Annotated in this window: 45 protein-coding genes and 1 riboswitch (1 of these 46 cut by a window edge); of the genes, 24 read left to right on the top strand and 21 right to left on the bottom strand. The window is 69.1% G+C overall.

Annotated features, from left to right (window positions below):
• Window positions 1-170: 170 nt before the first annotated feature.
• The gene (locus BC102111_RS09870; RefSeq protein ID WP_180960610.1) at window positions 171-536 is read left to right on the top strand and encodes a hypothetical protein; all 366 of its coding nucleotides are present in this window, start codon (window positions 171-173) and stop codon (window positions 534-536) included.
• A 68-nt stretch (window positions 537-604) separates the two neighbouring features.
• Here the strand turns inward: BC102111_RS09870 and BC102111_RS09865 are convergent, their stop codons facing one another.
• Window positions 605-1,762 carry a DUF6882 domain-containing protein gene (locus BC102111_RS09865; RefSeq protein ID WP_101624205.1) on the bottom strand — a complete coding sequence of 386 codons (1,158 nt, stop codon included), beginning with the start codon at window positions 1,760-1,762 and terminating at the stop codon, window positions 605-607.
• 201 nt (window positions 1,763-1,963) lie between these two features.
• Here BC102111_RS09865 and BC102111_RS09860 point away from each other — a divergent pair, with 201 nt between their 5' ends.
• From BC102111_RS09860 to BC102111_RS17785, 3 genes are all read left to right on the top strand, one after another.
• Entirely contained in the window at window positions 1,964-3,697 is a 1,734-nt protein-coding gene (locus BC102111_RS09860; RefSeq protein WP_101624204.1) for an ABC transporter ATP-binding protein, read from the top strand.
• Between the two features lies 1 nt (window position 3,698).
• Window positions 3,699-5,879, top strand: coding sequence for an ABC transporter ATP-binding protein (locus tag BC102111_RS09855; RefSeq protein ID WP_063250298.1), 2,181 nt, complete (start codon window positions 3,699-3,701; stop codon window positions 5,877-5,879).
• 480 nt (window positions 5,880-6,359) lie between these two features.
• Window positions 6,360-7,838, top strand: coding sequence for a hypothetical protein (locus BC102111_RS17785; protein WP_156491173.1), 1,479 nt, complete (start codon window positions 6,360-6,362; stop codon window positions 7,836-7,838).
• A gap of 155 nt (window positions 7,839-7,993) precedes the next feature.
• On the opposite strand, the gene purQ is transcribed toward BC102111_RS17785, so the two are convergent.
• From purQ to purD, 10 genes are all read right to left on the bottom strand, one after another.
• Window positions 7,994-8,725 carry a phosphoribosylformylglycinamidine synthase subunit PurQ gene (gene purQ, locus BC102111_RS09845; RefSeq protein WP_009377585.1) on the bottom strand — a complete coding sequence of 244 codons (732 nt, stop codon included), beginning with the start codon at window positions 8,723-8,725 and terminating at the stop codon, window positions 7,994-7,996.
• On the bottom strand, window positions 8,725-8,979 hold the full coding sequence (gene purS, locus BC102111_RS09840; RefSeq protein WP_009377587.1) for a phosphoribosylformylglycinamidine synthase subunit PurS: 255 nt from the start codon (window positions 8,977-8,979) through the stop codon (window positions 8,725-8,727). Before purS ends, purQ begins: the two co-directional genes overlap by 1 nt.
• 138 nt (window positions 8,980-9,117) lie before the next feature.
• Entirely contained in the window at window positions 9,118-10,533 is a 1,416-nt protein-coding gene (locus BC102111_RS09835; RefSeq protein WP_095376180.1) for an NAD(P)/FAD-dependent oxidoreductase, read from the bottom strand.
• 62 nt (window positions 10,534-10,595) lie between these two features.
• Window positions 10,596-11,459, bottom strand: coding sequence for an ABC transporter permease (locus BC102111_RS09830; RefSeq protein ID WP_009377599.1), 864 nt, complete (start codon window positions 11,457-11,459; stop codon window positions 10,596-10,598).
• Between the two features lies 1 nt (window position 11,460).
• Window positions 11,461-12,456, bottom strand: a complete 996-nt coding sequence (locus tag BC102111_RS09825) for an ABC transporter permease (protein ID WP_063250302.1) — start codon at window positions 12,454-12,456, stop codon at window positions 11,461-11,463.
• The gene (locus tag BC102111_RS09820; protein WP_009377602.1) at window positions 12,453-13,613 is read right to left on the bottom strand and encodes a polyamine ABC transporter substrate-binding protein; all 1,161 of its coding nucleotides are present in this window, start codon (window positions 13,611-13,613) and stop codon (window positions 12,453-12,455) included. The genes BC102111_RS09825 and BC102111_RS09820 overlap by 4 nt, the downstream gene beginning before the upstream one ends.
• Complete coding sequence (locus tag BC102111_RS09815) at window positions 13,606-14,772, bottom strand: ABC transporter ATP-binding protein (RefSeq protein WP_009377603.1); 1,167 nt, start codon at window positions 14,770-14,772, stop codon at window positions 13,606-13,608. Before BC102111_RS09815 ends, BC102111_RS09820 begins: the two co-directional genes overlap by 8 nt.
• A complete protein-coding gene (locus BC102111_RS09810) occupies window positions 14,769-16,457 on the bottom strand; it encodes an amidohydrolase (protein ID WP_101624203.1) in 1,689 nt (562 codons plus the stop codon). Before BC102111_RS09810 ends, BC102111_RS09815 begins: the two co-directional genes overlap by 4 nt.
• 148 nt (window positions 16,458-16,605) lie before the next feature.
• Entirely contained in the window at window positions 16,606-18,102 is a 1,497-nt protein-coding gene (locus tag BC102111_RS09805) for an aminobutyraldehyde dehydrogenase (RefSeq protein WP_101624202.1), read from the bottom strand.
• A 293-nt stretch (window positions 18,103-18,395) separates the two neighbouring features.
• On the bottom strand, window positions 18,396-20,645 hold the full coding sequence (gene purD / locus BC102111_RS09800) for a phosphoribosylamine--glycine ligase (protein ID WP_101624201.1): 2,250 nt from the start codon (window positions 20,643-20,645) through the stop codon (window positions 18,396-18,398).
• Between the two features lie 33 nt (window positions 20,646-20,678).
• Between purD and BC102111_RS09795 the strand changes: the two genes are divergently transcribed.
• From BC102111_RS09795 to BC102111_RS09780, 4 genes are read left to right on the top strand one after another with little or no spacing between them, the layout of a single operon-like run.
• On the top strand, window positions 20,679-21,755 hold the full coding sequence (locus tag BC102111_RS09795; protein WP_101624200.1) for an asparaginase: 1,077 nt from the start codon (window positions 20,679-20,681) through the stop codon (window positions 21,753-21,755).
• A gap of 1 nt (window position 21,756) precedes the next feature.
• Window positions 21,757-22,158 (top strand): sterol carrier family protein, encoded by a 402-nt coding sequence (locus tag BC102111_RS09790; RefSeq protein ID WP_009377610.1) that lies wholly within the window; start codon window positions 21,757-21,759, stop codon window positions 22,156-22,158.
• Window positions 22,155-23,597 (top strand): aldehyde dehydrogenase family protein, encoded by a 1,443-nt coding sequence (locus tag BC102111_RS09785; RefSeq protein WP_101624199.1) that lies wholly within the window; start codon window positions 22,155-22,157, stop codon window positions 23,595-23,597. Before BC102111_RS09790 ends, BC102111_RS09785 begins: the two co-directional genes overlap by 4 nt.
• Entirely contained in the window at window positions 23,594-24,508 is a 915-nt protein-coding gene (locus BC102111_RS09780; RefSeq protein ID WP_095376172.1) for an EamA family transporter, read from the top strand. The genes BC102111_RS09785 and BC102111_RS09780 overlap by 4 nt, the downstream gene beginning before the upstream one ends.
• Before the next feature lie 45 nt (window positions 24,509-24,553).
• Here BC102111_RS09780 and BC102111_RS09775 read toward each other — a convergent pair whose 3' ends face one another.
• Entirely contained in the window at window positions 24,554-25,540 is a 987-nt protein-coding gene (locus BC102111_RS09775; protein WP_101624198.1) for a universal stress protein, read from the bottom strand.
• Window positions 25,541-25,676: 136 nt separating this feature from the next.
• Here BC102111_RS09775 and BC102111_RS09770 point away from each other — a divergent pair, with 136 nt between their 5' ends.
• From BC102111_RS09770 to purM, 3 genes are read left to right on the top strand one after another with little or no spacing between them, the layout of a single operon-like run.
• Window positions 25,677-26,159 (top strand): hypothetical protein, encoded by a 483-nt coding sequence (locus tag BC102111_RS09770; RefSeq protein WP_101624197.1) that lies wholly within the window; start codon window positions 25,677-25,679, stop codon window positions 26,157-26,159.
• 44 nt (window positions 26,160-26,203) lie between these two features.
• Window positions 26,204-27,685: an amidophosphoribosyltransferase gene (purF, locus tag BC102111_RS09765; RefSeq protein ID WP_040341654.1), complete on the top strand. Its 1,482-nt coding sequence runs from the start codon at window positions 26,204-26,206 to the stop codon at window positions 27,683-27,685.
• 1 nt (window position 27,686) lies between these two features.
• Complete coding sequence (gene purM, locus BC102111_RS09760; RefSeq protein WP_101624196.1) at window positions 27,687-28,799, top strand: phosphoribosylformylglycinamidine cyclo-ligase; 1,113 nt, start codon at window positions 27,687-27,689, stop codon at window positions 28,797-28,799.
• 139 nt (window positions 28,800-28,938) lie between these two features.
• Here the strand turns inward: purM and BC102111_RS09755 are convergent, their stop codons facing one another.
• On the bottom strand, window positions 28,939-29,163 hold the full coding sequence (locus BC102111_RS09755) for a DUF3073 domain-containing protein (protein WP_009377627.1): 225 nt from the start codon (window positions 29,161-29,163) through the stop codon (window positions 28,939-28,941).
• A gap of 128 nt (window positions 29,164-29,291) precedes the next feature.
• On the opposite strand from BC102111_RS09755, the gene BC102111_RS09750 reads away from it, so the two are divergent.
• From BC102111_RS09750 to BC102111_RS09740, 3 genes are all read left to right on the top strand, one after another.
• Window positions 29,292-30,107, top strand: a complete 816-nt coding sequence (locus tag BC102111_RS09750; RefSeq protein WP_009377628.1) for a DUF8083 family protein — start codon at window positions 29,292-29,294, stop codon at window positions 30,105-30,107.
• A gap of 255 nt (window positions 30,108-30,362) precedes the next feature.
• Window positions 30,363-30,968 carry a hypothetical protein gene (locus tag BC102111_RS09745; RefSeq protein ID WP_101624195.1) on the top strand — a complete coding sequence of 202 codons (606 nt, stop codon included), beginning with the start codon at window positions 30,363-30,365 and terminating at the stop codon, window positions 30,966-30,968.
• Entirely contained in the window at window positions 30,965-31,852 is an 888-nt protein-coding gene (locus tag BC102111_RS09740; RefSeq protein WP_232252559.1) for an HTTM domain-containing protein, read from the top strand. The genes BC102111_RS09745 and BC102111_RS09740 overlap by 4 nt, the downstream gene beginning before the upstream one ends.
• Here the strand turns inward: BC102111_RS09740 and BC102111_RS09735 are convergent.
• Window positions 31,773-32,723: a LysR family transcriptional regulator gene (locus BC102111_RS09735; RefSeq protein ID WP_095376170.1), complete on the bottom strand. Its 951-nt coding sequence runs from the start codon at window positions 32,721-32,723 to the stop codon at window positions 31,773-31,775. The two genes, BC102111_RS09740 and BC102111_RS09735, sit on opposite strands and share 80 nt — an antisense overlap.
• A 71-nt stretch (window positions 32,724-32,794) precedes the next feature.
• Here BC102111_RS09735 and BC102111_RS09730 point away from each other — a divergent pair, with 71 nt between their 5' ends.
• Both BC102111_RS09730 and BC102111_RS09725 read left to right on the top strand, forming a co-directional pair.
• On the top strand, window positions 32,795-33,850 hold the full coding sequence (locus BC102111_RS09730; RefSeq protein ID WP_101624193.1) for an EamA family transporter: 1,056 nt from the start codon (window positions 32,795-32,797) through the stop codon (window positions 33,848-33,850).
• A 20-nt stretch (window positions 33,851-33,870) separates the two neighbouring features.
• Window positions 33,871-35,250, top strand: a complete 1,380-nt coding sequence (locus tag BC102111_RS09725; protein WP_063250318.1) for a hypothetical protein — start codon at window positions 33,871-33,873, stop codon at window positions 35,248-35,250.
• Here BC102111_RS09725 and BC102111_RS09720 read toward each other — a convergent pair.
• The 3 genes from BC102111_RS09720 to BC102111_RS09710 all read right to left on the bottom strand — a co-directional run bounded on the left by BC102111_RS09720 (window position 35,226) and on the right by BC102111_RS09710 (window position 39,356).
• Window positions 35,226-36,536: a DUF418 domain-containing protein gene (locus BC102111_RS09720; RefSeq protein WP_101624192.1), complete on the bottom strand. Its 1,311-nt coding sequence runs from the start codon at window positions 36,534-36,536 to the stop codon at window positions 35,226-35,228. The two genes, BC102111_RS09725 and BC102111_RS09720, sit on opposite strands and share 25 nt — an antisense overlap.
• A 74-nt stretch (window positions 36,537-36,610) precedes the next feature.
• Window positions 36,611-38,092 (bottom strand): phytoene desaturase family protein, encoded by a 1,482-nt coding sequence (locus BC102111_RS09715; protein WP_101624191.1) that lies wholly within the window; start codon window positions 38,090-38,092, stop codon window positions 36,611-36,613.
• A gap of 70 nt (window positions 38,093-38,162) precedes the next feature.
• Complete coding sequence (locus BC102111_RS09710; protein WP_095376167.1) at window positions 38,163-39,356, bottom strand: hypothetical protein; 1,194 nt, start codon at window positions 39,354-39,356, stop codon at window positions 38,163-38,165.
• 164 nt (window positions 39,357-39,520) lie between these two features.
• On the opposite strand from BC102111_RS09710, the gene BC102111_RS09705 reads away from it, so the two are divergent.
• Window positions 39,521-41,209, top strand: a complete 1,689-nt coding sequence (locus BC102111_RS09705; protein ID WP_101624190.1) for a dihydroxyacetone kinase subunit DhaK — start codon at window positions 39,521-39,523, stop codon at window positions 41,207-41,209.
• Here the strand turns inward: BC102111_RS09705 and BC102111_RS09700 are convergent.
• Both BC102111_RS09700 and BC102111_RS09695 read right to left on the bottom strand, forming a co-directional pair.
• The gene (locus BC102111_RS09700) at window positions 41,197-41,880 is read right to left on the bottom strand and encodes a TenA family protein (RefSeq protein ID WP_101624189.1); all 684 of its coding nucleotides are present in this window, start codon (window positions 41,878-41,880) and stop codon (window positions 41,197-41,199) included. The genes BC102111_RS09705 and BC102111_RS09700 overlap by 13 nt on opposite strands.
• Window positions 41,878-41,980: riboswitch (TPP riboswitch) on the bottom strand. Its footprint overlaps the gene before it by 3 nt.
• Window positions 41,981-41,997: 17 nt before the next feature.
• Entirely contained in the window at window positions 41,998-43,014 is a 1,017-nt protein-coding gene (locus tag BC102111_RS09695) for an ATP-grasp domain-containing protein (protein ID WP_101624188.1), read from the bottom strand.
• 117 nt (window positions 43,015-43,131) lie between these two features.
• Here BC102111_RS09695 and BC102111_RS09690 point away from each other — a divergent pair, with 117 nt between their 5' ends.
• From BC102111_RS09690 to BC102111_RS09670, 5 genes are all read left to right on the top strand, one after another.
• The gene (locus tag BC102111_RS09690; RefSeq protein ID WP_040341659.1) at window positions 43,132-43,494 is read left to right on the top strand and encodes a VOC family protein; all 363 of its coding nucleotides are present in this window, start codon (window positions 43,132-43,134) and stop codon (window positions 43,492-43,494) included.
• Window positions 43,495-43,560: 66 nt separating this feature from the next.
• Complete coding sequence (locus BC102111_RS09685) at window positions 43,561-44,061, top strand: HutD family protein (protein WP_063250326.1); 501 nt, start codon at window positions 43,561-43,563, stop codon at window positions 44,059-44,061.
• 217 nt (window positions 44,062-44,278) lie between these two features.
• Window positions 44,279-45,787: a hypothetical protein gene (locus tag BC102111_RS17780; protein ID WP_180960609.1), complete on the top strand. Its 1,509-nt coding sequence runs from the start codon at window positions 44,279-44,281 to the stop codon at window positions 45,785-45,787.
• A 255-nt stretch (window positions 45,788-46,042) separates the two neighbouring features.
• Window positions 46,043-47,242, top strand: coding sequence for a Cmx/CmrA family chloramphenicol efflux MFS transporter (locus BC102111_RS09675; protein WP_063250328.1), 1,200 nt, complete (start codon window positions 46,043-46,045; stop codon window positions 47,240-47,242).
• 20 nt (window positions 47,243-47,262) lie between these two features.
• Complete coding sequence (locus BC102111_RS09670) at window positions 47,263-48,108, top strand: DNA-formamidopyrimidine glycosylase family protein (RefSeq protein ID WP_063250329.1); 846 nt, start codon at window positions 47,263-47,265, stop codon at window positions 48,106-48,108.
• Here BC102111_RS09670 and BC102111_RS09665 read toward each other — a convergent pair.
• Window positions 48,101-49,315, bottom strand: a complete 1,215-nt coding sequence (locus BC102111_RS09665) for an MFS transporter (RefSeq protein ID WP_095376160.1) — start codon at window positions 49,313-49,315, stop codon at window positions 48,101-48,103. The genes BC102111_RS09670 and BC102111_RS09665 overlap by 8 nt on opposite strands.
• A 103-nt stretch (window positions 49,316-49,418) precedes the next feature.
• On the bottom strand, window positions 49,419-51,371 hold the full coding sequence (locus BC102111_RS09660; RefSeq protein ID WP_063250331.1) for a primary-amine oxidase: 1,953 nt from the start codon (window positions 51,369-51,371) through the stop codon (window positions 49,419-49,421).
• Between the two features lie 88 nt (window positions 51,372-51,459).
• Between BC102111_RS09660 and BC102111_RS09655 the strand changes: the two genes are divergently transcribed.
• Window positions 51,460-52,080 (top strand): TetR/AcrR family transcriptional regulator, encoded by a 621-nt coding sequence (locus BC102111_RS09655; protein ID WP_063250332.1) that lies wholly within the window; start codon window positions 51,460-51,462, stop codon window positions 52,078-52,080.
• A 13-nt stretch (window positions 52,081-52,093) separates the two neighbouring features.
• Window positions 52,094-52,136 carry the 5' portion of an AraC-like ligand-binding domain-containing protein gene (locus BC102111_RS09650; protein ID WP_063250333.1) on the top strand. It continues 905 nt past the right edge of the window, so 43 of the gene's 948 nt are visible here — the first part of the coding sequence; its start codon is at window positions 52,094-52,096; the stop codon falls past the right edge of the window.

Below are 52,136 nucleotides of genomic sequence, written 5' to 3'. Positions count from 1 at the left end.
TACAACACCGTGCGACGCCACTCGGCGCTGGGCTACCTCACCCCGGCCGACTATGCTCGCCACTGCACCCACGAAATGGAACCCGACGACTCACACAGAGACCGGACCTAACAACGGGGGCGGCCCAGGGCCAACCCGACGCGCCGTCGGCGATCGCAGGGGTCTACCGCGTGACCGACGTCGGGCAGCGGACCTTCGCGGGGTCTGAGATCAGTCAGGTCGCGTTCGGGCAGATCGCCGTGGCAGGGCGGGCGAGGGCGGCCATCCGGTACACGGACGGGACCTACCAGGACGGCATGTACTCGCTCGAGGACGGCAGTACGGTGACGCTGTCCCTCTACCCGAAGCGCAACGGCGATCAGGGCCTCATCCGAGACGTGGAGACGACGATCAGCCTCGCATTTGTGAAAGCCGGCTCGGGAGACCTGAGGCTCTCGGGCGAGGGCCTCGACCTCACGCTCGTCAGCGATTCGGAGAGGCGCTACCTCTTCGACCGCGACTTCAGCTGGTCGCCCCGGGAACCGATCAACCGCTGATCGTGCCCATAGACGGCAGGGTTCGCCTTGCCGCCCCGACCCCGACAGCGCCGTACGGTTCGCGACACTCAGCGGCCGAACAGGCGGGAGAACAGCCCCTTCTTCTTCTCCTTGGGCTCCTCGCTGCGCGCGGCCTCGTCGGCCGGTGCGGCCTCGCCTTCGGCAGAGGCGGTGTCCCGCTCGCGAGCGGCGGGTTCGGACTCAGCCTCCGCGCCACGGTCGGTTCCGGCCGTGGCAGCGGCCGCCTCGGCGGGGGAGGGTCGGACATCGGAGCGCTCAGGGGTCTCTGCAGCCGGCACTTCGGCACGGTCGGACCGAGGCTCCTCCGGACGTGCAGGAGTCGAAGTCCCTGCGGACGATTCCTCACCCGTGGTGCCCGCCGCAGCGGCTGCCTCGTCGGCCTCGGGGGAGGAGTCGGCAGCGACCGGAGCCTCGGCGCGGTCGGGAGTCGGCGTCTCCGCAGGCGAGGCGGCGGCCGGGGTCGGCTCCTCGGTCGCCACCGTGATTCCGGTGATCTCCGAGTACTGCGTCGCGGCTTCTCCCTCGAGGGGGGCGTGGACCTCGCAGTTGGAGATCCGTCGCATCTCGTCGAAGCTGATGTCGGCGCTGCCGTCGGCGAAGAGCAGTCGCAGGCCGCCACCTGCCAGCGGTGCGGTGGGGATGCCGCGCTTGGCGACGTACGCTGCGAGGGCGGCGCGATGGTCGTTGACCGTCGTCTGGGTCAGCCCCTGCATGAGGGCGCGCACGGATGCCTTGACCGTGGGCTCGGGAAGCACGAGCTCGGGCACGTCGACGAGCAGCCAGACCGTCGTCCCCGCACCGGCCGCAGCCGGATAGTGCGCCCACTTGCCGGTCGCCTCCTTCGCCGCGAGCGTGAGACGCAGAGCGAGCTCGTCGTCGAGGTCGAGTTCCGGGGTGACGAATTCGCTGAGATCCTCTGCGGCTCCGAACTTCCGCACCTCGTGGGAGAGGCCGACGACGGCCTCGGGGAACTCGTTGATGTTCTCCCACCCCCACAGCCATGTCCCCTGGGACGTCGACTCCGATCCGAGGAGATGCGGTCGGGTGCGCAGCGCTGCGCCGTCCTCGTCGGTGAACGTGAGATGCGGATCCGCGGTGAAGTCGACCTCCCAGGCGGCATCGGCGATGAGGACGCCGAAATGCGTCTGCGTCTCCGTCGAGAGGAAGACGGCGCGGTTGACGAGGTCCTGCAGTGTTGTGCTCATGCCCTCAAGCGTACGGGGGTGCACCGACAATGCGAGGAGGCACGCGGATTCCCGGCTCGTGTCAGTGCCGTCTGGTGTCCTGAGGGCACGGCGCTCGGCGGATCCGGATCATGCGAAGGAGGAGGATCGATGTAAGATGATGTGTTGCGCTCTCAGCACTCGACTGTTCAGTCTCGAATCACGAACCCCAGGATGTCCACTGTGGCCCTCTTGCGCCTGACCCTGAAATTTGCGAAGTCCTACTGGCTCTTCATCGTCTTCGTCGTCGTCCTCCAGCTGGCGTCGACGATCGCCGCCCTCTACCTGCCGAGCCTCAACGCCCGGATCATCGACGAAGGTGTGGCCGAGGGCGACACCGACTTCATCTGGTCGACGGGCATGACGATGCTCATCGTCTGCCTCGTCCAGGTCATCACCGCGGTCACCGCGATCTACTTCGGGGCCCGGTCGGCGATGGGAGTCGGCCGCGACATCCGCCGTGCGATCTACAGCCGCGTCGACGAACTCTCGACGCTCGAGGTCGGGAGGTTCGGCAGCGCCACCCTCATCACCCGCAACACCAACGACGTCCAGCAGGTGCAGATGCTGGTCCTCATGACGCTCAACTTCATGGTCTCGACCCCGATCATGTGCATCGGCGGCATCATCATGGCCTTCCGTGAGGACCCGGGGCTCTCGTGGCTCGTCTGGGTCTCGGTGCCCGTCCTCTTCGTCGTCGTCGGCATCCTCGTCGTCCTCCTCATGCCGCTGTTCCGGCGCATGCAGGACCAGGTCGACGACATCAACGGAGTCCTCCGGGAGCAGATCAGCGGCATCCGGGTCATCCGCGCATTCGTCCGCGAGCCGTTCGAAGCCGACCGGTACGCCGACGCCAACCGCGCCCTGACCGAGACCTCGGTCAAGGTCGGCAACCTCTTCGTCCTCATGTTCCCTGCGATCATGATGATCCTCCACCTCGCCACCGCAGCCGTCCTCTGGTTCGGCGGGCACCGCGTCGACGCGGGTGTCATGGAGGTCGGGTCGCTCACCGCGTTCCTCCAGTACCTCCTCCAGATCCTCGTCGCCGTGATGATGGGCGTGTTCATGGTGATGATGATCCCGCGTGCCGTCGTGTGCGCCGAACGCATCTGCGAAGTCCTCGACACGAAATCGTCGATGGTCATCCCCGACGGGGTCGCGGAGCTGCCCCGCCGAGGCGAACTCGAGTTCCGCAACGTCACCTTCGGTTATCCCGGCGCCGAGGTTCCGGTCCTCGAGGACCTCACCTTCACCGCCCAGCCGGGCACGACGACGGCGATCATCGGGGCGACCGGATCCGGCAAGTCGACGATCGTCGGGCTCATCCCGCGGCTCATCGACCCGCAGGCCGGCGAGGTGCTCATCGACGGTGTGCCCGTGAGTGCATTCAACCGCCGGCAGCTCGCTCAGCTCGTCGGCCTCGTCCCGCAGAAGCCGTACCTGTTCTCCGGCACGATCGCCTCGAACCTGCGCTTCGGCAGCGAGTTCGCCGACGACGCGCAGCTGTGGGAGGCGCTCGAGACCGCACAGGCCGCCGACTTCGTCGCCGAGAAGCCCGACCGGCTCGAGGAGAGCGTCTCCCAGGGCGGGACGAACTTCTCCGGCGGTCAGCGTCAGCGGTTGTGCATCGCCCGAGCGCTCGCTGCCAAGCCGCTCGTCTACGTCTTCGACGATTCGTTCTCCGCCCTCGACGTCGCCACCGATGCCCGTTTGCGGGAAGCCCTCGGACGCACCACGGGAGAGTCGACGGTCGTCGTCGTCGCCCAGCGGGTCTCGACGATCCGCGACGCCGACCAGATCCTCGTCCTCGACGATGGGAAGATCGTCGGCCGCGGCACCCACGACGAACTCCTCGAGACCAATGCGACCTACCAGGAGATCGTCGAATCCCAGCTCACCGCGGAAGGGGTGAACTGACATGGCGAAGAAGGACCCGCACGACGCCGAACCCACCGCGACGAGCGGTGCGGCCGTGGCCGCCGAAGCCGAGGACGACTACGTTCCCCACGGCGACGACGGAGACATGTTCGGGGGCACCCCGGCCCGCAAGCCCAAGCACTTCTGGCCCTCGGTCAAACGGCTCTTCGGGCTCATGGCCAGTGAGAAGGCCGGCCTGGTCAGGGTCGTCCTCCTTGTCATCGGCTCGGTCGTCCTCACCGTCGTCGCCCCCAAGGTGCTCGGCAAGGCGATGGACGTCATCTACTCCGGCGTCATCGGCGCTCAGCTGCCCGCCGGAGCGAACATCGAGGACATCATCGCCGGCGCACGTGCGCAGGGCCGCGACGACTACGCGGACATGCTCGCCACCGCCGGAGTGGTGCCGGGACAGGGCATCGACTTCACCGCGCTCGGCCAGATCATCATCATCGTCCTCCTCATGTACCTCGTCGCCTCGATGCTCATGTGGGCGCAGGGCTACATCCTCAACGCCCTCGTCATGCGCGTGATCTACCGACTGCGTGAGGACATCGAACGCAAGATCAACCGTCTGCCGCTGCGGTATTTCGACACGCGGCAGCGCGGTGACGTGATGTCGCGGGTGACGAACGACGTCGACAACATCCAACAGGCCCTGCAGCAGGCGTTCTCCCAGCTCATCCAGTCGGCGCTGACGATCATCGGCATCGGCGTGATGATGTTCGTCGTGTCCTGGCAGCTCGCGCTGCTCGCCCTCATCGCGCTTCCGCTCTCGGCGATCATCGCCGGGGTCATCGGCACCCAGGCGCAGAAGAGGTTCAAAGCGCAGTGGAAGTACACCGGCGAGGTCAACGGCCACGTCGAGGAGTCCTTCTCAGGACTCGACGTCGTCCGGGCCTTCGGTCGTGACCAGGTCATGCTCGACGAGTTCGACCGCCGCAACGAGGAGCTCTACCGTGCCTCGTCGGGTGCTCAGTTCGTCTCCGGGATGATCATGCCCTCGATGCAGTTCGTCTCCTACCTCAGCTACGTCCTCATCGCCGTCGCCGGCGGTCTGCGCGTGGCCTCGGGGCAGATGACGCTCGGCGACGCAACGGCGTTCATCCAGTACTCCCGGGAGTTCTCGCAGCCCATCTCCGAGATGGCCGGGGTGGCGAACATGCTCCAGTCCGGCGTCGCCTCGGCGGAGCGGACGTTCGAGCTCCTCGACGCCGACGAGGAGGAACCCGACGACGCGAGGGCGCAGCTGCCGCCGCGGACTCCCGGTCAGGTCGACTTCTCACACGTGAGCTTCCGCTATGCCGAGGACAGCCCGCTCATCGAGGACGTCTCCTTCACCGCCGATCCCGGGCACACCATCGCGATCGTCGGACCCACCGGTGCCGGCAAGACGACCCTGGTCAACCTCGTCATGCGGTTCTACGAACTCACCGGAGGGACGATCTTCCTCGACGGCGTCGACATCCGCGACCTCACCCGCGCCGATCTGCGCTCGCATGTCGGCATGGTCCTCCAGGATGCGTGGCTGTTCGAGGGAACGATCCGTGACAACATCCGCTACGGGCGGCTCGATGCCACGGACGAGGAGGTCGTCGAGGCGGCGAAGGCGACGATGGTCGACCGCTTCGTCCGCCAGCTTCCCGACGGCTATGACACGGTCATCGACTCCGACGGGGGAAGCGTGTCAGCAGGTGAGCGTCAGCTCATCACGATCGCACGGGCCTTCCTCGCCGATCCCTCGCTGCTCATCCTCGATGAGGCCACCTCGTCGGTCGACACGCGCACCGAACTCCTCGTCCAGCAGGCGATGGCCGCGCTGCGCACGGACAGGACCTCGTTCGTCATCGCTCACCGCCTCTCGACGATTCGCGATGCTGACACGATCCTCGTCATGGAGAACGGCGCGATCGTCGAACAGGGCACTCACGAGGAGCTGCTCGCCGCCGAAGGCGCCTACCACCGGCTCTACATGACCCAGTTCCGCGGTGAGGACGCGGAGGAGCACTTCACCTCCGAGGTCCTCGACGAAGCGGAATCCGAGCCCGGCATCCGCGGCGATGCGGCGGCCCTCGCCGAGGACGAGGCCGACGCGACGGTGGCTCGGGCCGAAGCGACAGAAGGCGACGAGGTCGAGAGCCCCGGAGTCGCCGACGCCGCGGTCGAGCGATCGAAGCCGGAGTAGCATCGAGCGTCGGTCCCGTCGATGACGGGGCCGACGCGTCGCCGCAGCCGCAGCGCAAGGAGTGCTCGGTTGCCTATGGGGCGGGAGAACCCGGGCGGTCCGCAGGTAACGATATTCGGCGATGGATCGGCCGACTTCGCACAATCGCAACATCGTGACATCTCCTCGGCGGACGCCGACCCACTCGACCGGCATCGCCCAGCGCGGTGCCCGACGCGGCTCGAGGCGGCAGTCTCACCAGGACCGATCGACGCACGGCCGGCGCCGACGGTGAGCGCGGCAGGAGCTGACAGGCGATCTTGTCCACAGATTTGACCACAGATGTGGTGACAATGTGATAACGGTCGGCCGTGATGTGCATCACAGATCCGTCATGAACTCAATGAACGAAACTCCCCAGTCGTGCTCAACCTGAGTACCGTCCAGATCACCCACAGCAACAGGTCCGCCGGCCGAGCGGACACCGTTGGAAGGACGATCATGAAACGGCTCATCCTCGCGACCACCCTCGCACTCGCCGTCACCACCCTGGGTGCCATGCCTGCCGCTGCAACGGCACCGGACATCGTGGCACAGGCGAGCAGCACCACGGACCCATCCCCAGACCCTGCTGCCGATGCCGACGGCTCCACCGACGAGCCCGACGGCACGTCCACCTCGGAGGGCACCGATGACGCCGGCGCCGCCGACGGAACGGACACCGACTCGGGCACCGCCGACACGCAGGGACAGGCAGAAGGCGGTGTCGACGGCACCACCGGACCCACCACCCCCGGTGAAGCCGATACCGACGGCACCGACGAGACCGAAGGCACCGACGACACCGACGGCACTCCCACTGAATCCCCGGAGGCAGAACCTCTCAATCCCGCGCTGTTCCTCGATTCCGGCGAGGTCACCGTCAGCGACATCACCAACCCCGACGTGGGACTCCGGTTCTTCGTCGAGGGAGTCCTCGCCGGTGACACCATCGCCTGGGGCGACGGCGACGGAACCCACGCGACGGCCCAGGAGGACGGCACCTTCACCGGGACGTTCTTCACCACCCAGGACGTCTCGCCCGGCGACACAGTCACGGTCACCGTCGACGTGCAGCGGGGTGAGGAGAGCGCGACGCTCTCCGCATCCGCCACCGTCATCGAAGGCGAGGGGGAGACTGAGCCTCCGGCAGACACGTCGACTCTCGACATCAGCCCCGGATCACAGCAGCTCAACGACTTCCTCAAGGGCGGCGTGGACCTGATGATGACCGGCTGCAACGTCGACTCCGAGGTGAGCTTCCGCATCAGCACCATGTACGACCCCGACACCACGGTGTGGGAGACCACCCAGGTCGCCGGTGAGGACGCCGCTGCGGCAGTCAACTACACCCCGCCCGAGGTCGACGACGGCTACGGCTTCATCGGCGAATACCTCGTCATGGCCTCGTGTGGCGACCAGTATGAGGAAGGGTCGTTCACGGTGACGCCGAACGGCAGCGACACGATCGACCTCACCCTCTCGGTCGATCCTGAGCGACTGCCTGCCGTCGACTTCATCAACCGCGACAAAGGCGTGACCATGACGATGAACAACTGCACTGCCGGTGAGGTGCGCTTCCAGGTCTGGGGCTTCGAGCCCGGAGAACTCCTCTACGATCGGACTGCTCCGACCAACGAGGTGGGACGCGCAGCCGTCCAGACCTACGGCCTCTCGAACGATGCCTCAGCCTACGTCGGCAAGTACCAGGTCGAGGCCACGTGCGGTGAGGAGACGCTCACCGGACAGTTCGTCGTCACCGCCTCTGGCGGCGGAGGTGGAGGAGACAACGGCAACGGCGGCGGAGGCGGCGGAGGCAACTCCGGTTCGATGCCCCGCACGGGTGCCGAACTCACCGGACTCGGAGCAGGTGCACTCCTCATCCTCGCCGGTGCAGGCGCAGTCCTCTTCGCCCGCCGACGCGGACAGCTCGAGAAGTGACAGGTCTCCCGTCAGGTCGGTGACCCCACCCGGCCCGACGGCGAACGCAGAGCGGCCCCGGAGCCTCGACGAGATGTCGAAGCCCCAGGGCCGTTCACTGTGCTCAGCCGGCAGAGATCAGCGCTGCGCTCGGCAGGCTGAAGCGATCTCCGGATTCAGCGGGTCGAGACGAGGGTGCGCACGGCGGAGGAGAAGAACCCCTGGCCGTCGACACCGCTGCCGTCCGGGCCGAAACCGGCCTCGACGGCGTGCTCAGGGTGGGGCATGAGGCCGACGACGTTCCCGGCCTCGTTCGTGATCCCGGCGATGTCGCGCATCGATCCGTTGGGGTTGCCGCCCTGATAGCGGAAGACGACGCGACCGGTGGCTTCGAGCTCGTCGAGGACCTCCGGGGTTGCGACGTAGCCGCCCTCACCGTTCTTCAGCGGGATCCGGATCGTCTGACCCTGCTCGTAGTCGCTTGTCCACGGAGTGTCCGCGTTCTCGACGAGGAGGTCCTGATCGCGGCAGATGAAGTGCTGGTGGTCGTTGCGGATGAGGGCGCCCGGCAGCAGGTGCGATTCGCAGAGCACCTGGAAGCCGTTGCAGATCCCGAGGACGGGCATCCCCGACTCAGCCGCTTTGACGACGGACTCCATGATCGGGGCGAACCGGGCGATCGCCCCGGCGCGCAGGTAGTCGCCGTAGGAGAATCCGCCCGGCAGAATGACCGCGTCGACCCCGTCGAGGCTCGTGTCGGCGTGCCAGAGATTGACCGCCGAGGCGCCGGCCAGGGTGACGGCGCGTGCGGCGTCACGGTCGTCCAGGGTCCCGGGGAACGTGACGACGCCGATCCTCGCACCGGAGTCGGCAACCGCCTCGGCGGCGGGAGCGGTCGTTGCTGTCATCAGGCGTCCTCGGCGACGCGCACGGCGACGACGTTCTCGATGACCGGGTTCGACAGCAGAGTCTCAGCGGCTTCGCGAGCCTGCGCGAGAACCTCATCGGTGGCCTCGCCGTCGACCTCGAGTTCGAAGCGCTTTCCCTGCCGGACCTCTCCGAAGCCGGAGAACCCGAGTCGGGTGAGGCCACCGGCGAGCGCCTTGCCCTGCGGATCGAGGATCTCGGGCTTGGGCATCACTTCAACGACGACACGTGCCATGCGTGTTTGACTCCTTTGAGAATGTGGTCGGGAGCCGCCTCCCGCGCTCGCCCCAAGTCTAGCAAGCACGGGGAGCACATAGCCGCCCCGGCTCCCGGTGCGGACACCGGGAGACAGGGCGGGCGGAGGTGGTCGGCCTCAGGAGTCGAAGCCCATGCCCACGGCGTCGAGGATCTTGAGCAGCGGGCCGCGGCGTCCCTGGTTCTCATCGGCCTTGATGAGCGCCTTGGTCGTCATCGTGATCCCCAGCCACGCAACGGGTTCGGGCGGGAACGGCAGCGGCTGCTTCCGCACCATCTCGAGCCGGGTGAGCTCGGTGTCCTCCCCGGAGAGGAGATCGAGCATGACGGTGCCCGCGAAGCGCGAGGCGCCGACGCCGAGGCCGGTGAAGCCAGCCGCCATCGCCACCTTCCTGTCGTAGGCGACGGTGAAGAACGCGAAGAAGCGCGAGCACGTGTCGATCGCCCCGCCCCACTTGTGGGTGAAACGCACCCCCTCGAGCTGCGGGAACGTCTCGTAGAAGTGCCGGGCGAGGGTTTCGAACGTCTCCCGATTCTGGTCGTACTTCCACGACACCTGACGGCCGTAGTGGTACACGGCGTCCCACCCGCCGAAGAGGATCCGGTTGTCGGCGGTGAGCCGGTAGTAGTGGAACCGATTCGCGCAGTCGCCGATGCCCTGCCGCCCCTCCCAGCCGATCGCCGCCATCTGCTCATCGCTCAGCGGCTCCGTCATGAGCGCATAGTCGTAGACCGGCACGGTGTGGAGACGGGCGCGCTTGAGTAGGGAGGGGAAGACGTTGGTCGCGAGCGCCACCCGGTGGGCGCTGATCGACGCCTGCCCGGCGCGCCCCGTCCGGTCACCGGAGACGGGTTCGGTGGTCACGGTCACCGTCGTCTTCCGATCGCGGAGCCCGGTGACCTTCGTGCCCTCGTACACCTCGACGCCGAGTTCCCGGATGACGCGCAGCAGCTCCCAGCACAGCTTCGCCGGGTTGAGCATCGCGACCTCGCGGGAGTCCCAGAGCGCTCCTTTGTACGTGGGGGAGCGGACGAGGTCGGCGAGCTCCTGCTGCGAAAAGAAGATGAATCCGGCCTCGGGGTCGTGGCCTGCGCGGAGGTCGGCGACCTGGTAGTCCTCGGTCGCGACGTCGAGTTCGCCGGTGCGTTCGAACTCGCAGTCCATGCCGTACTTCGCGACAGCGGCCTCGATCGCGTCGAGGTTCTCCCGGCCGAGCGCGGCGAGGCGCTCGTTCTCCGCCGGCAGGTGGGTCTCACCGTTGTCGTAGCCGTGGGTGAGGCTCGCGGCGCAGAAACCGCCGTTGCGTCCCGAGGCCGCCCACCCGACGGTGTTGGCCTCGAGGAGGATGACCCGCCGATCGGGGTCGCGCTCCTTGGCCTGGAGCGCGGTCCACAGCCCGGTGAACCCGCCGCCGACGACGACGAGGTCGGCGTCGGTGTCTCCGGTCAGCGGCGGCAGGGGTGCCGGGCGCTCATCGGTGTCGAGCCAGAACGGAACGGTTGAGGCGTCGGCCAGGGCGGCTTTGACGTCCATGTCACTTCGCTTTCTGCCTTGCGGCACTGGTGGTGCTGGGTGGGTCAGTGGGGTCCCCACCGTCATCCTGCCATCGTCTTGATGATCTCGGTCGAGTTGCTGCCGGCCCTGCGCAGCACGAAGCCGACGAAGGCCAGGGCTGCCAGGGTGAGGACGAACATCACCGTTGAGATCGCCGCGACCTCGGGGCGCAGGGCCACGCGGACGGCGGAGAAGATGTAGACCGGCCACGGGGTGTAGCCGGGCTGCTGGACGAAGCTCGAGAGGATCGTGTTGTCGAGGCTGACGGTGAACGACATGAGCGCACCGGCGAGGATGCCGGGTGCTGCGATCGGCAGGGTGATGTCGCGGAACCGCCGCCACGGGGTGGCGCCCAAGTCGGCTGCGGCATCCTCGAGCTGGGTGTCGATGCCGGCCAGGCGGGCCCGGACGATGAAGGTGACGATCGCCATCGAGAACATCGCATGGGAGATGATGAGGCGCACCAGGCCGTTGTTGATCGGGGTGATGCCCCAGTCGACGCCGAGGGTGACGAACCACGGCAGGAACGAGATGCCGTCGACGATCTCCGGGGTGACGAGGGTGAGGGCGAGCAGGCCGGTGAGTCCGAGCGCCCACCACGCGCCCTTCGGCGCCCGGGCCAGCGCCACTCCGCCGAGGGTGCCGAAGACCGTCGAGACGATCGCGGCACCGACGGCGGCCTGGAGGCTGGTGACGACCGAGGAGATGATGATGTCGTTGTTCAGCCCCGTGATGTAGGCGTCGAGGCCGAAGCCGCGGAAGGCCGCGAGCACCCGCCCGGTGTTGAACGAGTAGGCGATGATCACGGCGATCGGGATGAAGAGGTAGATGAAGACGAGGATGCCCCAGACGTTGAGTCCGATGTCCGTGGGCGTCCTCCGGGCGAAGGTGTTCTTCTTCGACATGTCATGCCCTCCCGTCGGTGAGCGGAACGCTGTTCAGCTTCGCTGCGATCTTCTGGCCCAGCCACAGCAGCGCGAACCCGATGCCGACGACGGCGAGGGTCGCTGCGATGAGGATGAGCGCCATGGCGGCCCCGAGCGCCCAGTTCTGCGAGGCGTTGAATTGGTTGGCGATGAGCTGGCCGATCATCGACCCGCTGGCCCCGCCGAGGACGGTGGCCGTGACGTAGTCGCCGTTGAGCGGGATGAAGACGAGCAGGCAGCCGGAGATGATGCCTGGCATCGCCATCGGCAGGGTGACCCGGAGGAACGTCGTCACCTTGCCCGCGCCGAGGTCGTAGCTGGCTTCCCGCAGTCTGCTGCCGGAGGCGTCGATGGCGACGAAGAGCGGCAGGATCATCAGCGGCAGGTAGTTGTAGACGACGCCGATCTGCACCGCGGCACGGGTGTAGAGGATGTCGAGCGGGGCGTCGAGGATCCCGATGCCCTGCATCCACTGCGAGAGGAACCCGTCGGGGGAGAGCATGATCTGCCAGCCGAGGGTGCGGACGAGGAAGTTCGTCCAGAACGGGACCATGACCAGCGCCAATGCGAGCGAGCGCCTCGCCGGGGCGACCTTGATCGCTAGCCAGTACGCAAACGGCAGGGCGATGACGAGGCAGAGGAACGTGCCGAGCAGTGAGATCCGCAGGGTCGCGAAGAACGTCGCGATGAAGCTCGCAGACAGTGCTTCGGGGTAGCGGTCGAAGGAGAGCTGATCGGTGGCCACGGCCGTGAACTGGTCGGGTTTGTAGCCGAAGCTGTAGAAGACGACGAGGGCGACGGGGATGACGAAGAAGAACAGCGCGTACGCCCAGGTCGGGAACGACATCGCAGCCGCACCGAAGACCCGGGTGGCCAGGCCGCCGGACCTGCGCTGCGGTGCCGGCGCCGAGGCGGTGGTGCCGTTCTCGTCGGGACGCTCTGCTGCCGTGGTCGGCTGCTGGGTGGGTGTGCTCATGCTCCGCTCCTTGCCTGGGCGTCGGCGAGGATCGTCGTCCGGATCTGGTCGGCCGGAGTCTGAATGCTCGGCTCCAGTCGGTCGAGGACCTCCTGCGTGGGAAAGATCAGTGCCTGTTCGCTGAGATCGGCGGCCTTCGCCTGCTCGGCGAGGCCCTTCGTCCCGATCGGGTAGCCGATGTAGTCGAGCTGGGCGACCGCGGTCTCCGGCGAGATCATCTGGTTGATGAACGCGTGCGCCGAGTCCGGGTGCGGTGCCCCGGTCGCGATCGCCCAGTTGTCCATCCACAGGTTTGCCGTCGGGGTCGGGAAGACGAACTTCCAGTCCTCGGGGTTCGTCACCTCCGACAGGCCCTGCCGGGCGTCGCCGTTGAACGCCTGGAGGAGCGTGAAGCTGCCCTGGATCATCCCGGTGGCGACGTTGCCGATGTAGGCCTTCGTGTTCGGGGCGATCTGGTCGACGACGACGGCGCGGGCCTCCTCGAGTTCCCTCTCGTCCTCGGTGTTGAGGCTGTAGCCGAGGGTGGCCAGGGCGATCGCCGTGACCTCCCACGGGTCCTCGAGCAGCGAGGTCGTGCCCGCCGCCTCGTTCTGTGCGGTGTCGATGAAGTCCTGCCAGCTGGTGAGCTCCCGGTCGATGGCCGAGGTGTCGTAGACGAAGCCGGTGGTGCCCCAGGCCTTGCAGATCGTGTACTCGTTCTTCGGGTCGAAGTACTGACCGGTGAAGTTCGGATCCATGTTCGAGAAGTTCGGGATGAGGTCGAGGTCGAGCTTCTGGAGAAGATTGTGGTTGAGCATCTGCGGGATGTTCGACCCGGTGGGGACGACGACGTCATAGCCCGAGGTCCCGCGCGTGGTCGAGAGCTTGGCGACGAGCTCCTCGTTCGAGCCGTAGCTGTCGACCTGGACGAGGACGTCGTTCTTCTTCTTGAACGCGTCGATGAGCTCGGGGTTGTCGTAGTCACCCCACGTGTAGAGGTTGAGCTTCGACTCGAGTTCGCCGTCGACCGGGGGAGAGGCCGCCATCTTCGTCGTCTTCCCGCACGCGCTCAGCGCCCCGAGCGAGGCGACGCCGAACCCGGCGAGCACGGCCCGCCGGCTCAGCCGCTTCGCCGCCGCCCGTGGGGCGAGGAAGTGCACATCGGCCACCTCACTCACCGCCTTCCGTGCCGTAGACGGCGACGGCGTCGGCATCCCAGCTCAGGTCCACCTCGGCGTCGGGACCGAGGATCTGGGAACCGGCGGCGGGCACGCGGGCGAGGATCTCGTCGTTGTCGCCGACGACGACCATGTACTGGACGACATCGCCGAGGAAGGACGTCGAGAGCACCCGGCCGCGGGCACCGTTCGTGGTCGGGGGCTGGGAGCCTGCCGGACTCACGCGCATCCGTTCGGGTCGGATGGCAGCACGGACCCGGTCGCCCACGGTCAGGGTGCGGGCCTCGGTGCTCGCCGAGGCGGGGCGGAGCTCGGTCACGGCCGTCTCCATCACGGTGTTCGCCGTCCGCAGCCGCACGGTGTCGCCGTCGGCGGCGATCACCTCGGCGGGGACGAAGTTCTGCTTGCCGATGAAGCCGGCGACGAAGCCGTTGGCCGGGTCCGCGTAGATCTCCTCCCCGGAGCCGATCTGCTGGATGACGCCGTCGTACATGACGACGATGCGATCGCTCATCGCCAGCGCCTCCTCCTGGTCGTGGGTGACGAAGACGAACGTCGTGTCGAGCTTCGCGTGGAGGCGTTTGAGCTCGAGCTGCATCTCCTCGCGCAGCTTCCGGTCGAGGGCCGACATCGGCTCGTCGAGGAGGAGGACCTGCGGCCGGTTGACGAGTGCCCGGGCCAGGGCGATGCGCTGCTGTTGGCCGCCGGAGAGCTGCTCGGGTTTGCGGCCGGCGAAGTCCTCCATCCGCACGAGGGAGAGCACTTCGCGGACGCGGTCGGCGATCTCGGCCTTCGGGGTCTTCGACTGCTTGAGGCCGTAGGCGATGTTGTCGGCGATGTTCATGTGCGGGAAGAGCAGGTAGGACTGGAACACCGTGTTGACCGGCCGCTTGTGCGGGGGCAGGGAGACGATGTCGCGGCCGGCCAACAGGATCTGCCCGTCGGTCGGCGCTTCGAAGCCGGCGATCATCCGCAGCAGCGTCGTCTTCCCGCAGCCCGAGGGTCCGAGCAGGGAGAGGAACTCGCCCTGTCTGACGCCGAGGTCGAGTCTCTCGATCGCGGTGTTCTCACCGAAGACCTTCTTCACTCCGCGGATCTCGAGGTGATCGGTTCCGGCCGGGGCGGGGTGGGCCGTGGCGGCCTCAGTCGTGACGGTCATGATGGCCTTTCTTCAGAGGTGGTGTCGTGGACGACGATGCCGCCCGCGATCGTCAGCGCAGTCCGGGTCTCGGAGATGCGGCCGGGGTCGAGGTCGAGGGGGTTGCGGTCGGCGAGTGCGAGGTTGGCTCTCTCGCCGAGGCGGATCCCGCCGTTGGCCTCCGAGCGCAGCAGGTGCGCGGAGCCGGCGGTGTAGGCGCGCAGCGCGGTGGCGACGTCGATGGCCTGCGCAGGCACAAGCGGAGCAGGGTCGCTCGACTCGGGGTGCGAGCGGTTGACGGCGACGTGGATGGCGTCCCACGGGTTCGGCGTCGACACCGGCCAGTCCGAGCCCATCGCCAGATGCGTCCCGGAGTCGGCGAAGCCGCGGAACGGGTACTGCCAGTCGGTGCGCTGCTCGCCGAGGCACGGGATGTTGAGGTCGACCATCTGTTCGTCGCGGCTGGCCCACAGGGCCTGGAGGTTCGCGGTGATCCCGAGGTCGGCGAAGCGGGGGATGTCGGCGGGGTCGACGACCTGGACGTGGGCGATGTGGTGGCGGGCATCGGGTCTGCGGTCCGCGCCGAGGGCGGCGAACGCGTCGAGGGCCGCGCGCACCGCGGCGTCGCCGATCGCATGGCAGTGGATGTCGAAGCCGGCGGCGTCGAGGGCGGCGAACGCCTCGTTGAGGTGCTCTCTCGTGAAGTAGCTCGTGCCGAAGCCTCCGCAGCCACACGTGTACTCCTCGCTCATCGCCGCGGTGCGGGATTCGACGATGCCGTCGAGCATGAATTTCACCGAGGTAGTGCGGAAGGATCCGTCCGTGCGGCGGCGGGTGGTGAGCTCGGCGACCTGGGCGGGGACGTCGTCGACGTCGCGCGGCCACCACAGGCTCCCGACGACCTCGGCGGTGAGCTCGCCGGACTCTGCGGCTCGGACATAGCTGTCGAAGTTCGACCGGTGCCCGCCGTAGTCGCCGACGATCGCGTCCATCCATGCGGTGACCCCGAAGGAGGCGAGGTAGGACTGTCCGGCGAGCAGTCCCGCGCGCAGGTCCTCGTCGGAGGTGGGAGGGAGGTGGGAGGAGACGAGGTCCATCGCGGACTCGTGGAGGCAGCCGATCGGCTCACCGGCCGTGTCCTTCTCGATGACCCCGCCCTCGGGGGTCGGCGTCCGCGCGTCGAGACCGGCCAGGCGCATCGCCGCACTGTTCACCCACGCCGAATGGTGATCGGCGCTGAGCAGGAGGATCGGACGGTCGGCGCTGAGGTCGTCGAGGAGGTCTGCGGTCGGCACGCCGCCTGCGAAGTCGGCCATCGACCAGCCGCCGCCGACGAGCCAGTTCGCGCTCGCCTCGCCGCGGTCGGCAGTCGCAGCGAGGTGGTCGGCGACGACCGCGCGCACCTCGTCCGCGCCGTGGGTCCCGCTGAGGTCGCAGCCGAGCGATTCGAGGCCGCCGAAGGTCGTGTGGACGTGGGCGTCGACGAACCCGGGGGTGAGCAGCCCGCCTCGGGCGTCGACGGTGCGGGTGTCCGGGGTCGCCGGCGCGAGCTCGCCGAGCGCGGCGATCCTGCCGTCGCGGATGCTCACGGACGTCGCAGGAATGACCTCGCCGCCGTCGAAGACGACGGCGTCGACGATGTCGAGATCGGCAGGTGTGTATGCGGGGGTGGCAGCGGCGGGTGCTGCTGAAGGGTCAGGGGTCACTGGGGTCCACCGACTTCCTTGTCGTCTGGTGCGCGTCTCCTCAAGAGGGGCGCACTGGCTGTCATTCTGGGTCTGGGTTCGCTCCCGGCGGCAGTCGCTGTCTGGAGCCGTGATCCGATCGTGTCCCGGAGGTGACCGGGACGGTCCATCACGTCGTGAAGATCGTGTCCTGCCACGCGTGGTGCGGGTCCTCATGCTGGTCGATGAAGACGTGCTTGATCTGGGTGTACTCGTCGAACGAGTACTGGCTCATGTCCTTGCCGAAGCCGGACGCCTTGTACCCGCCGTGCGGCATGTCGGAGACGATCGGGATGTGCTCGTTGATCCACACGCACCCGGCCTCGATGTCCGCCGCGGCCCGCAGCGCCCGGTTCGTCGACCGGGTCCAGGCGCTCGCCGCGAGCCCGTACGGGGTGTCGTTGGCGAGCGCGATCGCCTCGTCGTCGGTGTCGAAGGGGACCGCGACGAGGACGGGTCCGAAGATCTCGTCCCGCCACACCTCGGCGTCGGTGTCGATGCCGGTGATGAGCGTCGGAGCGTAGTAGGCCGTCGACTCGGGGTCTCCGGGAAGATCCCCGCCGAGGTGGTCCCGGGTGGGGATCTGCCCGCCGGTGCGGATCGTCGCCCCGGCCTCCCGGGCGCGCTCGACCATCGCGGCGACGCGGTCGCGGTGGGTGAGCGAGATGAGCGAGCCCATGTCGGTGGCCGGTTCGGCCGGGTCGCCGAGGCGCACGCCTGCCATGAGCTCGGCGACACGGTCGGTGAAGGCCTCGAAGTGTTCGGCGGCGACGATCGCGCGGGTCGCCGCGGTGCAGTCCTGTCCGGAGTTGATGAGCGAGCCGGCCACGGCGCCGCGGGCTGCGGCTTCGATATCGGCGTCGGCGAAGACGACGAGCGGGGCCTTGCCGCCGAGTTCGAGGTGGACGCGGGCCCCCTTGCGTGCGGCGAGATCCATGATCCGCCGGCCCACGGGAGTCGATCCGGTGAATGAGGTCATGACGACGTCGGGATGGGTGACGAGCGCTTCGCCGGCGTCCCGGCCGTCACCGGCGATGACGTTGATGACTCCGGGTGGGAATCCGGCTGCGGTGGCCGCCTCGGCGAGGATGAGGGAGGTCCCCGGTGTCATCTCCGAGGTCTTGAGGACGATCGTGTTGCCCGCGGCCACGGCAGGGAGGATCTTCCACGCCGCCATCTGCAGCGGGTAGTTCCACGGGGCGATCGAACCGACCACCCCGAGGGGCTCCCGACGGATCATCGACGTCGACTTCTCCCAGTACGTGCCTGCCGACAGGCCGGTGAGCTGCCGGGCGGCGCCGGCGAAGAACCGGGCGTTGTCGATCGACCCGGGGACGTCGAACTCGGTGGCCAGACGGATCGTCTTGCCCGTCTGCGCCGACTCGAGGGCCGCGATCTCCTCGCTGCGCGCCTCGAGCTCGTCGGCGAGGCCGAGGAGGAGGTCGGCGCGCTCGCCCGGAGTGAGCGCCTTGAACGCCGGGTACGCCGCCTTCGCGGCAGCGACGGCCTCGTCGACGTCGTCAGCGGTGGCGAGCCGATACGTACCGGTCGTCGCTGCCGTGGCGGGGTTCGTCAGGGTGAACGGTGCTCCCCGTCCCTCGTGCTGTTCGCCGTTCCAGTGGTGCATGCATATCGGTTCCCGCCTTGTGCGTGTGGACCTGCGCCGGTGATGCGGTGTGGCGCGGGTCACTGTTTCGGATCACAGTAACGGATTTCGCTCATGAGTTCCACTAGATCCGTCGTATGAGACCGGAAGTGACGGGAGAACGCTTGCCGAAAGCGCGAATGACCTGCTGAAACAGTGGTCCGCCGAGGTGGTGACGAGGTGAGGCGCCCACCGACGAGCAGATGACGCTGAGTGTCGATTCCTCAGTCGGAAACCGACACTCAGCGTCCTCAACTCGTGTTGGAGGCGCGGGATTACGCGGGGAAGGACTCGCCGGTGAGCGTCTCGAACGCCTCGATGTAGCGGGCGCGGGTCTTCTCGACCACCTCGGCGGGCAGGGCCGGCGGGGGAGTGTCCGAGGACCTGTCCCACCCGGACTCGGTCGTCAGCCAGTCGCGGACGAACTGCTTGTCGAAGCTCGCCTGCACGGTGCCGGGCGCGTAGGACTCGGCGTCCCAGAAGCGGGAGGAGTCGGGAGTGAGGACCTCGTCGGCGAGGACGATCGTCCCGTCGGGCAGCGTCCCGAACTCGAACTTCGTGTCGGCGAGCACGATGCCGCGCTCCCGGGCGATCTCCTCGGCGCGGGAGTAGATGTTCAGGGTGAGGTCGCGGATCCGCTTGGCCTGGTCGGCGCCGATGGTCTCGGCGACCTGCTCGAAGGACACGTTCTCGTCGTGGTCGCCCAGTGCGGCCTTCGTCGCCGGGGTGAAGATCGGCGGCTCGAGCCTGTCGGCCTCGGTGAGACCCGCGGGCAGCTCGACGCCGCACACGGCACCCGTCTCCCGGTAGTCGCTCAGGCCGGAGCCGGTGAGGTAGCCGCGGGCGACGCACTCGACGGGGATCATCGTGAGGTTCTGGACGATGAGCCCGCGCCCGCGCACGGCCGCGGGGACGTCGGTGCTGATGACGTGGTTGCCGATGATGTCGGACAGCTGATCGAACCACCACAGGCTCAGCCCGGTGAGCACCCGGCCCTTGTCGGGGATCTCGGTGTCGAGGACCCAGTCGTAGGCGGAGATCCGGTCCGAGGCGACCATGAGCAGGCGCTCGGCCGAGGCGATGTCTGCTGCGTCCTCGGGGATGTAGAGGTCACGGACCTTGCCCGAGTACACGTGAGTCCAGCCCGGGAGCACCGGGGCATCAGAGCCGGGCGCTGCGGTGGGAGCGGTGTCACTCGAACCGGCAGGGCCTGCCTCCGCTCCTGCCTCGGGGGCGGCATAGATGTCGGCGACTTCGATCGTCCCGGCCGCGGCCGCCTCGGCGATGTCCGTGCGGTGCTGCTCGCCGTCCCAGGAGATCTCGTCGACGGCGGCGTACGCTCGGGCCCGTGCCTCGTCGAGGTCGGCGCCGAGGGCGACGACCGAGAGGACGCGTCCCCCGGCGGTGAGGACGTCGCCGGCGCCGTCCTCGGACGTGCGGGTGCCGGCGTGGAGGACGGAGACGTCCTCGCGGGCGTCGGCGGCCTCGAGTCCGGCGATGACATCGCCCGTGCGAGGGCTCTCCGGGTAGCCTTCGGCGGCCATGACGACGGTGACCGCGGTGCGCGGATCCCAGTCGAGCTCGCCGACCTCGTCGAGGCGGCCCTCGGCGGCGGCGAGCAGCGGCTGCCCGAGCGGGGTGCGCAGGCGGGCGAGGACGGACTGGGTCTCGGGGTCGCCGAAGCGGACGTTGAATTCGACGACGCGCAGGCCCTTCGAGGTCAGGGCCAGCCCGCAGTAGAGGAGACCGGTGAACGGGGTGCCGCGGCGGGCCATCTCGTCGACGACGGGCTGGGCGACGGTGCTGACGATGCCCTCGACCATGCCCGCAGGTGCCCACGGCAGCGGCGAGTAGGCGCCCATGCCGCCGGTGTTCGGTCCCGAGTCGCCGTCGCCGATGCGCTTGAAGTCCTGGGCGGGGGCGAGCGGCACGGTCCGGGACCCGTCGCAGAGGACGAAGAGGGAGACCTCGGGTCCGTCGAGGTAGTCCTCGATGACGACCCGGTCGGAGACCTCGAGGCACGAGTGCGCGTGGTCGAGGGCTGCCTGCCGGTCGGTGGTGACGACGACGCCCTTGCCCGCGGCGAGCCCGTCGGCCTTGACGACGTACGGGGCGCCGAAGTCGTCGATCGCAGCGGCCGCCTCGTCTGTGGTGTAGGCGACGACGGTGCGCGCGGTCGGCACCCCCGCCGCCTCCATGATCTCCTTGGCAAACGCCTTCGAGCCTTCGAGGTGTGCGGCCTCGGCGCTCGGACCGAAGACCGGGAACGAGGCCTCACGCAGGGCGTCGGCGACCCCGGCGACGAGCGGGGCCTCGGGTCCGACGACGACGAGGTCGACGTCGAGGCGTTCGGCGAGCGCGGTCACCGCCTGCGCGTCGGAGGCGTCGAGCGCCTCGGTGTGGGCGATCGCCGCGATCCCCGGATTCCCGGGGGCGGCGATGACGGCGTCGACCTGGGGGTCGCGGCTGAGAGCAAGGACGAGGGCATGTTCGCGGGAGCCCGACCCGATGACGAGAACCTTCACACGACCAGCCTATAAGGTCGTACGCTTGAGTGCGTGAGCCTCTCCACCTTCACCCCCGCCGAGGCGGTCGAGCTCGCCGTCGTCGAGCGCAGCGGATTCGTCGAGTCCCGTCACCTCGGTTCCGCCGTCGTCCTCGACCCTGACGGGTCCCCGGCGCTCAGCCTCGGGTCGCCCACTGCCCCGATCTTCACCCGCTCGAGCCTCAAACCGCTTCAGGCGCTCGCCGCGATGTCGCTCGGCGCCGACCTCACCGGGACCGCGGCGGCGCTCGCCACCGCCTCCCACCGCTCAGAGGCCGGGCACGTCGAGACCGTGACCGCGATGCTTGAGTCCGCGGGACTGAGCGCCGACGACCTCCGGTGCCCCTCCGTCCACCCCGCCGACGGGGCCTACCGGCGCAGCCTCGCCGAGGCGGGAGACCCGATCTCGCCCGTGCACTTCAACTGCTCCGGCAAACACGCAGCCTTCCTCCGTGCCGCCCACGCCGTCGGTGCGGACACCGCGAGCTACCTCGATCCCGCCCATCCCGTCCAGGTCCGGGTCGCCGAGGTGGTCGCCGCCTTCGCCGAGGAAACGCCGCCCGCGGTCGGCACCGACGGGTGCGGGGCTCCCGTGTTCGCGCTCAGTCTCACCGGTCTCGCCCGGGCGATCGGCCGCGTCGTCGGCCTCGGTTCAGCTGTGCCCGGATCTGCGACACCCGGATCCGTGGCACCCGGGCTCGCCGACTTCGCCGACCACGCCCGCACCCTCATCGAGGCGGTGTTCGCGCAGCCGTGGGCGATCGAAGGGCACGGGCGACCGAACACGACGGTCATCGAGCGCCTCGGCGTCTTCGCGAAGGGCGGTGCCGAAGGCGTCATCGTCATGGCCACCCGGGACGGTCACGCCGTTGCGCTCAAATGCCTCGACGGCTCGTCGCGAGCCACCGGCCTCGTCGCCCTCACCCTGCTTCGGCGGGCGGGTGCCCTGCCGGAGGTCGGCGACGACGAACTCGCCGAGGTCGCCCGTCTCATCACCGAGCCCGTCACGGGAGGCACGGATTCCGAGGGGCGGACAGCGGTCGTCGGCACCGTGCGCGTGAGCGAAGATGCAGCAGGAGGAGGGAGCTGAGATGGCGATTCGACGACGGATAGACCCCGACGAGGGCAGGCGCGCACTCGAGATGTGGGTGGCCCACGCAGACGCCGACGCAGCCCCGGGCGATCGGGCGACACTGGCGACCGCGGTGCGCTACACCCTCGAGGAGCTCGCCTCCCGCGCCGAGGGCAACAGCGTCGAGGTCCGGGTCCCGCCCTTCGGCGTCACCCAGTGCATCCCCGGCCCCCGGCACACCCGCGGCACCCCGCCCAATGTCGTCGAGACCTCCGCCGAGGTGTGGCTCGACCTCGTCACCGGACGCACTGACTTCGCCGAGGCGCTCGCCGCCGGCACCGTCGACGCCTCGGGCACCCGCGCCGACCTCTCCGACTTCGTTCCGCTCTTCACCTCAGCCGAGCTCGAAGGACCGCGATGAGCGCCCAGATCACCAAGACGACCTCGTTCATCGGCGGCCGACACGTGCCCTCGCTGACGACATACGCGAACATCGACCCTGCCACCGGCGACCACCTCGGCGACGTCTCCCGGGGCGGTGCGGACGAGGTCGACCGGGCGGTCAAGGCGGCGGCGAAGGCACAGCGGGAGTGGAAGCGCTCGAGCCCCGAGCAGCGCTCCCGTCTCCTCGTCACCACCGCCGAGGCGATCCGCACCCACCGCGACGAACTCGCGCGCATCGAATCCGAGGACACGGGCAAACCGCTCACCCAGGCCTACGCCGACGTCGATGTGTGCGCCCGCTACTTCGAGTTCTACGGGCACACCATCGAGGCGTACTACGGCACGACGATCCCGCTGGCCGAGGACATGCACGTCTACACGCGCCGCGAACCCTACGGGGTGACCGGGCACATCGTCGCGTGGAACTACCCGCTCCAGCTCATCGGCCGGGCTGCGGCCACTTCGCTGGCCACTGGCAACTGCGCGGTCGCCAAACCCGCCGATGAGACGCCCCGGTCGACCGTTCGCCTCGCCGAGCTCCTCCACTCCGTCGGGTTCCCCGCAGGGGCCTTCAACGTCGTCACCGGTCTCGGCGCCGAGGCGGGGGCGGCTCTGGCCGCGCATCACGGCGTCGCCCACCTCGGCTTCGTCGGCTCCACGGAGGTCGGTGCGCAGATCGCCCACGCCGCGGCCGAGAGGGTCGTGCCGACGATCCTCGAACTCGGCGGGAAGTCGGCGAACATCGTCTTCGCCGACGCCGATATCGATGCGGCGATCCCCTCGCTCGTGCGCTCGATCATCCAGAACGCCGGACAGACGTGTTCGGCCGGAGCCCGCCTCATCGTCGCCCGCGAGGTCCATGCCGAGGTCATCGAGAAGCTCGCTGCGGCCATGGAGCAGGTGACGATCGGCCACGGACTCGACGACCCGATGCTCGGCCCGCTCATCTCGGTGGGGCAGCAGGCCCGGGTCGAGGGCTTCCTCACCGACATCGGCGACGCCCGCATCGTCACCGGTGGGTCCCGTCCGCAGGGACTGGCCGACGACCTCGGCGGGGGTGCCTTCATCGCCCCGACCCTCGTCGACGGCGTCACCCCGGGGTCGACGATCGCCCAGCAGGAGGTGTTCGGCCCCGTCGTCGTCGCGATGACCTTCGCCGACGACGAGGAGGCCGTGGACCTGGCCAACGGCACCGAGTACGGTCTCGTCTCCGCCCTGTGGACCCGGGAGCTCTCCCGTGCCCACCGGATCGCCGCCGAGGTGGAGGCCGGGCAGGTCTTCGTCAACACCTACGGGGCCGGCGGGGGAGTCGAACTGCCCTTCGGCGGGTTCAAGAAGTCAGGGTACGGCCGCGAGAAGTCGATCGAGGCCCTCGACGAGTACACGCAGACGAAGACGGTCGTCATCAGACTGTGACTCCGGCGGTCCTCACCCTGGTGCTCGTCGCCGCGGTCGCCCACGCCGTGTGGAACCTCGCGGCGAAGACCGTCGCCGGCAAGGGCTATGCGTTCGTCCTCGCCTACCACGGGCTCTCCGCGATCCTGCTCGCCCCGATCGCGATCTGGCTCGTCGCCACCGGTGCGCAGCCGCTGGACTGGGCGCTCATCATCGCAGCGCTCGTCTCCGCTGTTCTCCACATCGGGTACTCGATCTCCCTGCAGTCCGGCTACGACCACGCACCGCTCGGGGTCGTCTACCCCAGCGCCCGGGGGTTCGGGCCGGTGCTCACGATCATCGTCGCCGTCGCCTTCCTCGGGGAGAGGCCGAGCGGGTTCGAGATCACCGGGGCCCTCATCGTCCTCGCCGGCATCGCCGTCGTCACGCTCCAGCCGCGCCGGACCACCGGTCAGCCGCGCGGGATCACCGGGCGGGCGGGGTCCGCCGGCGTCGTCCGGGGCCTCGCGTGGGGCGGTCTCATCGGGGCGTTCATCGCCGCCTACACTCTCTGGGACGACTTCGCCGTCAACCACATCACCGGCTCCCCGCTGCTCTACTTCGCCGTCTCCGAGGTATGCGTGGCGCTGGTCATGGGCGCGGGCATCGTCACGCTTCCCGGTGGGGCGAGCAGGCGGGCGGACCTCCGGTCGATCGTCACCGAGCACAGGTGGGCGCTCATCACGGTCGCGGTCCTCTCCCCGGTCGCCTACCTGCTCGTCCTCTATGCGATGCAGCGCGCCCCGGTCTCCCTCGTCGCACCGGTGCGCGAGACGTCGATCATCGTCGGCACCCTGCTCGCGTGGTGGTTCTTCGGTGAGCGGGGTGTGGCCGCGAAGCTCATCGGTGCGATCGTCGTCGTCGCCGGCATCGGCCTCATCGCTCTCGGCTGAGCGGACGATGAGCGGACGACGAGCGGGTCAGCCTTCGGCTGTGCCTCAGCTCTTGGCGGCCTTCTTCCGACGGGGGACGCGGACGACGCGGACGGGGCAGAGCGCATGCGCGAGGACACCCTGCGAGGTCGACCCGAGGAGTGTCGCGGCGAAGCCGCTGCGCCCGCGCGAGCCGATGACCATCTGGTCGGCCGTCTGGGTCGCCGCGACGAGGACCTCCGTGGCCGGGGCGTCGCAGATCGTCCAGCGGACGTCGAGGTCGGGGAACTCGTCGCGCAGGGTCGCGGAGGCGAGTTCGAACCCGGCTGCGGCCTCGTCGTAGAGCTTCGTCAGGTGCTCTTCGCTCGGCAGCCACTCGGGGGAGAGGATGTGGGCGGCGGTGACGCCGACGAGGTGGAGGGGCTTGCCGTAGATGCGGGCCTGCTCGGCGCCGGCGCGCAGCACCGGGCTGTCGGTGTCGAAGGGGTCGAGGCCGGCGACGATCTGCCCCGTGAACTCGGGATGAGCGCCCGGGCCCTTCGAGGCGTCGACCGTCGGACCCTCCTGCGAGGTGCGCACGGGCGGTTCGATGGGGTTGTGCTCATCGTGCGGCGGGCGCTCGGGCCATGTGGTCGGGATGACGACGGTCGGGCAGTGCGCGTGCGCGGGCATCGCGAGCGCCACCGAGCCGAGCAGGCGACCGGAGAACCCGCCGTGGCCGCGGGCGCCGACGACGGCGAGGTCGGCGTTCGTCGATGCGTCGATGAGGACGCCGGAGGCGTCTCCGGAGGAGACGAGGGTCGACACGGGGACTCCGGCTTCGGTGACGACGGCGGCGGCCGCCTCGGCGAGCTGCTTCGTCGAGTCCTTGACGGTGGTGTCGAAGTCGGCCGGGTAGACGATGTCGGCCCGGCTCATGTTCACTCCGGGGACCGTGTACGCGGCGATGAGGCGGATCTGCGCGCCGGTGAGCTGGGCGTGGTCGATGGCCCAGTTGAGCGCACAGCGGCTGTTGGCGGAGCCGTCGATTCCGACGATGATCGTTTCTGACATGTCCACCCCTTGTGAGAGCCTTCGCGTATCGTCTCCTCAGTCTATGGGATTGCCTGGGAATCGGGGCAGGGCCGCTGGACTAGACTGTGTGCGACTTCGTCGGCCCGGCCGACGCCATCCCCCGCGCAAGGAGATCATGAAGGACCAGATCGACGTCTCGGTGCGTCGCAGCCCCAAGTACGCCGCGTTCATGGCCGTGGGCGCGATCCTCGGCGTCCTCGTCGCCGGACTGCTCACGCTCGTCGTCGATCCCGCACAGATCCCCGCGGAGACGACCGTGGCCAAGGGCGCGGGCCTCCTCGTCGTCTTCCTCGGCATCATCGGCCTCTTCCTCGGCGGTCTCGTCGCGCTCCTCCTCGACTGGCGCGGCCGGCGCAGGGCCCGCGAATTCCGGGTTGAGGCGCAGATCGACATGGTCGACGATCCCAAGGCCGTCGCCGCCCGGCGTCTGGCGGAGATGCGCGGTGAGCCGGTCCCCGATCCCGGGACCGAACCCGGCCCCGAGGCGGGCGGTGAGTCCCCGGATTCCCCCGCCGAGGCGGCCCCCGGGACTCCTGCCGACGACACCGGCGACCGGGGTGACCTGGGACGCTCCGAACGGCCGGGTTCCGGCGCCTGAGGCGGCGGTCGGCGGCCCTCCGGCAGTGTGAGACAATTCTTCACGTGGCAAGAGGAGACGGGCAGCTGACCCACGAAATCGACCCCCTGGACCGCGGCCCACAGGACGCCTGTGGAGTGTTCGGAGTCTGGGCTCCGGGCGAGGAAGTCGCCAAACTTTCGTACTTCGGGCTCTACGCCCTCCAGCACCGCGGGCAGGAGTCCGCGGGCATCGCCGCCTCGAACGGCAGCCAGATCCTCATCTACCGGGACATGGGACTCGTCTCCCAGGTGTTCCAGGAGCGCGATCTCGAACTCCTCCAGGGACACATCGCCGTCGGGCACACCCGGTACTCGACGACGGGATCGCCGTCGTTCGAGAACGCCCAGCCGACGCTCGGACCGACCCCGTTCGGCACGGTGGCGCTCGCCCACAACGGCAACCTCACGAACTTCGACGAGCTCGAGGCCCTCGCCGACTCCCGCAGCGACCACGCGCACCGTGTCGTCGCCGAGGCGACGAAGAAGCGCACCCGCACCCGGGCCTTCCGCGACTCGTCCAACGACACCTCACTCGTCACCGAGCTCTTCGCGACCGAGCAGGGCGAGGACCTCACCGACGCCGCGCTCAAACTCCTGCCGCAGGTCGAAGGCGCGTTCTCGCTCGTCTTCATGGACGAGAACACGCTCTACGCCGCCCGCGACCCGCAGGGCGTGCGACCGCTCTCGCTCGGCCGCCTCTCCACTGGGTGGGTCGTCGCCTCGGAGACCGCGGCCCTCGACATCGTCGGCGCCTCGCACGTGCGCGACGTCGAACCCGGTGAACTCATCGCCATAGACGAGGACGGACTGCGCTCGTTCCGCTTCGCCGAGGAGAAGCAGGCCCGCTGCGTCTTCGAGTACGTCTACCTCGCTCGTCCCGACAGCGTCCTCGACGGGCAGATCGTCCACGGCGCGCGCACGGAGATGGGACGCAGGCTCGCCCGGGAGTACCCGGTCGACGCCGACCTCGTCATCGCCACCCCCGAGTCGGGCACTCCCGCCGCCGTCGGCTACGCCGAGGAGTCCGGGATCCCGTTCGGACAGGGGCTGATGAAGAACGCGTACGTCGGACGGACGTTCATCCAGCCTTCGCAGACGCTGCGCGAACTCGGCATCCGCCTCAAACTCAACCCGATCCGCGAGAACATCGAGGGCAAGCGCCTCGTTGTCGTCGACGACTCGATCGTGCGCGGCAACACGCAGCGGGCGCTTGTGCGCATGCTCCGGGAGGCCGGGGCCAAGGAGATCCACATCCGCATCTCCTCCCCGCCGGTCAAATGGCCCTGCTACTACGGCATCGACTTCGCCACCCGTGCCGAGCTCATCGCCAACGGTCTGGGCGTCGAGGAGATCTGCACCTCGCTCGGCGCCGATTCGCTCGGCTACATCTCCCTCGACGGGATGATCGAGGCGACACGGCAGAAGCGCGACCAGCTGTGCACCGCCTGCTTCTCCGGCGAGTACCCGATTCCCGTCAACACCACCCCCGTCGACAAAGGATGCTGAGTTGAGCCACGACGACAATGCTGTGGAGGCTGCCCCGCAGTCCACGACCTATGCCGCGGCCGGCGTCGACGTCGAAGCCGGCGACCGGGCCGTCGAACTGATGAAGTCAGCGGTCGCCGCCACCCACAACGCCAGCGTCGTCGGCGGCGTCGGCGGGTTCGCGGGACTCTTCGACGTCTCCGTCCTCAAGGACTACACGCGTCCGCTGCTCGCGACGTCGACCGATGGGGTGGGCACGAAGGTCGCGATCGCGCAGGCGCTCGACATCCACGACACGATCGGCTTCGACCTCGTCGGCATGGTCGTCGACGACATCATCGTGTGCGGCGCAAAGCCGCTGTTCATGACCGACTACATCGCGTGTGGGAAGGTCCACGCCGAACGCATCGCCGCGATCGTCCGCGGCATCGCCGAGGCCTGCGCGCAGGCCGATGTCGCGCTCGTCGGCGGTGAGACCGCGGAGCACCCGGGTCTCCTCGGCGTCGACGAGTACGACGTCGCGGGCGCTGCGACCGGTGTCGTCGATGCCGAGAACCTCCTCGGGCCCGACAAGGTCACCGCCGGAGACGTCCTCATCGCCCTGCCGTCCTCAGGGATCCACTCCAACGGGTACTCGCTCGTCCGGCACATCATCGCCGAGGCGGGATGGACGCTCGACCGTGAGGTCCCCGAGTTCGGGCGCACCCTCGGCGAGGAGCTGCTCGTTCCCACCCATGTCTACACGGGCGAGCTCAACGCGCTCTTCACCGCGCTGCCCGGTGCCGTCCACGCCGTCTCGCACGTCACCGGCGGGGGACTCTCGGCCAACGTCGCCCGGGTGCTGCCGCCCGGACTCGTCGCCGCGATGTCGCGCGACTCGTGGGAGATCCCCGCGGTCTTCTCCGTCCTCGGCGACCTGGGCGGGGTGCCGCGCGCCGACCGCGAGAGGACCTGGAACCTCGGTGTCGGCATGGTCCTCGTCACGGCCGCCGAGGCCGCCGACGAGGTGCTCGCCGCCAGCCCCGGGTCGTGGGTCCTCGGCGAGGTCCGCACCGACGACGGGGCACTGGCCACAGAGCTCGACTACGTCCAGGGCGCGAAGGGCGTCGACGGGGGAGCGGCGATCCTCCGCTGACGGGCCGCAGCCGGCGGGCGTCCGCCGGCGGGCCACAGCCGCACGCGCGGCGAGCTGCGCACACGGAAGAGGGGCGGAGACCGAAGTCTCCGCCCCTCTCTCAGTGTCTGAGTTCAGCGTGTGTGATCAGCGTCTGCGATCAGGACCGGCGCTCGGAGTAGTCGTCGTCGTCTTCGTCGTCGACGTTGTACTTGTCCGCGTACTCGGAGTAGTCAGGCTCATCGTCGTAGGGATCGGAGGCGCCGGACTTCTGCGAGTCGGAGCCAAGCTCTTCTTGGAGACGATTCAGGTCGGTGTCCGGGCTGTAGTACTTGAGCTTCCGGGCTACCTTGATCTGCTTTGCCTTTGCGCGGCCGCGACCCACTGGCGTGACCCCCTCCGTCGTCATGTGGGGTGTGCAACCCCGGACTAGATCTCTGCTATGCGCTTAAATCCTACCTGTTCGCGGTGGGAAGTTCCATTTCGCGAACCGACCTTGGATAGGGTGATCCCATGTCCTACAGTCGCGAATATCTCGTCTCCCTGCGGATCTTCGAACCCATCGTGGTTCATTCCGAATTGCAAGACAGGCAGGTCGAGGACAACCGTGCGCGCATCGAGGCGCAGGTGGCCGATGACGCGGATCAGCGCCTGATCTCGCTTCCTCCTAGCCCGGTCGCCGAGTCGTTCCGGAACACACCGATCTTCCTTCCCGCGTCTCAGACCCCGGACGGAGTGGATCGGTTCTCGCCCGCGCAGGAGGACATCCGCGGGTGGGAGGCCCTCGAATCGCTCACCGAGCACACGTCGAAGGCGACCCTTGACATCATCGCTCCGAAGTCCGCGCGCAGGCGCGCGGCGAGCCTGCGTGCGGAGTGGCTCCAGGACACCAAGGACACGCGGATCTTCGCTCGGGTCTCGGCGTGGGATGTGCCCCCGGCGTGGTGGCTGTTCTTCTCCCTCGGGGAGGACCAGGTGATCACCGAGGAGACCGACGAGGGGCTGCGGGTGCTCATCCGCACCGACATCCTCGCCGCCTCGGCGCGTATGGAATGGGCGTCGGAGACCATTGCGGAGAAGTCGAAGGTCGTCGACATGGTCGAGCAGACGAGCGTGCTCGCGCAGTGGATCGACAGCTTCGACATGAACTCGATCCTCGAACTCGACCTCGGCGGGATGAGCGAGGTGCTCTGGCCCAACGAGGGTCCCGAGCTCGTCGACGCGTGGGTGACGGCGCTGAGCAATGACGACCTCGAATCCGCGACCGCCGCGTTCCAGAAGTACGCGGCGGCGTGGGAGCAGCTCAACCTCTACGCCCGCGGTTCGTGACCGACCGTCCCCGGCAGCCCTGCGAGCGCTGAGCAACCCGGTGCCGGGTTGCCCAGCGCCCGGAGGGCTGCCGAGAGTGCGAGATTCCGGCCACAGGTGCCTCGCTCGCTGAGCGTCGGTCGTGACCCGGGACGCTACGATTGTCTCCGAGATCGACGAGGTGGGGCCCCTGCATCGTCTGAGAACACCGTCCGCGCAGCCCAGGTGCCGGACTGAGGGACCGACCGCGGCATGAGAAGGTGAACCCCGCAGCACATGGATGAGAAGAAGCGCCGACTCCTCACGAGCACCCCGCCCGGCGAGCCCCCGACGGACGCCTCCGGAGTGACGGACGCCCCCGGAACCGCGGATGCCTCCGGCGCGTCAGCCGCCTCGGCGAAGGCAGGGGCCGCGAAGGCCCGCACTGGGAAGTCCCCGAAGCCGATGTCGAGGATCGGCATGGGCTGGCGCATCGGGGCGACGGCGATCGCCCTCGTCATCCTCACGGCGGGGCAGTTCCTCAATACCAACGACTTCTTCCCGCTCGGCTCGCTCACGCAGTACGCGACGGCGAAGGATCTCAACGGTGAGGTGAATTCGACGTGCATCGCCGCGCAGTTCCCCGGCGAGGACGAGCCGACCAAGCTCGCGTTCAACATCGACACGGTCGGCATCGAACGCGGCGACGTCGAGTCCCAGCTGCCGCGGGTCATCGCGAACCCCGAGCTGCTCCAGACGCTCGCGGACTCCTACATCCGCCTCCACCCCGGCCAGCCCGAACCCGAGCGGATGATCCTCTGCCGTACGACCACGCAGCTCGAGAACGGGCGCAGCGTCGGCGAACCGGTGACGAAGGTCCTCGCGGAATGGGAGGTGCGATGAGCCCGGCCCCCGCCGCAGCGCCCGGCACAGCGCCGGACACCCGCAATGCGTTCCTCCGCTGGTTCATGCCGCAGCTCCCGCTCGCCCGGGTCGCGGTCTTCCGCGTTGTCATCTACCTCTTCATCATCATCGACGTCCTCACGATCTCCGCCGACGTCATCCCGCACGGCTGGACGCCCGAGCTCTACCAGCCGCTGTGGCTGGCCCGGGTGCTCGGCATCCCTCCGGTGAGCGTGCTCGGCGCGCAGCTCCTGCTCGCCGCGATCATCGTCTTCTCCCTCCTCGCCGCCGCCGGCATCCTTCAGCGCATCAGCGGCTGGGCGGTCGCGGCCACCTTCGGGCTGTGGATGTTCTACACGCAGGGCTACGGGTACGTCGCCCACGATCACATGGCGCTCGTCATCGCCTCCGTCGTCCTCCCCACGGTCGGCGTCGCGCGGTTCCGGGACGGGGGAGCCACCTCGGCGAAGGCGGGATGGGCGCTGCGGGTCGTCCAGATCGCCGTCGTCCTCACGTACTTCTACTCCGTGCTCATGAAGTGGATCGCCTCGGGCAACATCACGCACTGGGCCAACGGCGCGGTGATCATCTGGGCGCTCATGCGCCGCGGCGCGGAGTGGTCGAAGCCGTTCCTCGAGATGCCCGGCCTCCTCATCGCCGCGCAGTGGGCGACGCTCGCCTTCGAGTTCCTCTCTCCGATCGCGCTCTTCCTCAAGGGCAAGTGGCTCTACTTCGTCGTCGCGTTCTTCTGCCTCTTCCACCTCATGACGTACTTCGCTCTCGGCATCCACTTCCTGCCCACCGTCATCTGCTGGGCGGCGTTCCTGCCTCTGGAGAAGCTCGTCCCTCGTCGGTTCGCTTCAGGGCGTCGAGCACGCGCCTGACGGCGACGCGCTCGGCGGTGTCCGGGCGCATGACCGCGACGACCCACCGCCTCGTCGCGACCCCGGTGAGCGGGATGAGGGTGATGCCGGCATTCCGCGGGGTCGTGTATCGGGGGAGGAGCGCGAGCTGGTCCGAGGAGGCGACGATCGCCTCGATGAGGCGGTTGTCCCGGATCCGTTGGACGACGTCGAGGTCGCGACCGGTGACGTGCTCGATCGAGGTGAGAACGGAGTTGAACGGGTAGCCGATCGGAACACCCACCCACTGCCAGTCGACGACATCGGTCGGGTGCAGTGACGTGCGCCCGGCGAGCGGGTGGGCGTCGGCGACGGCGACGTCGATCGGCTCCCTCGCCAGGGGGACGACGGTGAGTCCCTCGGTGCCCGCCGGCCGGGCCGAGACGAGGCTGTGGGCGATGACGATGTCGACCTCACTCGTCAGCCCTGCGAACTCGTGTTCGGCGAGGTCGACGTCGTGGGTGCGCAGGACGATTCCCGGGTGCGTGTCGGCGAGCTCACGCAGCGCATCGGGCAGGAGGTGGGTGAGCGCGCTCGGCAGTCCGGACAGGGTGATCTCCCCGACCGGTTCGCCGAGGTGGCCCTCCCAGTCCGCCTGCACGCGGGCGATCGCGCGGGCCACGTCCCGCCCGCCCGCGGCGAGCAGTCGGCCCGCGGCAGTGAGCCTGAGTCCGCGGCCGGCGGGTTCGACAAGAGCGTGGCCGAGTTCGCGGGCAGCCTGCCTGAGCTGCTGGGAGACCGCCGAGGGCGTGCGGTGGCTGAGACGGGCGACCTCGGTGACGCTGCCGTGCTCATCGAGGGCGCGGAGCAGTTCGAGGTGCCGCGGATCGAGGGCACGCTGCTCGGGGACCATGAAGTCATGCTACACAGTCGATGAAGAACTTTGCGATTGTGCTCAACAGTGGCGGCGTCGAGGATGGAGGCATGTCCTTCAAGCACTGTCTCCTCGCCGCCTCGGTCGCCGTGATGTGGGGGTTGAACTTCCTCGCGATCGACCTCTCGCTCGAGCAGTTCCCGCCGTTCTTCCTCGTCGCATTCCGCTTCGCCCTGCTCGCGATCCCCACCCTCCTCTTCGTGCCGATGCCGAAGGTGAGGTTCCGCTGGATCCTCGGCTACGGGCTCGGCTTCGGGATCCTCCAGTTCGCGTTCCTCTACTGGGGCATGGCCGCAGGCATGCCGGCTGGACTCGCCTCACTCGTCCTCCAGGCTTCCGGGCCGTTCACGGTCTTCCTCGGGATGACGGTCCTGCGCGAGCGGGTCCGTCCGTCCCAGATGGCGTTCCTCCTCGTCGCGATGGCCGGGCTCGGGGTCGTCGGCTGGCAGCGCTTCGACTCCTCGGCGAGCCTCCTGCCCTTCCTCCTCACCCTCGCCGGCGCCTTCGGGTGGGCGATCGGCAACATCTGCAACCGGCAGGCGCATTCGACCGAACCGGTGAAGCTGACGATGTGGATGTCCGTCGTCCCGCCGGTGCCGATGCTCATCGTCGCCCTCCTCGTCGAAGGACCCGACCGGATCGGGCAGTCGTTGACGACGCTGGCGACCCCGACAGGTCTGCTCGGCCTCGCGGGGCTCATCTACACCGTCGTCATTGCCACCGTCATCGGCTCGGGCGTGTGGTCATGGCTGATGTCGCGCAACCCCGCCGGAGTCGTCGCCCCGTTCTCCATGCTCGTGCCGATCGTCGGGATGAGCGCGGCGTGGCTCGTCTTCGGAGAGACGGTGAGCCTCGGCGAACTCTGCGGTGCCGGCCTCGTCATCGTCGGCGTCCTCGGTGCCGGACTCAAGGCCGCGAAGGGGGCGCGGATCGCCGGTGCCCTCGCCGAGGCGGTGCCCGAGCCCGTGCCGGATGTGACCGAGCCAGCCGGGGAGTCGAACCCCGTGTCCGACGTCCCCGCTGGGACGCGGGAGGAGGACGTCCCCGCGGGGACGGCGACGGGGTCCCACCTCGACGATGGCCGAGTCCGAGGAAACGCCCGATGAGGACCGTCTAGGGTGTGAGCATGTCCGAGAACTCTGCCGATCGCGATGGGCCTGACTCCCCAACCGGCGCCCGCCCCGCCTCCGCGTCCACAGCTCGCCTCACCGTCGACGATCTGCTCGCCTCCCCGCGGGGACGCTCGCTGCTTCACTCGGTCGTCGCTGCCTCGCAGGTGGGCCCGGGGACTGATGAGGTGCCGGTGGACGACAGTGAGGTCGACCCGGTGGACGACAGTGACGTCGAGCCGGTGGACGACAGTGAGGTCGACCCGGCGGACGTTCTCGGCTGGGTTGCCCTCACCGCCGCCGAGACGATCGACAGGGAATGGGCGACCGGAATTCTCCTCTCTGAATCCGGGGCCGACCTCACCGAGGTATATGTGGCCGATGCGGCTGCGGAAGCCATCGGGTTGGGCCGTCGGAGTCCCCGCGTTCCCAGTCAGGCCGAACTTGAGCGTGCGATGGCCGAGGTCATCGCGGGTGCGATGTATTGGCAACCGCCTCATCCCGAAGACGTCATCGCGGCCGACCCCGCGATGGTCGAGGCCCTGCGCCCGTGGGCCGAGGTCATCATCGACAGCGGCCTGCTCGACTCATGGTCGGCTGGTCCCGATTTCGATGACCTCTGGGAACTGACCTGGGACGATTCAGATCACACCGGCGATATTCCGACTCGCCTCAGTGCGGAGCCTGCTGCATTGATTTCGGGAGCTGAAGGCGCACCGCCGTCAGGTGCTGGTGCGGCGGCGCTGCGGGCGTGGTCCGCAGAGGTCGCCTCCAGTGAGAGCGAGTACCGGCAGGAGTTCGCGAAGGATCCACGCATGGCGGCCAGCGGCGAATGGTGGTCGACTCCCGCGCATGAGCTGGTGACGACCACCGGCACCTGGCCGAGCGGAGAGCCGATCGGACTCAGCCTCGTCGAGGACGATTTCGGGCTCAGAAGGGCGCGGGCCTGTCGGCTGCGCCTGCGGGACACATTCGGTGTGTTCATCGTCAACGGGCCGGAACAGTGGGCGGTTCTCTGCCGGAAGTATCCGCTCGACGTCACTGCGCAACGGCGGGAGGTCTGGTTCGAGGCGACGGGACGTCGCGGTCGCTGGGTGATCCCGGATTGGTCGCGGGTGGCCGAGGACTACGACGGTGTCTATGTCAGCCTCGCCGGGTACGTGCGCACAGCGGGTGCCGTCGTCGATGTCGGCGACGGCAGCCTGCTCCCCGAGGCCGGCGACAGGCCGAGCTACGGGGACACCGATGACCGCACCGCGAGCCTCATGGCCGGGTGGAACCCCGACACCACGTACTGGCTCACCGATGCTGTCGCCGGCATCGTCGAGGTCGTCGACTGGGCCATGGACGACGAGACCTGCGCGTGGGCAGCTCACCCCGGCCACGAACGGCCGTAGGTGAGGCGACGGAGGACCACCTCGGCGGGGCCTTTGGAGTTCCTCGACTCCATCCACGTCGCCAGGGCGACGGAGATGACCCACACCCCGATGGCGAGGAAGGACGCCGGGGTCGTGTTCCACGTCCGACCCAGCCCGAGGCCCCACGCGGCGAGCAGCGGTGCGAAGACGAGGGACTGGAAGAGGTAGAAGCTCAGCGAACGTTTGCCGAGGTAGGCGATCGGCAGGAGCAGCCTCGGCGGGTTGTCCTGGAGGCGCAGGCCGATGAGGCCGAAGAGGGCGGCGTACCCGATGCCCGCGCACGCCCCGGTGGCCGTCGAGAGGACAGAGAGCAGCTGGACGGGGCCGGAGTCCTCGGCGACCCAGCCGAGGTAGGCCAGCGCCTGCGGGACGCTGCCGAGCACACCGAGAGGGATGCCGATTCCGGCGACGAGGCCGAGGCGGGGACGACGGGGTGCCAGCGGGTTGCGGGACTCGATCCACCGGTGCCGGGCGGCGAGGCCGCCGAGGATGATGCACAGGGGCACGATGAGGGAGAAGGTGCCGAGCACGGTCGCCATCACCCACACGAGGAGGCGGACGCCGATCGCCGTGAGGTAGTTCGTCTCTCCTGTGCCTTGGGTGAGGAGGGTGTCGGTGATCGCCCCGAACGCCGCGGATTCCTCGGGCGTCATGTCCGCGCCGGTGCCCGAGTCGCCTGCGAGGACGAGGGAGACGACGATGAAGAAGACCTGGACGAGGACGAAGAGCGCAAGGATGCCGGCGAGGATCCAGACGGTGATCCTCAGTGCTCGGTCCCCGGCGGCCTGGATGAGGTAGCCGAGGATGAGACCGCACAGACCGTAGGCGCCGAGGATGTCCCCGCCGAAGAGCAGCGCGGCGTGGATGAAACCGAAGACGACGAGCCAGAGGCTGCGGCGCACGAGCATCGAGGTGATCGTCCGCGGGTCGTCGCCGGCGGCGGTGCGGCTGCGGGTGAACTGGACGATGCCGTAGCCGAAGAGGAACGCGAACATCGGGTAGATGCTGCCGTCGACGAAGAGGATCGTGAGCACGGACAGGGTCGTATCAAGCGGGGAGTCGCTCGTCGGGTGGCCGCTCATCATCGTCGCGGCCTTCGTGCCCCACAGGTACGCCGAGACGTTGGCGATCGCGATGAGGCAGAGCATGAGACCGCGGGCGAGGTCCGGGGCGAAGGCCCGCCGAGGCGCGGGAGTGGGAGGGCCGGGCGCGCGACTGCTGTGCATCATCGGAGCCGGCTGGTGCGGGAAGTCTGGGTGCGTCATGTGATGTTTCGGGTCGAGGACGGTTGGACGGTGTCGGACGGGTGAACGGCGACCGCCTCGGCGAGGATCCGGTTTCAGTCCTGCGGGGCGAGGCTGGGGACCTCGGTGATGCCGAACCGGTGCTTGAGCGCGCGCTGCGCGGCGAACCAGCCGTTCATGCCGTGGACGCCGGGGGCGGGCGGGGTCGCCGACGAGCAGAGGTAGGCGCCGGGCACGCCGAGGCTGTAGTTGTCCCAGTTCGTCCGCGGGCGGGCGAGCATCCGGTAGAAGGTGATGATGCCGGTGGCGATGTCGCCGCCTGTGTAGTTCTGGTTGTGCTCGGACATCTGCGAGGCCGGCACCGACCGGTAGTCGACGATCGTGTCGCGGAAGCCGGGGGCGAAGCGTTCGAGCTGCCGAGTAATGTACTCGGCCGGGTCGATCGGACAGTCGAAGGGGACGTGGCAGTACGTCCACAGCGGCCGCAGACCGTTGACCTCACGCGAGGGGTCGAAGACCGTCGGGTCGGAGACGAGGCAGACCGGGTGCTCGGGCATCCGCCCGGCGACGACGTCGCCTTCGGCCGCGGCCATCTGCTCCCGGGTCCCGCCGAGGTGGACGGTGCCGGCGCGCGCGACGTCCGGATCCGCCCACGGGACGGGCCCGTTGAGGACGAAGTCGACCTTGGCCGCGGCGTTGCCGTGCTTGAAGGTCCGCAGGGCGCGCTCGACGTGAGCGGGGAGGAGGCCGGAGAAGATGTCCGCGGCATTGCCCGCCGAGGTGTCGAGGATGTAGGCGCGGGCCGCGGGCATGTCGGCGACGTGGTCGACGCGGACCCCGGCCGTCACCCGACCGCCGTGGGCTTCGAGATCGGCGACGAGGGCGTCGGTGATCGCCTGCGAACCGCCGACGGGGGAGGGCCACCCGCCGGCGTGGGCGATGGTGGCGAGCATCGTCGCCGTCGCTGCCGTGCCCATCCCCGGCAGGGGGCCGATCGCGTGCGAGCCGACGCCGGTGAACAGCGCCTGGGTGGTCTCGTGGGAGAGCGGGATGTTCCACGCGGGACTCGCCTGGGAGAGCAGCCGCATCCCGAACTTCACGACGTTGGCGATGCCCGAGGCATCGCGCAGGGTCGGCGGCAGCGACCGCTTATCGCCGAGGGAGAGCCAGATCGTGTCGTCGACGCGCTCGAGGAGGGGACGGAAGAACCGGTCCCATTCCGGTCCCGCCTCGCCGAGGTGCTCGACCGTCTTCGCAAGATCGTGGAAGGCCAGCGCGGCGGGCCGACCGTCGAGCGGCTGGGCGTAGGAGATCTCCGGGGTCGTGAACTCGAGTCCGCGGGCCCGGAGGTCGAAGTCGACGAAGAAGGGGCTGGCGATCGCGAGCGGGTGGACGGCCGAGCAGATGTCGTTGACGATCCCCGGGGCCAGCCCGAGGTCGAGAGTGCGCGAGCCGCCGCCGATCGTCGGCTGGGCTTCGAGGACCTCGACCGAAAGCCCCGCCCGAGCCATGGTGACGGCGGCCGCCAGACCGTTGGGGCCGGATCCGACGACGACGACATCAGGCTGGGTGCTCATGGCTTCAGTCTAGGTCAGACGCCCGAAGCGCGTGCCTCGGGCGTGCGCACGGCGGCCCCCGGCGCCGGGATCAGAACTCGCCGATCCCGTTGTGGAGGATGTCGCGCAGAGCCGAGCGGATGAGGCCGAGCTCTTCGAAGCCGTCGAGCTCGGCGTCACCGAGGACGACCGTGTCCGTCGTCAGCTCCCTGACGCTCACGACGCTGCTCGTTCCCAGCTGGTCGGTGCCGAAGAGGAAGAGGTTCGCGACGATCGGGGTCTCCCCCTCGGGCAGGGCGCGGGTGGCAAGTGCTCCCACCCGCGGGTCGAGGGGGCCGGTCGGTGAGTCGGCGGGGACGAGGGTGCTGAGCTCGGGAAGCGTCTCGCGGGTGAGGCGCGAGGCCTCGTCGTCTTCGTCGAAGCTGTCGATGAGTCCGAGCTCGAGTTCGAACGCCGTTCTCGAGAGGACGCCGGTGAGCAGGTTCTCGTCGAGGAGCGGTGTGCGTCGGGTGTACCACCGGATGACGTCGTCGGCGTCGTTGGTGAGGATGAGCGACCAGACCGCGCTGACATCGACGTCGGCGGGCAGGGGGAGGAAAGCCCAACCGGCGAAGAGGTCCCCGAACGTCGTGACGGGAGGCGGCGGCACTTCGGCCGCCGGGCCGGTCGACTCTGCCGCGGCTGCGGTGGTGCGAGCGTCGCCTGCCGACGCCCCGGCGTCGTCGGCCTCGTCGTCGAAGGGGCTGAAGGAGAGCGTCTCGGCGAAGCGCATCTGCGCGACACGCAGCAGGCCCTCGATGAGTTCACTGCTGACGTCCTCGTTGAGGAGTTCGACGTTGCCGGATTCGAACGGGTCGTCGTCGCAGAGGATGGCGACGTAGCGGCCGGTGGGTTCGTGGCCCTCGGGCAGAGGGTAGATCTTCAGCCGGGACAAGGCCGCCGAGGCCTCCTCGACGAGGACGTCGCCGCTGAGATCGGACAGGGTGCTGTTGACCGGGGCGTCGGCGCTCGTGCCGTCGGTCTCCTCGTCGACGTCGTCGTCGACCCATGCGTTCGCCGATTCGGTCTCGACGAGGAAGCCGGCGATCTGCGAGAGGATCGTCGCATACGACGCGCCCTCGGTGGTCCGTTCGATCCACCCGGTCTCGCCGTCCTCATCCTCCGTCTCGAAGTATCCCCACACCATGGTGGGGAAGAACTTCGGCGGCACGGATTCGATGATGTCGGGGCGGAACAGCCCGAACGGGATCCATTCGGAATCGTGGTCGACGGGGGAATCGTTCATCGGTCAATAGTGCCACGAGCCGGGCGGATCCGCCGACGGTCGGCAGGTGAACAGCCCACCCTGCCACTCCGCCGGGCAGGTATAGCATGGCACCGTCCGCACAGCCGGTGGCCGTCGACTGCCCACCGGACAGGCACACGACGCTGACCTGCGAAAGGATCTCCATGAGCGCGTTCTTCGTCTCCTCCACCCCGATCATCAGTGCCCTGCGCGGCTTCGCCCGCGCCCACTCGGACCGCGTGGCCCTCACCGAGGACCCGCTCTTCGTCCGCTCCCGCACCCGGACCCCTGAACGCCGAGTCGGCCTCGTCTCCGGCGGCGGATCGGGCCACGAGCCCATGCACGTCGGTTTCGTCGGGCAGGGCATGCTCGATGCGGCAGTGCCCGGCGAGGTCTTCGCCTCCCCGCACAACGCGCAGATCTTTGCCGCCTCACGCGCCGTCGCTGGTCCCGACGGGGTCCTCCACATCGTCAAGAACTACACCGGCGACGTCATCAACTTCGCCATCGCCGCCGAACGCCTCCAGGCAGCGGGCATCCCGACGCGCACCGTCATCGTCGACGACGACATCGCCACCGACAGTGATGAGACCGAGACCGGCCGCCGCGGCACCGGCGCGACTGTCGTCGTCGAGAAGATCCTCGGTGCCGCTGCCGACTCCGGACTCGGCCTCGATGAGCTCGCCGACCTCGGCGCCGAGGTGGCCGACCGTTCCCGCAGCCTCGCCGTCGCCGCCCGCGCCCAGACCGACTCCCACACAGGGAGGCCCGCCTTCGATTTGGCTGAGGGAACGCTCGAGTACGGGGTCGGCATCCACGGTGAACGCGCCGCTTCCTCGATCGGCCGGGAGGACTTCGACGCACTCGTGGCGAGGATGGTCGACGAGGTCCATGCCGCAGTCGCCGGCGACCCTGCCGACGGCGATCTCCTCGTCTTCGTCAACGGACTCGGGGCGACCACGCAGATCGAGCTCTTCAACGTCTTCGACGCCGTCACCCGCTCCCTCGAGACCAAGGGGGAGCGGGTCACGGCGTCTCTCGTCGGCAACTACGTCACCGCCCTCGACATGACCGGCTTCTCGATCACGCTCACCCGAATGCAGCCGCAGTGGTTGGACTGGTGGGAAACCGCCACCTGCACTGCGGCCTTCCCCGCGCCCGTCGCCGACGGCACACCGACCGCATCTATCGCCGAACGCGGGACCGACCAGGGTGGCGCAGACGAGACCGACGCGGGCACACTGCGCACCCGCGCACAGGATCGCAGCACCGACCTCGAGACCGCCGTCGTCATCCGCTTCGCCGAACTCGCCGAAGAGCATCACGGCCACCTCACGCGACTCGACCAGGTCACCGGTGACGGCGACTTCGGCGACAACCTCCGCGGCGGTCTCCGCCATACGACCCGACTCATGGAGGAGGCCGACGCGGCGGGATTCGCCGCCGCCGAACGTGCCTTCCTCAACGGCGTCGGCGGCACGAGCGGGCCTCTGCTCGGCCTGCTCTTCCAGGAGCTCAACGCCGGATACGCGAAGCTTGGGGACGACGAGCACCCGAGGACCGTCTGGGAGCAGGCGACCGCGGCCGGCTCGGCGGCGATCCGCCGCGTCGGCGGAGCCGAGCCCGGCGACCGGACGGTCATCGACGTCCTCGAACCGACCGCCTCAGCGCTGAGCGGAGGATTCGCCTCGGCCGCCGAGACGGCCGCCGACGCCGCCCAGGCCACGGCCGAACTCCAGGCCAGGCGCGGTCGTGCGAGCTATGTCGACGGGCGCGGCCACGGCACCCCCGACGCGGGCGCGGTCGGGATCTCGCTGCTCTTCACCGCGGCCGCCGAGGTCTACGAACGCTGAGCCCGGTACGCCTCATCGAAGAACGCGCGCTCGAGCCCGACGGCCCGCCCCCACAGCGCGGTCAGCCGCTCCCGGGCGGCAACCGCCTCGGCGCCATCACCCCGGGGATACACGCGTTCGAGCTCATCGACGAGGAACTGCACCCACGCTGAGAAGTCCTCACCGCGGTGGAGGTCGATCCAGCCGACGTGGACGTCGCGGGTGGGCATGTCGCGCTCCTGCTCACCCCAGTCGAGGTAGAGCCATTCGGCGATGACGAGGACGACGAGGAGGTCCGGGTACGATGCCGAGGCGACGGCGGTCCGCATCACCTCGCGGAAGCCCTCGGTCGGAGCGAGGAGGACGGGGTCGGCGTAGTCGTCCACGGTCACCCCTACCTCGGCGAAGGCGCGGATGAAGTACGAATCCTCATCGGCTTCGAGGAACCCCAGCTGCCGAGCGAAGCGGAGCTTCGCCCCGATCCGGTCGGCATGCGCGACGCACGCGCCGAGCATCGCGAGGAAATCCTCGAAGAACTGGTAGTCCTGGACGAGGTAGGTCGCCATGACGTCGTCGGGCACGGTGCCCGCGAAGAGCTCCGTGACGAACCGGTGGCCCACCGCTCCCGACCAGTCCTCGTCCGCTGAGTCGCGCAGCGCCGCGACGGCGCCGCCCTGGGACACAGTGATCATTCGTCTCCTCCAACTTCCTCCGCCGGCATGATCCGGATCAGGTGTAAGGGTCTGCCTTCGCACTCTCAGCGCCGTGTCAGGCGCTCCCCTGTGGTGGTCTGAGACTATCAGGCCCGGTCAGGGCACGGGAATGCCCGCAACCGCGCCGAGGCGAAGGCTCAGCTCCTCGGCGATGCGCGCTGCCGCGGGCTGCCGGCCGGCCGCACGCTCGGCCTCCTCGACGGCCGAGTTGTAGTTCGTGTTCGTGTTGATGTCGTAGACGACCTGCCGGCCGTCGGCGGTCTCGATGAACTCGACACCGGCGAAGTCGATGCCGAGGTCGCGGAGCAGTTCCTCGAGTCGGCCGATGAGCGGGGTCTGTGCGGTGATCTCCTCGCGCCGGGTGAACTGGCTGACCGGCGCCGAGGCGGTGCGCTGGTCCCCGGCGGTCCCAGCGGTCGGGATCTCGCACGCGTCGGCGGGGCAGAGTTCGAACGAGCCGGCAGAGACATCGACTCTCACGGCATAGTGAAACCGGCCGCCGATGAACTCGGCGCGGGTGATGAACGGTGCGGCCGGCTGCAGGTACTCCTGGATGAGGGTGATGCCGTCGATCGGCTCGTCCGCGCCGCCGGGTCCGAAGTCGGCGATCGCCTGCTCGAGGTCGGCGTGGGAGTCGAACCGGCGCACGCCCAGGCCCTTGCCGCCCTGGTTGTGCTTGGTGATGAACGGGGGAGCGAAGTCCGCAGCCGCCTCGGTGATCGTGGTGCTCCCGAACGCGGCGGCGGTCCTGGGGACGTCGAAGCCGTGTGCTGCGAGTTCGCGGTGCTGGCGGATCTTGCTGACCTCGAGCTCGTAGACGTCGGAACCGTTGATGACCGTCCGACCGGCGGCCTCGAGCCACGCGAGCACCGCCCGGCCGAAGTCCTTGACATGCGGGTCGGTGCGCGTGTGCGAGGACGCGGAGAGGCGGGACCAGAAGAGGGCCTCGGGCGGCTCGGCGGCGAGGTCGATCGTCGCTCCGGGCAGCAGCCATTCGACGTAGTCGACGCCCTGGGACTCGAGCGCCTCGGCGAAGGGGGTGATCCACTCCGGGTTGTCGTGGATGATGTAGACCGCGGGCCTGTCGGCGACGGGCAGCTGCTGGGTGCTCATGGAAGGCCTCTCGATGTCGTGTCGGAACGCTGGACGTATTGCTCAACAATCCTACGGGTCCGGGGATTCCCGGCCGAAGCCGTTCACCGCGTCCGTCCACCGGCGTAGACTCGGGGTATGGCTATCGCAAAGCAGCCCGTGATCGTTCTCGACGCTCCGGATGCTGGTGAGCTCGCCCGCTTCTACGGCGACCTCCTCGACTGGCAGGTCCGCGTCGACGACGACGGCACGTGGGCTGAGATCACATCCGACTCCTGGCCGCCCATCTGCTTCCAGCAGGTCGAGGACTACCACGCCCCGAGCTGGCCCAGCCAGGAGCATCCGCAGCAGATGCACATCGACGTCATGGTCGACGACCTCGATGCCGCCGAGGCGCAGGTCATCGAACTCGGTGCCGGCAAGGCCGCGGTGCAGCCGGGGGAGACCTTCCGCGTCTTCCTCGACCCCGCCGGCCATCCGTTCTGCCTCTGCGTCAGCTGAGGCGGTGCCGGCCGACTGAGGCGGCGCGGGCCAGCCGTGACGGCGCCCGCGTCTACGATGGCGAGCATGGACCTCATCGCGTCGTTCGACGACATCGTACCGAGACCGTGGGCCAATGGCGCAGGTGAGACGACCGAACTCGTCTCACTCGACGAATCCGCGCGCCTCACCCCGGATCGCCGCCGGTGGCGGCTGAGCATCGCCCGCCTCGATTGTCCGGGTCCGTTCTCGTCCCTGCCCGGACTCGATCGGATCTTCTGTCCCACCGCCGAGGTGGTCCTGTCGATCGACGGCACCCTCCACCGGGCGGGCCCCGGGCGTCCCGTGCGTTTCAGCGGCGATGCCGACGTCGCTCTCACCGAACTGCGAGAGTCCTGCTTCGCGATCAACCTCATGACCGAGCGCGAAGGCGACCACCCTGCCCTGACGATGCTGCCCGCACCCGCCGAGCGGCCACGATTCGTCCTCACACTCGAACCGGTCGAGGGATGGGGGCGGTTCACCCTCCTCGAACTCGACGGTTCCGAGGAGCTGCCGGGCCGCCTCGGCGTCATCGGGATGAGCTGAGGCGGGGGAGGCTCCGGTCGCGCCCACACGGAAGCGAATCCTGAGGAAAACGTGCGAGTCGGGTGTACCGGCGGTCACAGGTCGAGGCGTCGTTGCTGGTCATCAGCGGAGTCGTCGGCCGGGCGTCCAGGAGGCTCCCAGGCTCGGGTGGGCCCGGTCAGGGTCTCTGGACTTCCACGGAGAATACTGGGAGCTGACACACGTTCTGGGAGGTACTTTGGCGTCGCAACAGAGAGACCCGCACAACTCGTCCGATCCCGCAGGCGCGAACGGCGCCGCGGGATCGATGCCGCAGCCGACCCCTGGTGCCCAGCCGACCCACGGCACCCAGCCGTCACAGACGCTGCCGCTCATCACCGAGGAGATGACAGCGGCGCATCCGGCGACGACCCCGGTCATGCCGCCCAACCCCATTCGTCATGATGCCCAGCCCGCGGCAGCGCAGCCGACGGCCGCCCAGCCGACGGCAGCGCAGCCCGCTGCGGGGCATACCGAGTCCACGGCTGTCGCGCCCACCGTGGCACAGGATGCTCAGACCGGCGAGGACCAGGACGGCGAGAAGAAGGAGAAGTCCGGGAACGGGATGTCGGCCACCCAGCTGCTGGCCGGCGCCGGTGCGGCAGCGACGTCATCGGTCATCGGCGGACAGCTCGGCGTCGCCGGCACCGTCATCGGCGCAGGCATCGCGAGCATCGTCACTGCGGTCGCCGTGAGCCTCTACAGCAAGAGCCTTGAGAAGGGCAAAGAAGCGGTCAAGGAGGTCGGCGCAAAGCTCGCCCCCGCGGTGAAGAAGGGTGCAGGTCTGCCGCTTGCCGGAGGCGGAGCTGCCCTCGGTGGGGCGGCCGCGGCCGCCGGTCCCCAACTGCGCACCCCTGACGCGAACCCGGACGCGAACCCTGACGCCACCGCCGTCTACGGAACGACCTCGCCGACCGACGGCACTGCCCCTGATGAGACGGCCGTCCACGGAGCCGTGGGCGACGGCGATCGCAGCGACACCGCGTTCGGCAACCTCGACGAGGCCGAAGCGGACGCCGAGGCCGCGGCCGGCACGGACACCGACGACGAACCGAAGTCGTGGTGGCAGAAGCTCAAGCGCAAGCGAGTCCTCTACCCCGTGGCGATCGGCGTCGCGGCCTTCGGCATCGGCCTCGGCGGAGTCGTCATCGCCGAGAACCTCACCGACGCCGACATCTCTCCGGGCACCTCAGAGATCTCGAAGTCGGTGACGGGCGGCTCCGGTGGCGAGGAATCCGACACTTCGCGCGAGGGCGGCAGCGACGGCGGTTCGGGTTCGTCGAACTCCAGCGCGAACGGTGAGCAGGCCAACACCGGCAGCAACAGCAGCTCGTCGACGACCGGTGAGAGCGACCAGAGCTCGACGTCGACCACCCAGGGCGACCAGACGGGCACCGAGCAGGGAACGGACTCGAGCAGCGACACGAGCGGGACGTCCTCGGACACCTCGGGATCGATCAGTTCGGGCTCGGACTCCTCGACCACCTCGGACGGATCGGGCAACACCTCCGGCAGCGATTCGGGTACGTCCGGCTCCGGCAGCAGCTCCGACGGCTCGGGATCGAGCGGCAGCGGTTCCGGTGGGAGCGGAAGCGGATCGAGCGGCTCCGGCGGTTCAGGCTCGGGCTCCGGTTCCGGTGGTGCGGGCAGCGGCTCCGGTTCGGGAAGCTCGGGTTCCGGCGGCAGCGCAGCCACCTCTCAGGGCTGAGCCGGCACCCAGCTGAGCCACCCCGGGACCATTCACCTCTGCGTCGGGCGGTCACCGTGACCGCCCGACGCTTTGCTGTCCGCGGCCGGGATCGTTAGCCTGAGAGCGTGAGCACACCAGAAGCATCCAGGACCGGGCTGTCGGCACGCCGATAGCCCGATAGACCTCAGCGCGCACGTCTCAGCCGCACACAGGCCCGGCATCGGCAGTGCCCTTCGGAAGAATCCATTCACTGCTCATCCGAAAGGCCGGCTCATGCCTGCTCTGCTCTATTTCCTTGCCCTTGCCGTCTTCGCGCAGGGCACCTCCGAATTCGTCCTCGCCGGGCTGCTCACCGATATCGCCGCCGACCTCGGCATCACGCTCACTGAGGCGGGACTGCTCACCTCGGCGTTCGCCCTCGGCATGGTCCTCGGTGCCCCGGCCATGGCGATCCTCGCCCGCCGGTTCTCCGCGCGGACGGCACTGACCTCGTTCCTCATCGTCTTCGTCGCTGCCCACATCGTCGGAGCGCTCACCGACTCCTTCCCGCTCCTGCTCCTCACCCGCGTCGTCGCGGCCGTCGCCAACGCCGGCTTCCTCGCCGTCGCGCTCGCCCTCATCGTCCGCATCGTCGAACCGCACCGCCAGGCGAGAGCCGTCGGCGTCGTCCTCGCCGGGACGACCCTGGCCCTCATCGCCGGAGTGCCGGCGGGAGCGGTCCTCGGTGCATCCTTCGGGTGGCGAGCGGCGCTGTGGGCCATCGCAGTCCTCTGCGTGCCGGCCCTCCTCGCCGTCCTCACCGCGCCGACGGGCGCAGGCGGCAGCGCCGGTGGAGCACAGCGGCCGCCGCTGCGCGCCGAACTCGCCGTCCTCCGCTCCCGCACTGTCCTCGGCGTCATTGCGGTGACGGTGCTCGTCAACGCGGCGACATTCGGTGCGTTCACGTATCTCGCGGTCATCGCCGAGGCGGGGCTCGGTCTTCGGCCCCTCGCCGTGCCCGTCCTGCTCGCTCTCTTCGGCGTCGGCGCCTTCGTCGGGGTCACCGTCGCCGGCCGGTACGCCGATCGGCACTGGGCTCGGATCATCGGTCTGCTCGGTCCCTGTCTCGTGCTCGTCTGGGCGTCGCTCACGGTGGTGGTCGCAGGGGCCGGCCCAGGGGCACGCGGTGGGGGCGACCACCTCGGCGTGGGGATCTTCTGGGTGCTCACCCCCGTAGCCGGGGCCCTCTCCTTCGCTCTCGGCAGCACTCTCATCGCCCGGATCGTCTCCGAGGCGAGGCACGCGCCGAACCTCGGGGGAGCGTTCGCGACGGCCGCCCTCAACCTCGGTGCCGCACTCGGGCCGGTCGTCGCGGGACTTGCGCTCAGCCGCCTCGGCGAGGTCGGACCCTTCGCGGTCGCAGCGGTCTGCGTAGGATCTGCCGTCGGGATCTGGGTGCTCATCCGTCGGGCAGGACTCCTTGCGCCCGGCTGAGCACGGGCCATACTGGGGGTATGCCGGAACTGCCCGAAGTCTCAGCGCTCGTCGAGTTCCTCCGGCCCCGTGTGGTCGGCGACTTCATCGCGCACGTCGACATCGCCGAGCTCGCGCTCCTGCGCACCGCGGACCCGCCGCTCGATGCGGTCATCGGGCTCGAGATCACCGGCGTCACGCGGGTCGGCAAGGCCCTCATCCTCGAGTTCGAGGGACTCTTCCTCGTCTGCCGCTTCGCCCGTGCAGGCTGGCTGGTCTGGCACGATGCTGTGCCGACCGGGCCGGTGCGGATGGGCAAGGGCCCGCTGGGGATGCGGGTCGGCCTTGCCTCCGGTGCCGGTTTCGACCTCACCGAGGCGGGGACGAAGAAGAACGCGTCGGTCTCCCTCGTCCGCGACCTCAGCGAGGTCGAGGCGATTGCGCAGGCCGGACCCGATGCGCTCGAGCTGACGGCCGACGAGTTCGCCGAGGTGCTCGCGGGAAGTCGGTCGCGGATCAAGACGGTGCTCGAGGACCAGTCGCTCATCTCCGGGATCGGCAATGCGTTCTCCGACGAGATCCTCCACACCGCGAAGGTCTCACCCTTCGCCACCGCCGAGAAGGTCGATGCCGCGGTCGTCCACGATGCGATGGTCGCGGTGCTCACCTCAGCGCGGGATGCCCTGGTCGCCCTGCCGCCGTCGAAGGTCAAGGCCGCGAAGAAGAAGCTCCTGCGCGTCCACGGGAGGGCGGGGGAGACGTGCCCGGTGTGCGGGACGACGATCGCCGAGGTGTCCTTCGCCGACAAGTCCCTCCAGTACTGCCCCGGCTGCCAGACGGGCGGCAAGCGGCTGAGCGACCGCCGGATGGACCGGCTGCTCAAGTAGGGGCACGCACCAGCAGCGGACGCATCGCGAGGAGACCGAGGACGGGGCCGGGCAGGAGGAGCCACAGGGCCATCGGGCCGAGGGCTGTGAGCACGCTCTGGAGGAGGACGATGCTTCCGACGCTGACGGCGAAGCCGATCGCATTCATCGCCGTGAGACCGGTGCCGGTGAGATCGGCGGGAGCGAACCGTGAGGCGAGCTCGGAGAACTGCGGGGAGTCGGCGACGACGAAGAATCCCCAGAGGACGAGGGCGACGAGCAGGAGAACCGGTGCGTCGGGCAGAAGCGGGAAGAGCAGGCACATGAGCCCCGACCCCGCGAGAGCGGTGGCCGCGACGCGGGCGCTGCCGAGGCGCCGGCTCGCCATTCCGCCGAGGACGCACCCGAGCGTGCCGACGGCGATGACCACGAAGCTCGCCGCCGCGATGCCGGTGACATCGGCGCTGCGCGCGAGAACGCTCAGCGCCAGCACGGGCACGACGGCCCAGAACGCGTAGAGCTCCCACATGTGCCCGACGTAGCCGAACACCGCCGCCCGGTACTTCCGGTCGGCGAAGAGCCGACGCAGAGCCGAGCCCGCCCCCGCGCCCCGTGCGGGCCGGCTCGATGATGGGGACGCAGCCGTCGCCTCGGCGGGGGTTCCGGTTCCGGCGATCGTCGCGATGAGCACCGCCCCGACGACGGCGAGGCCCGTCGATCCCCACATGATCGACTGCCACGGCAGCGCGGTGCCCACGGTCGCGAGCAGCTGCGGCATCGCCGTGCCGAGCACGAGCATCCCGACGAGCCAGCTCAGCGCCTGCGCCGAGCGCTGAGGCGATCGCTTGACGATCATTGTCATGCCCATGGGGTAGACGCCGGCCAGACACACTCCGACGGCGAACCGGGCGAGCCACACGAGCACGAGGTTCGGCGCGAAGAGCGTCCACGCGAGGTTGAGCGCGGCCCCAAGCAGGCTCGAGACGATGAAGATCCGCTCGGGCGGGAAGCGGTCGGCGAGCCCGGTCGTCGCGCTCACGAGGGTGCCGACGATGAAGCCGATCTGGGTCGCGGCGACGATCCACCCGAACTGCGCCGCGGTGGCGTCGAGCCAGTCGGCAAGGCCCGCGGCCGCCCCGCTCGGGCTGAACCACAGCGACGTGCCGAAGCACTGGGCGATGACGATGATGCGCGCAGACGAACCGCGGCGTCCGTCCGTGTCGGTCAACGCTTCTCCTCCGCGGTGAGGCAACGGGTGGGTCGAGCCTCATCCTAACGAGTGCTCACCCCAGACAGCGCTCACCCCAGACAGCGCTCACCCCAGACAGCGCTCACCCCTGACAGCAGTGTCCTCCGGACTCAGGCGCGGGAACGTCGAGGACGGGCGAGCGGTCGAAGAATCCCTCAGGCCGCAGCGTGAATCCGACGGTGTCGACGGGCATGATCGGCCAGTCCTCGATGCGCGGGAAGTGCGTGAGGCCGAAGGTGTGCCAGACGACGATGTCCTCACCGTCGATGTCGCGGTCCGCCTGCGTCCACGTCGGCAGACCGCCGTGGCCGGCGTGCTGGTTGGGGAAGTCCCCGGTCGGGTACCGCTCGTCGACGGCGTACTGGCTCACCCACAGCGCCTTCGACGCGAACGTCGCCCGCCGGTTGACCGAGGAGTCCGCGGCGGCGAGGAGGGTCGGCAGCCCGGTCGGGTGGAGTTTGTACGCCACCGGTTCGCCGAGGCGGTTGATCGACTCCGGGTTCGACACCACCCAGGTCCGGGCGACCGACTGGTCGGCGTCGCGCTGGGCCGCGAGCTCGGTGGGCAGCAGGGTGCGTCTGCGGGTGAAGGCGTTGCCGCGCGGGTTCGCCTCCGAGAAGGGAAGTCTGACGACGTCCTCCTCCTCGACGCGGCAGCCGCCGCCGTCGAGGGCGAAGTCGAGCCGGGCGCCGAAGAGGTGCTGGTGGAAGGGGGCACCGAGGCCGGGCGCGATCTCCGAGGCGAAGTCGCTCGACCCCTCAGGCAGCGCCGAGGTGAAGACGATGCCCGTCGCCTTCGCCTCGAACTCGATCGTCCCGTCGAGGTAGAGGTACCAGTAGAACCCGTAGTCGTAGTTGCCCACCGTCGTGAAGAACGAGACGACGAAGCGGCGGTTGCGCCGGGTGTAGGCGACCCCCGACCACAGGTCGGTGTGCTTGGCGAGGACGCCCGAGTCCTCCTCGTGCATGCAGATGCCGTTGCGGATCTGCCGAGGCTCGCCGAGGTTGTTGACGACCCACGGGGAGAGGTAGGTGATGTCGCCGAGGCAGTCGCATCCGAGTTCGAGCGAGTTCGCCCACTGTCCGACGAGGTACTCGCCGGTGTCGAAGTAGTTCTGCCACGACCGCACGGGGGAGGGGTCGCCGTAGGGGACGACCATCTCCGCGATCGCCGCCCGGTCGAGGATCATCCTCGTCTCGTCACCGTCGGCGAAGGCGATGTTGTGGAGGATGAGGCCCTCGCGCATGTCGAAGCCGACGTCGAAGGACCACTTCTCCCACTCGATGTGATTGCCGTCGGTGACGGTGAAGCTCGGGCCCTCGGGCTGGGTGATCTCGATCGGCTTCTGGCTCGTGCGCAGCGGGCCCGTGAGCGCAGGATCGGTGTAGTTGCCGTGCTCGGCGGGCACCGGCATGACGCCTAGGTCGATGACCTGGTCGACGGTGCGGTGGGTGACGTCGACGTAGGCGACGAGGCCGTCGATCGGGTGTGCCCACGCGCTGTCGCTCGCGTGCTGCTGGTGGAAGGCGAGGCCGCGGAGGATCCGCCGGCCCTTCTCCTCGGGGTACTCGAAGACCCCGGCCGAAAGCGGGGCGACGCGAACCTCGTCGAGCGGGATCTCCCGCTTCGCGATCGCCTCCTGCCAGGCGGGATCGGCGGCGAGGACCTCCTCGACGACGGCGAACTCCTCCTCCATGACGGGGAACTCGCCGGCGAGCGACGAGTCCACCTCGGTGACGGATTCGACGGTGCCATGGGTGGCGGAGACGACGATGTCCCGGGCGGTGCCGGCGGTCTTGTCGAGGACGAAGGTGCGGAAGCGGCGGTCGACGTTCGTCGTCGTCCGGGGCTCGCCACGGACGGGATCGAGGAGGCCGAGGTAGGCCATGCGCGCCGAGGCGGGGAAGAGGCCGGCGTCGCGGAGCACCTCGGTGACGGTCGTGATCTCAGCCTCGGTGGCCAGGGAGAACGGGGTCGTGCGGACATCCGCGGTCGCGCGGACGTCCGTCGTCGGGGATGGGGTGTGAGCGGACATGAGGCACCTTCGCTTCTGTTGTCGGCGTGAGCCGGATCACGCTAAAATCTACATGCGTAGAGAATAAAGTCAAGACCGCGGAGGACAGATGCCCAAGATCGTCGACTATGCCCAGCGCCGTCGCGACCTCGTCGAGGCGACGACGCGGATCATCGTCCGGCGGGGGCTTTCGGGCACGACGATGCGCGACATCGCCGCCGAGGCCGGCTTCGCCAACGGCGTCGTCAAGTCCTACTTCGGGTCGAAGGCCGATCTCCTCGCCGCGACCTATGTCGACGTCTACGAGGCGACGAACGCCCGGGTGGCGCTGGCGACCGAGGGGCTGCGGGGGATGGCCGCCCTGCGCGGATTCGCCGCCGAGGTCGTGCCCACGACGCCGGCCCTCCATGACGAGGCCCGCGTCGTCCTCTCCTTCCTCGCCGAGGTGGCCCAGGACCCCGACCACGCCCGCGCGGTGAGCGCGACGATGGCGAGGTGGCGCGGATGGATCCGCGGGTGGCTGGCCGAGGCGGCGGCGGACGGGCAGATCAGCGCCGAGGTCATCGTCGAGACCGAAGCCGACACGTTCCTCACCTACCTCCTCGGGGCGCAGACGACGGCGATCGTCGGCGGGGAGGGGTTCGACTTCACCGGGATGCGCGCCCAGCTCGACTACCTCATCTCCCGGATGCAGACTGGGATGAGCGCCGACACCGACGTCGGCGAATGAGCTGAGGAGAGCGATGATGCTTCTGGACGGCACGGCCGCGGACTTCGACGAGTGGC

It is taken from the genome of Brevibacterium casei CIP 102111 (genome assembly GCF_900169275.1).
GTDB classification, from domain to species: Bacteria; Actinomycetota; Actinomycetes; order Actinomycetales; family Brevibacteriaceae; genus Brevibacterium; species Brevibacterium casei.
The sequence above is the reverse complement of the archived record's forward strand: the minus strand, read 5'-3'. Positions and strand labels throughout refer to the sequence as shown.

Coding starts and splice junctions, on each gene's coding strand:
- BC102111_RS09685 (WP_063250326.1), top strand. CDS start 43,561: ATGGACCTCATCGCGTCGTTCGACGACATCGTACCGAGACCGTGGGCC.
- BC102111_RS09695 (WP_101624188.1), bottom strand. CDS start 43,014: ATGAGCACCCAGCAGCTGCCCGTCGCCGACAGGCCCGCGGTCTACATC.
- BC102111_RS17785 (WP_156491173.1), top strand. CDS start 6,360: ATGAAACGGCTCATCCTCGCGACCACCCTCGCACTCGCCGTCACCACC.
- BC102111_RS09740 (WP_232252559.1), top strand. CDS start 30,965: ATGAGCCCGGCCCCCGCCGCAGCGCCCGGCACAGCGCCGGACACCCGC.
- BC102111_RS09830 (WP_009377599.1), bottom strand. CDS start 11,459: ATGTCGAAGAAGAACACCTTCGCCCGGAGGACGCCCACGGACATCGGA.
- BC102111_RS09730 (WP_101624193.1), top strand. CDS start 32,795: ATGTCCTTCAAGCACTGTCTCCTCGCCGCCTCGGTCGCCGTGATGTGG.
- purQ (WP_009377585.1), bottom strand. CDS start 8,725: ATGACAGCAACGACCGCTCCCGCCGCCGAGGCGGTTGCCGACTCCGGT.
- BC102111_RS09705 (WP_101624190.1), top strand. CDS start 39,521: ATGAGCGCGTTCTTCGTCTCCTCCACCCCGATCATCAGTGCCCTGCGC.
- BC102111_RS09865 (WP_101624205.1), bottom strand. CDS start 1,762: ATGAGCACAACACTGCAGGACCTCGTCAACCGCGCCGTCTTCCTCTCG.
- BC102111_RS09750 (WP_009377628.1), top strand. CDS start 29,292: ATGTCCTACAGTCGCGAATATCTCGTCTCCCTGCGGATCTTCGAACCC.
- BC102111_RS09660 (WP_063250331.1), bottom strand. CDS start 51,371: ATGTCCGCTCACACCCCATCCCCGACGACGGACGTCCGCGCGACCGCG.
- BC102111_RS09670 (WP_063250329.1), top strand. CDS start 47,263: ATGCCGGAACTGCCCGAAGTCTCAGCGCTCGTCGAGTTCCTCCGGCCC.
- BC102111_RS09785 (WP_101624199.1), top strand. CDS start 22,155: ATGAGCGCCCAGATCACCAAGACGACCTCGTTCATCGGCGGCCGACAC.
- BC102111_RS09815 (WP_009377603.1), bottom strand. CDS start 14,772: ATGACCGTCACGACTGAGGCCGCCACGGCCCACCCCGCCCCGGCCGGA.
- BC102111_RS09835 (WP_095376180.1), bottom strand. CDS start 10,533: ATGGACGTCAAAGCCGCCCTGGCCGACGCCTCAACCGTTCCGTTCTGG.
- BC102111_RS09855 (WP_063250298.1), top strand. CDS start 3,699: ATGGCGAAGAAGGACCCGCACGACGCCGAACCCACCGCGACGAGCGGT.
- BC102111_RS09770 (WP_101624197.1), top strand. CDS start 25,677: ATGAAGGACCAGATCGACGTCTCGGTGCGTCGCAGCCCCAAGTACGCC.
- BC102111_RS09790 (WP_009377610.1), top strand. CDS start 21,757: ATGGCGATTCGACGACGGATAGACCCCGACGAGGGCAGGCGCGCACTC.
- BC102111_RS09715 (WP_101624191.1), bottom strand. CDS start 38,092: ATGAGCACCCAGCCTGATGTCGTCGTCGTCGGATCCGGCCCCAACGGT.
- BC102111_RS09690 (WP_040341659.1), top strand. CDS start 43,132: ATGGCTATCGCAAAGCAGCCCGTGATCGTTCTCGACGCTCCGGATGCT.
- BC102111_RS09775 (WP_101624198.1), bottom strand. CDS start 25,540: ATGTCAGAAACGATCATCGTCGGAATCGACGGCTCCGCCAACAGCCGC.
- BC102111_RS09700 (WP_101624189.1), bottom strand. CDS start 41,880: ATGATCACTGTGTCCCAGGGCGGCGCCGTCGCGGCGCTGCGCGACTCA.
- purS (WP_009377587.1), bottom strand. CDS start 8,979: ATGGCACGTGTCGTCGTTGAAGTGATGCCCAAGCCCGAGATCCTCGAT.
- BC102111_RS09735 (WP_095376170.1), bottom strand. CDS start 32,723: ATGGTCCCCGAGCAGCGTGCCCTCGATCCGCGGCACCTCGAACTGCTC.
- BC102111_RS09825 (WP_063250302.1), bottom strand. CDS start 12,456: ATGAGCACACCCACCCAGCAGCCGACCACGGCAGCAGAGCGTCCCGAC.
- BC102111_RS09805 (WP_101624202.1), bottom strand. CDS start 18,102: ATGCACCACTGGAACGGCGAACAGCACGAGGGACGGGGAGCACCGTTC.
- BC102111_RS09710 (WP_095376167.1), bottom strand. CDS start 39,356: ATGAACGATTCCCCCGTCGACCACGATTCCGAATGGATCCCGTTCGGG.
- BC102111_RS09675 (WP_063250328.1), top strand. CDS start 46,043: ATGCCTGCTCTGCTCTATTTCCTTGCCCTTGCCGTCTTCGCGCAGGGC.
- BC102111_RS09745 (WP_101624195.1), top strand. CDS start 30,363: ATGGATGAGAAGAAGCGCCGACTCCTCACGAGCACCCCGCCCGGCGAG.
- BC102111_RS09720 (WP_101624192.1), bottom strand. CDS start 36,536: ATGACGCACCCAGACTTCCCGCACCAGCCGGCTCCGATGATGCACAGC.
- BC102111_RS09725 (WP_063250318.1), top strand. CDS start 33,871: ATGTCCGAGAACTCTGCCGATCGCGATGGGCCTGACTCCCCAACCGGC.
- BC102111_RS09655 (WP_063250332.1), top strand. CDS start 51,460: ATGCCCAAGATCGTCGACTATGCCCAGCGCCGTCGCGACCTCGTCGAG.